The organism is Rhizorhapis sp. SPR117 (assembly GCF_021742065.1).
The window spans coordinates 1-54,790 of sequence record NZ_JAKKIE010000001.1 but is presented as its reverse complement, the minus strand read 5'-3'; the positions used below and the strand labels follow the sequence as shown (position 1 = coordinate 54,790).

Sequence of the window (54,790 nt, the reverse complement as noted above, 5' to 3'; positions counted from 1 at the left end):
TCAGTGGGGCGACAAGGTCGAGGTGCTGGAACCGGCGGGGTTGCGGGCGCTGGTCGAGGGTCATGCGCGCTCCGACTTCCCAGCCCTGCCTTGATTGATCGATTTGTGTCGCCCTCGGTGGCGGCGGGTTTCAGTTGAGTTCGGCGAGGAAGTTGGTCGAGATAGACCTGGACCGGCGGCGCATAGGCAATGCCGTCGATCCTCTTGCCCACCGCGATGTCGTGCTTGCTGGCATCTTCGATGACGCCGAGATTCCAGCCTTTCGATACGAGTCGAGCATTGGGCGCGAGAGGACCTCGCTGTGCAGCCGCCCGCCCTGCATCCGGCATTTGAGCTGCGAGATCGCGGAGAGGTACGGCGCATATGCCTGCGCTGCGGCCTCCGTCGTCACGGCATATTGCGCGCCGACACGCTCATCTCCGTCGCGCTGATGCACGGAAGCGCCCGGCAACGCTGCTACGGCGCCGCACAGCTCCTCCAGCAATTCGCGCTCCTCAAGCTCAAAGATTCGCATATCCGGCGGTATGGCAATATTCACTGTCCAGCGAATTTTGTAGAAACGGATCTTTGTTTCGGAATTGCGGGCAATCGGAGAGGCATTCAACGTCGATGGTGTTTCAGCATTTCGCTGAAACCGGCATTCCGGTAAAATGGAAGCCAGCCACCCTTGAAGGCGGCGGAGCGCTATCCGTTTGGCAGCCCCTGCCTAAGAATGTCTCGAAGAATTCGGCACGGACAAAGCCAAGCAGTCGCAACGGCACAAGCATTCCTTCTGGCCCCTGCAATCCAACTGCGTCAATTCCGGTCCCAAGCAGCTAGTGCATCTTCGGGATCGAGCAACGACAGGGCAGCCCCCTCCCTTGTCGCTGTTTCGGCCTCTGCCCCGGCATCGTGCCACTTCCACAAGACAAGGTTCGTGCCACCCTTGTTCTGGACAGACGGAACCAACGCACCCTCGGCACCCGCAAGGGTCAATTCCTCTGCGAGCTTCCAACTGGGAGGAATGCCCTTCTCCACCATGAATATCTGTCGCCATAAGCATTCGGTGATCGCCGGATCTGTCCCGCGCAGATCGGCAATGGCGTTGGCGGTAACATCATAGGCGGCCAGCGTGCCGGGGCGCACGAGCTCCTGATGCATCTCGACTATCGCAGTCACATAGTCCGCGGAGAGGTAGAGTGCGGGCATGCCCATGGGGTTCCAGCGGCCGCCAGTCCGGTGTGATCCGCTTTCGAGTGGGCGGCGCTGCCAGCGCACGCCAAGCATTCGCCAGTAGCGACCCTGCAGCGGCGCCAGCGATGTCATCAGGAATAAACGCCCTCGTCCATGCTATCGAGCGTCCACAATACCGCCTCGGCCTTGCCCTCTTCTACCAGTTCCTCGGCCGTCTTGCCAAAGCCGGGGATAGGCTGGTGGCGGAACCAGATGATCGCCCTGCCCTCATCGCCTGCAAGCTCGGCGGCGCGAGTGATGATGCGCGCAATTTCTCCCAGCTTGGCCTGCACGGCAGGACTGTCAGGATGCGCCGTCATCGTGTTGCGATTGAGGTGGGCAATCCGCGACAGGCGCGTCATCGGCAGTCGCAAGCGCTCCGCCATGCGGCGCGGTGCGATCAGGTCGCCGTCACGAATGTCATCTAGAAAAGCAGCAAGCATGAGTGCACTCCTTGCTTGATATATGCACCTATCTGCATTTCATTTCAATGATTCTGACGATCAAATGGGTATTTTCAGGCCCAATGCCGATCGAGCAGGCCTTCAAAGCCGTCTCTGCCTCCTCACGAGTGCCGCCCCACTCGGCCGGGTTTGCGAAAGTGAGGTCTGGATCTGCTGGAAGTTCCGTTGTGCCATGCCCAGGATCAGCTCAAACACGCGCCTGACCCTGCCTCCGGCGCCGCCTGGAACCTGCCCATATCAGAACAACGCGGACATGACTGGAAATTCCTTTGGCGTTGGCACCATCAGCGGAGGGGTTGGCTGCGGAATTTCATCTAGCATATCGCACATATGAGAGGTAGGATTGCAATTAGATGTTTCATACATCACGAGGACTCAATGATCACATCACAGCAAATGCGCGCGGCGCGTGCTCTTCTCGGTATCGACCAACGCCAACTGGCTGCTCTGGCCAACGTCTCGCTTCCGACGATCCAGAGAATGGAGGCGTCGGACGGGCAGGTGCGCAGCGTGGTCGATACGCTGGTGAAGGTGATCAACGCACTGGAAACCGCCGGAATCGAGATCATCGGTGAGAATGCGACCAGCAACGGCGCCGGGCGCGGGGTCCGGCTGAAGGATACCGCAGCGGGAAGTCAGCCGAAGCGCGTGCCATCGATGCTCTACGATCAGGCTGGCGAACCGCAGGCCGAAAATGAAGCCATATGATGCGCGGCTGACCGCGTTCACGCCGAAACTGGTAACGGTTCTCGGCGAGGGATATACGTTCGATCGGCTGCGGCGGGACAGCATTGCGGGGCTGACGGTCGCGATCGTCGCCCTCCCCCTCGCCATGGCTTTGGCGATCGCGAGCGGCGCGACCCCGGACAAGGGATTGATCACGGCCGTCATCGCCGGGTTCCTCATTTCGGCGCTTGGCGGTTCGCGCGTCCAGGTGGGCGGGCCGACAGGCGCGTTCGTCGTCGTCGTCTTCAACGTGATCGCCCAGCATGGCTATGACGGGCTCCTGCTGGCGACGCTGATGGCGGGCGTACTGCTCATTGTTGCGGGCTATTCCGGGCTCGGGAGCCTTGTGCGTTTCATCCCGCAGCCAGTGGTTACCGGCTTTACCGCCGGGATCGCGGTGATCATCGCTTCAAGCCAGGTGAAGGATTTCCTGGGCCTGTCAATGAAAACGGTGCCCGCGGACTTCATACCCAAGTGGTCGGCCTATTTCTCCGCGCTGGGGAGCCTGCAGCTCGCCACTCTTGCAATTGGCGCCGGCTCCCTCACGCTCATCATCGCTCTGCGAAAATGGGCCCCGCGCCTCCCCGGCTTCCTTATCGCCGTCGTGCTGGCGAGCGCCATCGTCGCCCTTCTGCATGTCCCGGTCGAGACGATCGGATCGCGCTTCCCCGAGCTTCCCACCGGCCTGCCCGCCCCTGCCCTGCCGGAGATCTCGTTTGCCCGGCTGCAAGCGGTGGCGCCGGCCGCCTTCACCATAGCGTTCCTCGCCGGGATCGAGGCGCTGCTCTCGGCCGTTGTGGCTGATGGCATGATCGGTTCCCGGCACCGCTCCAATCAGGAACTCGTCGGGCAGGGTGTCGCGAACATGGCCTCGGCCGTTTTCGGAGGGCTGCCCGCGACCGGAGCCATTGCACGGACCGCGACCAATATCCGCGCCGGCGCGGTGACGCCGATCGCCGGCATGCTGCACGCCGTCTTCCTGCTCCTGTTCATCCTGTTCGCCTCGAAGCTCATGGCCTTCGTACCGCTGGCCGCCCTGGCGGCGATCCTGTTCATGGTGGCTTGGGGGATGAGCGAACACCACCGTTTCCTTCAGCTCCTGCGCATGCCGAATGGCGACAGGAGCCTGCTGTTGCTGACTTTTGGACTCACGATTTTCATAGACCTGACGGTGGCGATCGCGGTCGGCGTGACGCTGGCATCGCTGCTGTTCATGATGCGGATGAGCCGGACCGTCGAGATCGCGAGCGATAGCGAAGGCGCCGCCTCCGATGCCGAAGAGGAAGAACTCGACCAGCGCACGGCCTTGCCGGCAGGTGTCGAGGTGTTCCGCATCGACGGTCCCATCTTTTTCGGGGTCGCCAACGACCTCATGGACACGCTGAGGCGCATCGGGTCCGCTCCCAAAATCATCATCCTGCGAATGCGCCGGGTCCCGTTGCTGGATGCAAGCGGTGTCGCGGCAATGGGCGACATTGTCGACCATGCCGAAGTGCTGGGCATCCGGGTCATCCTTTCGGGCGTGACGGCGCAGCCGATGGAGATGCTCGAAAGGGTATCGCTCGGCCCCTCGAGCAGTCGGGTTTTGCATAGTGCGAATTTCGCGGATGCCGTGCGGCTTGCTTCATCCCTCACCGTGGAGCCGGCCTCCACGGCGCCGACACTCCATTGATCACCTCTCTATTATCCGGAAGGAACCCAGGATGAGCGATGCAAACGACGAGTATGTCTATGATGACGCTTCAGGCGAATGGCTCCCCGCCGTCGAGGCTGCGGCGAAGGCCGCGGCAGCAGACTTGGTCGAGGTCCTGGATTCGGCAGGGAACATCCTCGCGGACGGGGACAGCGTCATCACGATCAAGGATTTGAAGGTCAAGGGGGCCGGGCAGACGCTGAGGAAGGGCACCGTGATCAAGGCGATCAGGCTGACCGGCGATCCGCAGGAAATCGACTGCCGCTACGAGGGTATCAAGGGCCTGGTCTTACGAGCCGAATTTGTGCGCAAACACTGAGGCAGTGAAGACGCGTTCTCACCGCCCCGACAGTCGCGCGGGATATACCGATCTTCGCAACACTCAGGGTATTTGCGGCGTCCGTTGGTAGAGGCGTTCGATGTCGTTTGGCCTGGCGAGATCATGGCCCGGGCTCATCACGGCGGCAGCGCCAGCGGCAATGCCGAAACGGAAGGCTTCGCCCATCTCCCAGCCAATCGAGATCGCAAACAGCATGGCGGACAGGAAGCTGTCACCGGCACCAACCGCGCTTTTCGCCTCGATGGGGGCAGCTGGCAGGAAAAGCGGTCCGGCGGCGCTGGCAAGGATCGCGCCTTCATGGCCCATGGTCACGGCGACATGGGCGGCTTGTCCGGATCGAACGATTTCGAGTGCCGCATGGGCGATTTCGTCGGGATCGCCGAGTTCGAGCCCGGTCAATTGCCGCAACTCGCCGATGCTGGGCTTCACGAGAAAGACGCCGCCTTCATCGAGGCCGCCCTTAAGTCCCGGTCCTGAACTGTCGAGGATGACGGGAATATTGCGCCGGCGCATCAGCGCTACGACCTGACCGTAGAAATCGGCGGGCATGCCGGGCGGCAGCGACCCGCTCAACACCATGAAATTGCACTGCGCGGTTTCAAGCTGGTCAAGGCAGGCCTGCCACTCGGCGGGCTGGATGGTCGGCCCCGGTGGAACGAAACGATATTCCTTGCCGCTTTCGAGCTCGAGCACGGCGGATGCGACGCGGGTATGGCCCGCAATATAGATGCGATTGTGGACGAGCTGATGGAGGTCGAGCAGGCCGTCGAGAGCATCGCCTGTGGCACCGCCCGCCATATAATAGCTTCGGGCATTGCCGCCGAGGCGAACAAAGACTCGAGCGACGTTGATACCGCCGCCGCCTGGGCTGTAGAATTCGGATTTGGTCCGCATCTTGCGCGTGTGGAACATGCGATCGACTTCATAGGCGACGTCGATCGTCGGGTTCAGCGTCAGCGTGGCAATGTTCGTCATCCCGCCATTTGAGCGGGCTGGATGTATTCCAGTCTATCCGCAATATCCCCAATTCGTTCCGCCGGTGCGGCATGCCAAGGTAGCCCTGTCGGGCGTCGCAATCCCGCTGATGCCTGGCGTCGTTCAGGCCCTCCTCTCAAGGCGCAAAATGCGTTCGTCCGTTCCGCCATCATCACACTGGTCTCGCTATCCGTGATTGCTTGCGTTCTGGAACTGTCCGGGCTTCTCGATCGCGCTATTGCAGCAGACGCGAGGCCCCGCGAACGAGGCGATGCGAGGGGGATCTGGCTGCTACCCTCTAATACCACGGTAGAAGTGCTGATGTTTTTCCGTTTTGATGAACGATCCAGCAGGTGCATGTCGGTGTTCGCTAAGGAAAATCTCTCATAGCGGGAGCATTGCGCGTCACTAAGGTGTCACGGATCAGGACCCCGCCAATTTGGAGCATGTGCAGTGACGAATAACGAGCCCAGGATCACCTTCCACGGCGCCGCGGGGACAGTCACAGGCTCGTGCATGGAGCTTGAACATGACGGCCGCGCGATCCTGATCGATTGCGGCCTGTTCCAGGGACCGCGGACGCTCGAAACGCTCAATCGCGAGCCGTTCTCGTTCGATGCACGCAAGATCGCCGCGGTCGTCCTCACGCACGCACACATCGACCATAGCGGTCTATTGCCAAAGCTTGTCGCCGAGGGCTTCAGGGGGCCGGTCTATGCGACGCCGCAAACGCGTGATCTTCTCTACCACATGCTGCCTGACGCCGGGCGCATCCAGGAAAGCGAAGCGGAGCGGCGTAACCGCCGCAAGGATCGAAAGGACGAGGAGCCGATCGAGCCGATCTATACCGAGGCCGATTCCAAGGCGGCCTATGATCAGATCGAGACGGTCGCGCTGAACAAGTGGTTCCAGCCCGCGCGGGGCTTCACGGCCCGGTTGTGGAATGCCGGCCACATTCTCGGATCGACTTCCGTCGAGATGCAGGTTGGCGAAACGCGCCTGCTCTTTTCCGGCGACCTTGGCCCGGATCACAAGGCCTTTCACGCCGATCCCGAAGGACCGGCGGGGCTTGACCATGTGATCTGCGAAAGCACTTATGGCGACCGGGCCCGCGAGGATCTGACGATCGAGCAGCGGCGTACGCTCCTGGAAGCCGAAATCAAGGCTGCGTTGACGCGTGGCGGCAATCTCGTCATCCCGGTATTCGCGCTTGAGCGGACGCAGGAGTTGCTCCTCGACATTGCCATGCTCATCAACACCGGCCGTCTGGCGCATCCGCGGGTATTCATCGACTCTCCCCTGGCGACGCGGGCGACCGAGGTGTTTGCAAAGCATGCCGGCGAGCTCGAGGACATGGGTTCGGGCGAGATCTTTCATCATCCGTCCTTCCACTATGTCCTGAACGCTACGGAATCGATGCGGCTCAACAGCCTGTCCGGCGCAATCATCATGGCGGCTTCGGGGATGTGCGAGGCCGGGCGCATTCGCCATCATCTGCGGCATAATCTGGGGCGGCGGGAGTCGACGATATTGTTCGTCGGCTTCCAGGCGGCGGGGTCGCTGGGACGCACGATCCTCGATGGCGCGAACCGGGTGCGGATCTGGGGGCAGGACGTCGCCGTCCGTGCCCAGATCCGCAGGATCGACACCTATTCGGCGCATGCCGACCAGCAGGATCTTCAGCGATGGATCAAGGCGCGGCAGCCGATCGATGGCAGTCTTTTCCTGAGCCACGGCGAGTCCGGGTCGATCGAGACGTTCCGCCGACTGCTGCAGGCGGATGAGGCGGCGACATCGATCATCGCCCCACAACTGGGCGAGACCTATGCGTTGCCTGCGCGCGCGTCGGCGCGGCGCCTCAAGACAGGCGACCCCGAACTGCAAGGCGCGGTCGGGCGCGACTGGCAGAATGACTACGCCGATTTCTCGATCCGCCTCAAAAAGGAGCTCCAGGGTATCGAGAGCGCCTCGGCGCGGCGCGAAGCCCTCGCGCGGATGTCGGAGGTCCTTCGCTCGTACCAGGACCATCGCGACAAGCGGAAAGCGAAGAACGGCTAGATTTTCCTAGCGGCGCGGCGACGGGGATAATCGGATCAGGCCTGGAACGGATTAGGGAACCTACTTATGGGCGCGCCTTGGCGTGTCTTCTATTACGTTCGCGTGGAAACCAACGGAGTAAGACATGTCGAATACACCGCATACCTTGGGCGAAGAGTTCCCGGACCAGATGGACAAGATCCACGCGCTGAAAGTTTCGGACCCGATCTTTGCGCAGCTGCTCGCCGCCTATGATGAAGTGAACGACGAGATTCATGTGGTCGAAACGAACGTTCAGCCGACGTCGCAGGATCGTGAAACCGAGCTCCGCAAGCGCCGTCTGGCGATCAAGGACCAGATCGCCGAAGCGCTTTCACAGCCAGCCTGATCGGTCGAGAGGAGCCGGTCGCGCTGCGTCCGGCCTTCTTCCACATGCGCCTTGTGAAGAGGCGAACGAGGGGAGCGGGAGACCGAACCCCACCCGCGCCTTGGTTGAAGAGCGGCAGGATCGGGATTTTTCAAGGTTCTTGTCTTTCTGGGTAGATTCAGCATGTGGAAGGAAGCCATTGCAATCAGCCTGTTGCTGACGGGGGCCGCCACCTTTGCGGCTGCCGGGAGCGCGGGAGAGGTGTCTCGAGGTCACGACCTGGCGGAGCGGCGATGCGCGAGTTGTCATTCCATCGGCGAAACCAATGCGAGCCCCAACCGGCTCGCACCGCCGTTGCGAAATCTCTACAGGCAATATCCGGTCGATGCTTTGCAACCGGCGTTCCTGAATGGTCTTGAGGTCGGTCACCGTGATATGCCGCGTTTTATCCTGACGCCGCAGGAGGTGACGGACATCATCGCGTTCCTTCATGACCTCAACCCATGCCGCAAGCCTTCGTCGGATGACGCGGCCATGGCGCAGTGTTTCGCGCCCATGGAATGATGAGATATGCAGCGCCAGCACAGGGAAGCTGGATAATCCGGAATTTGGAGGGAGCCAGCGCATCACCGCCGCCCCCTCCTTGGCCAGAAGGACGCTTTGCGCCGCCCGCCCTCAGCGCGACATCAGGACGGGAAGGCTGACGTCGTCGATCAGGTCGCGCGTGACGCCGCCCAGCAGGATGTCGCGCACCCGCGAATGGGCGAAGGCGCCGATGGCGAGAAGATTCGCCCCGGTATCTCTCGCGAAGTCCTGAAGAGCCACGGAGATGCGCCGGCCGGCTGAAGCGATCACATGAACGTCGACCTTGAATCCATGGCGCGCAAGGTGGCGGGCAATATCCGAGCCGGGTGCGGGTCCGTGGCCTTCCGCGGTGGGTTCCGGATCCACGCAGACGACGTCGATGACGGCGCCCGGATCCGCGACGTCAATAAGGTCCCGCGCGGCGCGACGCGCCTCGCTCGATGCATCCCAGCCCAGAACGGCGCGCCCCACGCGCTCCAGCTTTGCATGGTCGGGCAGGACCAGGACGGGTCCGCCCGATCCGGTAACGGCGGCCTGCAGGCTCCGGCGGCGCAGTTTCCGATTTTCGAAGGCGGAAGCGCCACCGATCAGCAGGAGGTCGGCATAGCGCCCTTCAACACGTGACGCTCCCCCGAGATAGGCAAGGGTGTCGGCGACCGGACGGATCTCGACCGGGATCGGCGCGCCTTCCACCGCGGCCTTCACCGATTCCGTGCGGCGCTTCGCTTCGTCATCGATGCGATCCAGGATCACCGGGTAATAGTCAAAGGGTGGCAGCACAGCGGCATTGTCGAAAATGTCCATCATCAAGGATATTGCGAGATGCGCCTCCTGTGCGGCGGCGAACGCCGTTGCGTCCTTGATGAAGCCGCGGGCCTCCTCCCCATTGTCGACGATTGCGACGAGGTCTTTCAGCATGTTTCCCTCCTTCTCGGTTGATCAAAATCTTCACTTGCTGGGTGCGGTGGATGTCATGTGCGCTGTATGATCAGGTAACTGAGATAGGCTGCGTAAGCGCTCACGAAGAGGCCGCCCTCGAACCGCGAAATCTTGCGGCTGCTGACGAAAATCGGAATGCAGAGCAGCGCTACTCCCAGCATGACCGGTATGTCGATGCGGATGAGATGGCTGCTGACATCGATACCATCGGCCGGAATGAGGCAGGTCACCCCAAGAATCACGAGGATATTGTAGACGCTACTGCCGATCAGATTGCCGATCGCGATGTCACGCTCACCCCGGATCGTCGATATGATCGTGGTCACGAGTTCGGGTGCCGAGGTACCGATGGCAACGATCGTCAGGCCGATGAAGGCGTCCGATACATTCCAGAGACGTGCGAGATCGACAGCACCTTCGACGAGCCAGTCGGCGCCGACAACGATGATGACGAGACCAATCGCGAGCATCAGCATCTCGGTCGCCGCCTGACGGTTGGCGAGGCGCCGGGGCCCGAACTCACGGGCGAACTCCAGCTTGACCTTAAGGCTCTCTCGCCGGGCCGCGCGGATGACCGCCAGCGTGAATATCACGCCCATGGTGACGAGCACGAGGCCCTCCAGCCGCGACAGCGTGCCGTCCCAAGCAAAGGCGAGCAGCGTGGCCGCGGCAATGACGATCGCGGGGAGCTCTAGACGCAGGGTCTGCATCTGGATCGCCAGCGGTTGCAGCGCAGCGCTCAGGCCAAGGATAAGGAGGATGTTGACGGTATTGGTGCCGGCGATGTTCCCGATCGCAAGTGAGCCGTTGCCCTGAATGGCGGCCTCGATGCCGACGGCCAGCTCCGGCGTGCTCGTTCCAAGCGCAACCACGGTAAGACCGATCAGCAGGGGGGAAATGCCAAGGCGCGCTGCCAGTGCCGCGCCGCCTCTTACGAGCAGTTCGGCGCCGGCGATCAACGCGGCAAGCCCGACGCTAATCCAGACGATCGCATGAGTCATCGAAGATCAGTCTGCCTTGCGCTTGGCGGGATCGGGTACGAGAAGCACGTCGCCGGGCACCGCATCGATGATCTTGCGCGCCGTGCTGCCGATCAGGGTTTCATAGACCATGCCGCCGCCATGGGTGCCCACCACAGTGAGATGGCGCCGGGAGTTCTCGGCATAGTCCCGCAACAGCGCCTCGGGCACGCCATGTTCAATCATGTGGCTGACCTTGCGGGCGGCGTCGGGCGTGAGCCCGGCTTCGGCCAGGAACTTGTCGGCCGCGTCCTTGCCATATCCTTCGAACTGCTTTTCGACCTCTGCGCGGCCAAGATAGCCGGCAAAGGGCACGTCATAAGCGTGAAAAAGCGAGAGGCCTGTATCCGGGAAAAACCGGATGGCTGTTTCGAGCGCAACGCGGGAGGATTCCGAAAAATCCGTCGCGACGAGCATGGTGTGATAAGGTTCGAAGGCGCGGTCGCGAACAATGAGGACCGGGACAGGAGACTTGCGGATCAGCTGGTCGACCGTGTCGCCAAGAAACATCCGCGCCAGCAGTTCGTCGCGGGCGACGCCGGTGACGATCAGTTCGGCATGGGATTCCCGGGCTGCCTCGAGGACGACCTCGGCCGGCGAGCCGGTTTCGACATGGACGGCGATGTCGACGTGCGGATCCTCGCGCACCAGATCCCTGTAGATGCGGTCGCGGGCCTTGCGGACCGGGTCGGGCGGCCGCCGCCAGGACGGCAGATCGCGCAGGCTCCCGAACAGGGTCATAGTCTCAGGCGGAGCGAGTGCGTGAATGACGGTGAGTTCGGCCTGCCACGCCCTGGCGACGAGCAGGGCACGGTCGAGCGCGCGGTCGCAGCGATGGCTAAGGTCGGTGGCCAAGGCCATGCGCCTGGGGAAAGTGCCCTCGGTCATATTTCATCCTCCTAGGTATTGAGTTCCTTGAACCAGCCCAGTCGCCGCATGACGTGCTTTTCGACCTCGAGCAGGAGCATGAGGGCCACGCCGGCAATCACGAGCAGCGCAAGGTCGGCGACGGTGAGCGGCCGCGAGTGGAAGATCGCATGCATGAACGGGGCGTAGGTGAAGAGCGCCTGGCCAAGAACGAGGATCGTGATCGCGATCAGTACGGCGGGGGTTCCGATGGCGCCGCGCCAGGTCAGAGACGTTGTATGCAGATAGCGGACATTGAAGAGGTAGAAGATCTCCGCGACGATGAACATGTTGACGACCATCGTGCGCGCAACTTCGAGGCCGCGCCCCTGATCGAGCGTGTAGAAGAAGATGCCGAGCGTGACCGCGGCGAACAGCACCGACACCAGCACGACGCGCCAGAGGAGGAAGGGTGAAAGGAGAGGCGCGCCCCGCTCGCGCGGGCGGCGCTGCATCGCACCTGGCTCGGTCGGCTCGAAGGCGAGCACCAGGCCAAGGGTCGCGGCGAGGATGAGATTGACCCACAGGATCTGGGTTGCCGACATCGGCAGGGCGAAGCCCAGCAGGATCGCTAGGACGACCGCCAGCGTCTCACCGCCGTTCGTGGGGATTTCCCAGGAAATGACCTTTCTGATGTTATCGTAGACGGTCCGGCCCTCGCGCACGGCGCTGACGATCGATGCGAAATTGTCGTCGAGGAGCACCATGGAGGCGGCTTCCTTCGACGCCTCGGTCCCCTTGATGCCCATGGCTACGCCGACATCGGCCTGCTTGAGCGACGGCGCATCGTTGACGCCGTCGCCGGTCATGGCGACAATCTGGCCTTGCGCCTGCAGAGCGCGAACGATGCGAAGCTTGTGCTCTGGGCTGGTCCGGGCGAAGACCGAGACGCGGTTGACGACCCCTTCGAGGTCCCCATCCGAAAGCTTCTCGACATCCAGGCCGGTCATCACCTGCGGATCGTCGGCGAGATCGAGCTGGCGCGCGATGGCGAGTGCGGTTGCGGCATGGTCGCCGGTGATCATCTTGACGTCGATCCCGGCGGAGCGGCACTCGGCGATCGCCTCCTTCGCTTCAAGGCGCGGTGGATCGATGAAGCCGACAAGTCCGAGCAGCTGGACGCCCGCCATGACGTCGTCGAACGAGATCCGCACTGTATCCGATGGCATCTCCTTCGCGCCAAATGCGAGGACGCGCTCGCCCTCGTTTCCAGCGTCAGAGATGGCATTCTCCCAATAGCCGATGTCTTCGGGCAAGGTCATTGCGAAGAGGGCTTCGGGCGCGCCCTTGACGAAGAGGATCATCGTTCCGTCAGGTCCGCGGCAGAGCGTCGCCATGAAGCGGTGCGCGGCATCGAATGGAATTTCGTCGAGCCGTTCCCATTCGGAGCGCTCCAGTTCCGGATCGACGGCCGCCTTCATGGCCAGGGCGAACAGCGCTCCCTCCATGGGATCGCCTTCGACGCGCCATTCCTCGCCGACTTTGCGCAGCGACGCATCGTTGCACAGGAGGCCGCAGCGGATCAGCGGCATGGAAGCGGCCATGGCCTCGGCCTGGTCGCCGACGCCCGCAATCTGGATATGGCCCTCCGGGACATAGCCTGAGCCGCTGGCGAGCATGGTGCATCGCGCCGTGATGATCCGGCGGGCCGTCATTTCGTTGCGCGTCAGTGTACCCGTCTTATCCGAGCAGATCACGGACGTGGCGCCGAGTGCTTCGACGGCCGGAAGCTTGCGGATGACGGCATTGCGAGCCGCCATCCGGCGCACGCCGATGGCAAGGGTGATGGTGATGACCGCGGGCAGACCTTCCGGCACGATGCCCACGGCCAGGGCGACGACGGCGATCAGGGCATCGACCCAGTCGTAGCTCCGCACGAGGACAGCGAAAGCGAACAGCGCCACCCCCCCTGCCAGCACGAACCAGGTGAAGCGGCGGGCAAACTGGTCGATCTGCGTCAGGAGGGGCGTCGCCATCACCTCGACCGACTGGATCAGCGTGCTGATCCGTCCGATCTGCGTATGCACGCCTGTCGCCACGACGATGCCGTTCGCTTGCCCGGCGGCGACCAGAGTGCCGGAGAACGCCATATTCTGCCGGTCTGCAAGAACCGTTTCCTCGGGCAGCACCGCATCATGCTTTTCGGCCGCGACCGACTCCCCGGTCAGCAGAGCCTCGTCGATCAGGAGGCGGCGGGCGTGGAGAAGCCTGAGATCGGCCGGGACACGGTCGCCCGCTTCGATGAGAACAAGGTCGCCCGGGACGATGTCGGAAACCGGGATGGTCTGCCGGACGCCTTCCCGGATGACACTCGCTTTCGGCGCGATCATCTGCTGGATCGCTTCGAGCGCCTGTTCGGCCTTCCCTTCCTGAATATAACCGATGATCGCATTCACGATGACGACGGCCACGATGACCGCGGCATCGATCATATGGTCGAGCAGCGCGGCTGCGAGCGCGCCGGCGAGCAGGACGTAGATCAGGGTATTGTTGAACTGGGCCAGAAAGCGCAGCAGCGGATTGCGCCGGGATGCCTTGGGCAGCGTATTGGGACCGAAACGGGCAGCTTGCCGGTTGACGTCCTGAGCTGAGAGGCCGGCCAGTTCCACGTCGAGGATCCTGGCGATCTCATTGCTCGGTAACGCATGCCAGCGCATTTCTTCCAAATCGACGGGCGCCGACATCAAGCTTCCTTCAGATAGGTTCAGGCTATGGGAATTGGGCACAGGGAAGCACGGTTCTGACGTCGCTTCTTTATGTTCCTGAGCTGCGCTCCGATGCCCTCCAGTTCGATCCACAATCGGGGTCACCTAGCTGGAGGGGCCGGGTGGTTCGCAATCCGGTTATATCCGTAGCGCCGTCACCGTCCTCGGCCGATAAGTAAGTTTGGATTAGACAAGTGCGTATCGTCCGCAAAGGCTATGCAACCCCTCATGAACCGCCGTCTGGCAATCCTCCGTTTGCAGGCGCATGGTGGCCGTTTGATGACGCGCCTGATCGCGAAGGCTACCGGGCTTGATGTCAAAGCAGCCCAGGAATCGGCTAGCTGCGTCGCGAACGGGCCCCACGGGATGCTTCTGGATGCGAATTGGGTCGGCATGGGATTTGCGCGGATGACGCGCGATGCCGGGCCCGCTAGGAGCGACCATAACTACGACCGCATTTCAACACAGGAAGGCCAAGTCCATGAACAACACTGATCTTGCCGAAAAGATCGCCGCCGAACAGGGGATCACCAAGGCTGACGCGCGCAAGATCGTCGATGCGGTGTTCGCAGGGATTGGCGAGGCTGCGGCCAAGGGCGAGGAGATTGCGCTCAACGGGTTCGGCAAGTTCAAGGTCAAGGACAGCCCCGCACGGGAAGGCCGGAACCCGGCCACTGGCGAGCCCATGACCATCAAGGCATCGCGGAAGCTTGGCTTTTCGGCCGCGAAGGCCCTGAAAGACAAACTCAACCCCTAAGCCGGCCCGGCCACTGCCCTGTTCAGCCGAAGGCGAGCGAGCCTTGCCGTTGCTGCGGAGGAGATGGCCGGACCTCACCTGCCCGGAGAAGTTTTCGAGCGGTCGGCGAAAGCGTGTAGACCGCTTGGCGTTGACCGCCTCGATTGTGGTGATCGACGCGGTAGCCCTGATAATGCCTGTGCAGGATTCCTGCACGCACGAGGTCGGATACCGCGCGGCTCACGTTCGTCTTGCCGGATGCGCGAACCCGCGTCCGAACTTCCGCATCGATTTCGCGTTCGGCGTCTGCGGGGTTCTGGGGTAGGGTTCCCGCCGCCTCCATCTCCTGGCGAACACGATTGGCCAGAGCCATCCTGCGCGGGTAGCTGCTGCCCATCGGGACGAGGGCGTCACACAACCACTCCCGGATGGGGATGGCGCTCCCACCGTCGATGACAAGCGGGCCGGCGCTGCCATTGGGCCCAGCGATCTTCGCAATCAGATCAAGGATCATGTAGGCGTAGCGAGGCCGCGAGGAGCTTTTCGAAAGCAGTTCGACGAGACCGGGCATATCGAGCGGCCTGGCATCACGATCAGATGTGAGGCGGGTCTGGAGCATGCGAGAATCATGCACAGGTAGAACGAAAAGTGAATCCCTCCATTGACCCCAAGTAACATTTGTCGGCTGTGACACTTTACCAGCTGGTAAAGTGTCACAGGTGCCGGTTTGCGATCAGGATTAGCATGATTCATCCCAGTGCCGCGGCCATAGCAAGGGCGCCTCCCGGAACTGCGAAAGTGGAGCGCCGCTCCTAGTGTGAAAATAGCAGGGGGAGCGGTGCGCCACCAAGCAGGTCGCGGGTGACGCCGCCAAGGATCATTTCCCGTAGACGCGAATGTCCGTAGGCGCCAAGCGCAAGCATGGCCGCGCCACCGTGGCGGGCGGCCGTCACGAGCGCGTCGCCCTCTGCCTCAAGGCCGCCGCGGACCGGCACCACTCTCGAGACAAAGCGATGCCGGGCGAGATGACGGGCGATGTCGGCGCCTGGCTCCGATCCGTGACCCTTCACCGTTGGTTTCGCGTCGAGAACGAGGATGTCGATCTTGGCCCCTGGGGAAGCAAATGCCGTCGCGTCGCGCAGGGCATGCGTCGCTTCCCGAGTGGCGTTCCAACCGATCGCGATATGTTCGATCGCTCGTGCCTTGTACTCGCCCGGAACGATCAGGACGGGGCGTCCCGATGAAAACAGGATGCTCTCGGCCGTTTCGCGACGGATCGGTGGGTGATCATAGCTGTTGGCCGGCCCGAAGAGAATAACGTCGGCATAGCGGGCATAGACCGCCGTCTTGACGAAGATCACCGAGGGTTGGTCCGAAATCGTGCGGACCTCGACATTGGTGGAACCTGCGAGCGTGGCGATGCGCTGCTGCTTGGCCTCCACCGCTTCGGTGTAGTCCTGCAGGAAGGCGTAGGGCCGCGCAATCGTCAGGGCGTAATCAGCCGATGGAAGCGCCGAGAGAATAACCACGGAAAGGCTGGCGTTGTGAAACTCGGCGAAGCCAAGAGCGTCTCGTAAGAACTGTTCGTCCCTGTCACCGGTATCCACAACCGCGAGGACATCCTTGATGGCCATATTTTCCTCCAGCTTGTAGAAACTTTCTACCCAGCGCCACCGTTCGGTTCATTTGGGTGTATTACGTAATCGCTTCGCATCGATGGTCGCGACCTGGCCTGCCAGCGCGTTACCGAGTATCGCCGCAAGCGCGATCGCATTGCTGGAATGCGGGATGCTGTCGGTCGTCACCAGGCGGCAGCCGAGATCCCGGAGCATCGCTTCGGCATCAGATGCAAAGAGGCCATGGACCGCGAGGCAGATCGGCGCGGGGAACCCCTGCTCGCGGATTTCCCGCGCGGCGTTCGCAAGGGTATGGCCCGATGAGATGACATCATCGACGAGGACCGGCGTTCGTCCCTTCCAGGCCGAGAGGTTCGCTGCCGCAATGATGACATCGCGGTCGCCCCGGCGCGTCTTCGTGAACACAACGTGCGGCGCACCGATATGCCCGGCTATGGCGCCCGCCCATTGCTCGCTCTCGCTGTCGGGGCCTATGATGAGCGGCGCCTCGACATTATCGCGGATCCATTCCGCCAGAAGCGGCGACGCGGCGAGCGCCTCGGTTTCGATCGAATAGATCTCCTGCAGATTGCCGTACCGGTGCAGATGAGGATCAACCGTGACGAGCCCGTCAAATTCGGAAGAGAGCAGCTGGGCGAACTGGCGCGAGGTTAGCGCTTCGCCGTCATGGAAACGGCGATCCTGCCGCATATAGGCAAGATAGGGCGCCACGAGTTGGACGGATCGCGCACCGCTCTCGCGCAGCAGCCGCGCTGCGAAGAGCAACTGCAGAAACTGGTCATCGGGGCGTGCGAGCGTACACACCACCGCGGCGTCGCGCCCGGCAACGGCCGAATGGAGGCGAATATAGCTCTCGCCATCCGGGAAACGGCGCAACGCAAGCTTCCCGACCGAGCATCCGACGCGCTCGGCGATGGCGTTGGTCATGCGCTCGTTCCCGGGCATCGGAAACAGCATCATTGTCATGGCACGATCACGATCATGTCCGAATTGGAAGCGGCGTAGGTCAGGGCGTAGGCCATCTCACCCCGCGACTGGGCATGAAGGGTCAGCAGAGGTTGGCCGGCGATAATATCGTCGCCGAGGCTGACATGCAGGCGCATGCCCGCTGCCGGTACGTCCGGAGCGCCGGCAAGCTTTGCCAGACGGGCAATCCGGCGATTGTCGATGTGCGTGACGCGGCCACTATGGCTTGCCACGATCGGGTGGGTCAGCCTGGCCGTGGGCGGCGTTCGCATTCCGCCCTGAGCGTCGCATATGCGCTGGAATTTCTTCCAGGCGCTGCCATCGGCCAGCGTCTGTTCGGCGAGCGCCCGTCCCGTCCCTGCCAAAGCCACCTCGCCGATTTCGAGGATGACGCCCGCAAGAATGCAGACGCGATCGCGCAGATCCATGGGCGCGTCCGGGTCTCCCGTTAGAACGGCGAGGACATCGCGCGCCTCGAGCGCGGGGCCGATAGCCCTGCCGACCGGCTGTGTTCCATCGGTCTGGACACAGCGCGTGATAAGGCCGAACCGGCCAGCGACGGTGGTCAGCGTCGCGGCAAGACGTTCGGCGGCGTCTGCGCTGCGAACCTTGGCGGTTGGTCCGACAGGGATGTCGAGCACGACATGGGTAGCTCCCGCCGCAATCTTCTTCGACAGGACCGAAGCGATCAATTGTCCTTCGGTGTCGATGTCGAGCGCGCGCTCCACGCCGATGAAGATGTCATCGGCAGGGCTCAGGCGTACCGCCCCGCCCCAGGCAAGGCATCCGCCTTCGGAGGCCACCACGCGTTGCATGGCCTCGAGGTCAAGGTCGACCCGGGTGAGCGTCTCCATGGTATCGGCGGTCCCGGCCGGGGACGTAATCGCGCGCGACGATGTCTTGGGCATGGTGAGGCCGCAAGCCGCTGCGATGGCGACAATGATCGGCGTGGTCCGGTTGCCGGGAAGACCCCCGACACTATGCTTGTCGACGACGATCTCGCTCGGCCAGCGCAAACGGTCGCCGGCGTCGACCATGGCCTTGGTGAGAGAGTAGGTCTCGTCCTCGTCAAAAGGCAGCGCTGCCGTCGCGGTAAGGAAAGCGGCAAGATGCACATCCGAATAGCGGCCGGCGACAACATCTTCAACGATGCTCCGCAGGGCGGCGGCATTCAGTCTGTGCCCATAGATACGCTGGCGGACACAGGTGATCGATTCGAGTGGTGGCGCATGGCCGACCTGGACGATGGTCCCTTCGTCGACACCAAGCGCTTGCCAGGCGGCTTCAGAGAGACCGATCTCGTCTCCCGCGAGGAACTCGCCATCGACCTGGAAGAGCGTTGCGGCGATCGGCCGGCCACTATTGCGGATATAAATCTGGGTGTGCGCAGCAAGGCCTTCAGCATGACAGACCGGGCTGTCGCTCCGCATGACGGCGACCAGCTCATGATGCGTGTGAAGGCGCAAACGGCGCGCGCGCGCGAAGGACGGCTCGACCTGGCCTGGGACATCGAGAACATGTTGCGCCTGCAACGGAGCGGAGCCGCCGCCCGTAGAAACCTCCTTCACGTGGCGATGACCACCTTCAAGGCTTGGGAAACGGCCGCGTTCGAGAAAGTCTCATAGGCGCCCAGGATATCATCGAGCGCAAAACGGTGGGTAACGAGTTGCTCCGGCTGCAACCGCTTTGCTTCAACCGTCTTGAGAAGCATCGGCGTGCTGACCGTATCGACAAGACGCGTCGTGATCGTGACGTTGCGCGACCAGAGCTGTTCCAGATGGAGGTCGACTTTCGTGCCGTGCACGCCGACATTGGCAATCACCCCGCCCGGCGCAACGAGTTCCTCGCACAGACCGAAGGTCGCAGGCACCCCAACCGCCTCGATCGCGGCATCGACTCCCTTGCCTTCCGTCAGGTCGCGAACCAGGTTCACGACATCTTCTCGCGAGCTGTTGAACGTATGCGTGGCGCCGAACCGGCGCGCGACAGCAAGACGGTTGTCGTCGAGATCGATCATGATGATGCGGGCCGGCGCGTAGAACTGCGCGGTGAGCAGGGTCGCAAGCCCGATCGGACCAGCACCTACGATCGCCACGCTGCTTCCCGGCGCGACCTTCCCGTTGAGAACCCCGCATTCATAGCCGGTGGGCAGGATGTCGCTGAGCATGACGAGCGCTTCCTCGTCCGCTCCGGCGGGTATCGGATGGAGGCTGTTGTCGGCATGAGGAATGCGGACGAATTCCGCCTGCGTCCCGTCGATGGTATTGCCCAGGATCCACCCGCCGTCGGCACAGTGCGAATACATCCCGCGACGGCAATATTCGCAGCGCGCGCAGGAGGTGATGCAGGAGATCAGGACATGATCACCAGCCTTGAAGCTGCCCACCGCAGTGCCCACCTTTTCGACGATCCCGACACCTTCATGGCCGAGAATCCGGCCCGGCTCGCAAGTGGTGACATCGCCCTTGAGAATGTGCAGGTCAGTGCCGCAAATCGTCGTTTTCGTGACCCGCACAATCGCGTCGGTCGGCGCCTGCAGGTCGGGCTTGGGGCGTTCGTCGAGGCTTTTCTGGCCAGGACCGTGATAAACCAGGGCTTTCATGGCATCCTCCATTCGCAATCTTTCACGATTGCCGATCGTCAGTGTACGAAGACAATCGGCAATCGCTGGCGCGCGAGGAGTTCGCGCGTCACGCCGCCCAGCACAAATTCCACGGCTCGCGAGCGCCCATAGCCCCCGATGACGAGCACGTCAGCGCGCTGCTCGAACGCGAAGTTCTGCAGAGCATCTGACGTTCCATGCTCCGCTGAAGCAATGGCGTGCACGGCAGCATTGTGGCCATGGCGGGTGAGATGGCGGGCGATCTGAACTCCCGGCACGGGCTGGTCGGATTTATAGCCGTCAAGTGCATCTACGATGACGACATCGACCGCCGCGCCAGGTTCGGCCAGATCGAGGATCGCCCGTGCAGCCCGAAAAGCTTCAAGCGACGCGTTCCATCCAAGCGCGGCATGGGTGATGGGCGCCGGCTTCCAGGTCCCCGGCATCACCATTGTCGGCACGCCCGCGAACATGAGCGCCTCGGTGATGTGGCGGCGCAGACCATCGCTCTGCCAGCCACCAAGTCCGGGGATGAGGGCGATATCGGCATGCTGCCCTTCCTCCTTGGCAAGGCCGGGGAGAAGGCCGGGTGCTTCGAACAGCGCGTGAACCTCGACGTGAACCGGCGCGCCTTCCGCACGCTTGCGAACCGCCGCGACATGCTCTTTGCGTTGGGCGTCCGACACCTCCATGGCTGTGGCATAGGCCATCGGATCGACTGCTGCCGCCCAGGCGAGGTTTTCGGTCACGACGACGATCGTCAGCGCCGCGTCATAGAGACCCGCATAAGCGACCGCCTGATCGACCCCTGTCAGCGAGGAAGCTGTGCCGTCGACAACGGCGAGCACGTCCCTGATCGATGTGTTCTTGCTCATGGTCGCATCATCGTTCCGAACGATCGGCGTCGCACTCCGTAACATTACCAAGGGCCGCCCAGACGCCGGCCAGACCGCGAACTGTGCTAGAATCGTTCCTGGCGTTGATAATCTCCCGGTTCTCCGGGGAGGAGAACGGCCGCGCCGACCAACGCCCCTGCGCGAAGGCGCTCAAGGGCAATGTTGGCGTCGACGAGGGGGAAAGCGGTCGTGACCGACTTAACCCGAGCCTTTTGTACAACCTTGAAAAAACTCGTCCCGTCGTCGCGGGTGAGATTTGCAACCGAGGCGATCGTACGTTCGCCCCAGAGATCGGCGTAGGGGAACGCAGGAATGTCGCTCATGTGGATGCCGGCGCAGATGACCCGCCCGCCCTTGCGGGTAGCGCGGAGCGCCGCAGGGACCAGCGCGCCGACCGGCGCGAAGATGATCGCGGCATCGAGCTCCGCAGGGGCCGGTTCGTCCGATGATCCAGCCCACATGCAGCCAAGCGACCGCGCAAAGTCCTGGCCTTCGCTATCGCCCGCTTTGGTGAAGGCGTAGACCTGCCTGCCCTGCCAGATGGCGATCTGCGCGATGATATGCGCCGCGGCACCAAAACCATAAAGCCCGAGACATCGCCCATCGCCGGCGGCACGCAGCGAACGCCAGCCGATCAGGCCCGCGCAAAGCAATGGTGCCGCCTCTTCATCCGAATAGATGTCGGGGATATGAAAGCAGAAATGAGCGTCGGCAACGGCATGGGTCGCATAGCCTCCGTCTCGCGTACATCCGGTAAAGCCGGGCGTGTCGCACAGATTCTCACGCCCGGAGCGGCAATAGTCACAGCGCCCGCAGCTATGCCCCAGCCACGGAACGCCCACCCGGTCACCCGGCAGGAAGCCGGCCACCCCTTCTCCCAACGCGGCGACGATCCCGACAATCTCATGGCCCGGGATAATCGGAAGCTCGGCGGTCACTTCACCGTCGACAATATGGAGGTCAGTCCGGCAGACACCGCAGGCGGTCACCTTGACCAGCAGTTCCCCTGGTCCCGGGTCTGGAAGCGCGCGGGCGACAAGTCGAAGCGGACCGCCCACCGCGCCGAGTTCCATCGCCCACATATCCGTCATCGTAAGGCATCCTTTCGAAGGTGCCATAATCAGTCCATCATTGAAGCTGCTTTGATACAATGACGAGGGTGGCATCATCCGGATAGGCCTTCACCGTGAAACCTGAATCCCGCTCCACTTCGATCGCCTTCTGGTTCAGCCGGCTTTCGACAGCCTCCAGCGTGCGGCAGCCCCGCGTCTTCGCATGATCCGCGGCGCGGTTGAGAAGCGTCCAGCCTACGCCTTGATGCTTGTAGTCCGCGCGAACCGCGATCGCGACTTCAGCACGCTCCCCCGCTGGTTCGATCGCGATCATGGCTGATCCAACTAGCGCCCCGTCATCGACGAAGGCCAGGAAATCCTCCGTCTGCTTGTGGTCGACATCGATCATGGAGGCGATCTGGTCGTCGGAGACCCTGAGCATTGCCGTGAGGAAACGGAAGCGCAGATCTTCGAGGGTGACCTTGTCGAAAAAATCTCTGAGCAAAGGTCCGTCGTCGCGCGTGACCGGCCGCAAGGACAGGCTCAGCCCCGATCGGGTCACCACCTCGGTGAAGGACGGGATATCGGACATACGATCACCTCATCTTCGATGTTGGTCCATGCGGAAAGGACGATACGCTTCCGGCACCATCGGGCGCGTCGTTGCGCTTACGAGCGCAATTCCGCAGCATGGTCAGCCAGGCTGACGAATCCTTTGCTGGCGACGCGATCGGGAGGATAGCCGAGCGTTGAACTCAATGGGCTTGGGAAGTTTACGTAACCGAATCCGCAGCTCGCCGCCTGCAGTGAAGTGACAACGGTGATGGCCCATCCACCGGATCCATCTTACACCATTGCTCGCTTAGGCTCATGAGGAGTACAGCTTGATCAATCCGTCATTCGTCCAGAAGGGTCCGGAGAATGTCGGCCCGGCTGATGAGTCCGACCAGCTTGCCGTTCGAAATCACCGGCAGTCGCTTGACGCCGTGCCGCTCCATCAGGCCGATCGCATCGGTGAGCGAAACATCGCCGTCGACCGTCACCAGCTCGGTCGACATGAGCTCTCCAACCCGCGTTGAATCCAGTGCATCCCTGCGGACTTCCCGCCCAGCATCGAACAACGAGTCCAGCCGAAACGAATCCGTTGCCTTCCGGAAGAAATCGCCTTCGGAAATGAGGCCATGAAGTTCGCCGTCCCGATCCACCACCGGCAACGCGCTGATGTTGTGGTTACCCATGCATCGGATTGCTTCCGCCAGGGAACTTTCTGGGGTGACGGTGGCCGCCCCGAGTGTCATGATGTCGCTCGCTTTCATGCCCTTGGTCCTTCCGCTTTCAAATCCTGATCATCACTGAAGTCCTGCAACCTGACGATCGGTCTCGTATAGGTTCCGTTGCTGGTCAGGTTCACTCCTGAGGGCGACGGTCCTTTTCATGACAAAGGTTTTCCCGCGTCCCGCGCACTCGGAAAATGACGGTTCGTGTCCCTTTCGGCTCAGGCATTGGTCTCGACATTGTTCGCAGCCGGCACAGCAGCAGCGCCGGCGGCAGTATTGGCGAAGGCCTGGAGCGGCGACAGGAAGAAGGCGCGCAGAGGCTCAAAGGCGACGGACAACTGCGCCGTCTCGCTTTCCGGCGAGAAGAGATCCCCGGCGGTCTCCTGCCATTCTTCGAACGCCGCCTTTGTGTCGGTGGCGAGAGCCAAACGGTTCTGCTCCACCTCCTGAGCAACTTCGGAAAATTTTCCCGGCTCGAAGAAGGCGCCCAGCGCATGCGCCCCGATCGCGGCCTGCCGCGCCCCGGTCGTGCGGGCGATGTCAAAGAACCTCAGCGCGAGTTGACGGTTGGCGCCGGCGATGGCCACGACCTGATCGAGTGGGAATGTCATCGTTGGATCCTTTTCATCATGATATCCGCGAGACCCGCCTGTCATCGGGCCGCAACCATCGGTTGCGATCATATGCAGGCCCTCTCCCACGGAAACGCAGTCTCTTTACCCTGATTGGTTCCATGCGAAGAATTGGGATGTATACGTATCGGTCGGCCGCTGCCGATCGGATAGGTGCACAACAGGCTAAAGCATGACCCACGCGCGGCAGGTTGATGATGAATGACATACAGCATGTTGCCGCCGACCCGCTCGACGGCATCAGCCAGACCCTCGATCGTGCGGCTGCGGTTGGCATCGCGCAGCTGACGCACGGGCTATCGCCGGTGACGATGGTCCTCGCGGCAACCGACTGGATGTTGCACCTCGCCAGCGCCCCCGGCAAGCAATTGCAACTGGGCGCCAAGGCCGCAAGAAAATGCTGGCGCTTGTCCGATTATATCGGACGAAGCCTCAGCGATCCTGCTGCCGCCCCCGCGATCGAACCTCTGCCCCAGGACCGCCGGTTCACCGATCCGGCATGGAAGGAGCCGCCCTTCAATCTGATTGTCCAGGCTTTCTTGCTGAACCAGCAGTGGTGGCACGCCGCGACCACCGGGATCGGCGGGGTGAGCAGGCACCACGAAGACATCGCCGAGTTCGCGGCCCGGCAAATCCTCGATGTCTTCGCGCCAACCAATTTCCTTGCCACCAATCCGGTCCTGCAGCGCAAGATCGTCGAAACCGGCGGGCGGTGCGTCGTCGATGGCTTCCGCAACCTCATGGAGGACATGCAGCGCCTGGCGCGCGGCGAGCCGCCCGTGGGCGCGGAGGACTTCCCGGTGGGCGAGAAAGTCGCGACCGCCAAAGGGAAAGTCGTCTATCGCAACGCGCTCATCGAACTCATCCAGTATGAGCCCACGACGGAGACAGTGCGGCCCGAACCGATCCTGGTCATCCCCGCCTGGATCATGAAATACTATATCCTCGACCTCTCGCCCGAGAATTCGCTGGTGCGCTGGCTGACAGGTCAGGGCTTCACCGTCTTCATGATCTCCTGGCGTAATCCCGGAAAACAGGATCGCGACCTCGATCTCGAAGCCTATCGCCGGCTTGGGCCGATGGCCGCGCTGGACGCGATCGACACGATCACGGGCGGTCAGAAGGTGCACGCCGCCGGCTACTGTCTTGGTGGCACGCTGCTGTCGATCGCCGCGGCAGCAATGGCACGAGACGGTGACGAGCGGCTCGCCAGCGTCACCCTGCTGGCGGCCCAGACCGAGTTCAGCGAACCGGGCGAACTCGGCCTGTTTATCGACGAAGCCCAACTCAACATACTCGACAACATGATGTGGGGCCGCGGCTATCTCGACGGCGCGCAGATGGGTGGCGCGTTTCAGATCCTGCGGTCGAACGATCTCGTCTGGTCGCGCGTGCTCGGCACTTACCTCATGGGTGAACGTGAACCGATGAGCGACCTTATGGCCTGGAACGCCGACGCAACGCGCATGCCCTATCGCATGCACAGCGAATATCTGAACCGCCTGTTCCTGAACGACGATCTGGCCGAAGGGAAATACAAGGTCGATGACCGCACGATCACGCTGTCGGCGATCGATAAACCCATGTTCGTGGTCGGCACCGAGCGCGACCACGTCGCTCCATGGCGTTCGGTTCACAAGATTCACCTGCTGACCGGCGCGGAGATTACTTTCGTGCTCACCAGCGGCGGGCATAACGCCGGGATCGTTTCCGAACCGGGTCACAAGGGCCGCTCCTATCGTGTGATGACGCGTGAGGCGTGCGGACCATCCTATGATCCCGAGGCGTGGCTGGAACGAACGGAGGACAAGACGGGGTCCTGGTGGACCGAGTGGGGCGCCTGGCTCACGGCTCGCTCGGGAACGCTGAGCGCGCCCCCGGCCATGGGCGCGCCCGACAAGGGCTTCACGCCCCTTGCCGACGCGCCCGGCCTATATGTCCTGGAGAAATAAGCGAATGACCGACGACGCGTTCATCGAGAACCGGACGTTTGAAGAGATCCGGATCGGCGACACGGCGAGCGTGTCGCGAACCTTGTCGGAGAAGGATATCCAACTGTTCGCGCTTGTCTCGGGCGACGTGAACCCGGCGCATCTCGATGCCGATTTTGCGCAGACGGATTTCTTTCAGCGGATCATCGCCCATGGCATGTGGGGCGGCGGCCTCATCTCCGCGGTGCTCGGGACCGAGTTGCCCGGGCCGGGGACGATCTATCTCGGCCAATCGCTGCGCTTCATCCGTCCGGTGGGCATCGGTGACGTGATCACCGCATCCGTCACGGTGACGGAAAAGAAGCCCGAGGGCTGCGTCCTCGTCCTCGACTGCCGCTGCGTGAACCAGAAGGGTGAGACCGTCATCACCGGGCAGGCCGAGGTCCGCGCGCCATGCGAAAAAGTGCGTCGCCCGCGCCTGGCGCTCCCCGACGTGCGGGTAGCGACACATGACGGATACCGGCGTTTGATCGAACAGACGCAGGACGGAGAGCCCATCGCCACCGCGGTCGCGCATCCGTGCAGCGCGGTGGCGATCGCGGCGGCGGTGGATGCCGCCGAAGCGCGCCTGATCGCGCCGATTCTCGTCGGCCCGGAAAAACGCATCCGCGCCGCTGCCGAGGAAGCGGGAAGAGACATTTCCGGCTTCCGCCTTGTGCCTGCCGATCACAGCCATGATGCTGCCGCGAAGGCCGTCGCACTCGTGCGGGCTGGCGATGCGAAGCTGCTGATGAAAGGCTCGCTGCATACCGACGAACTCATGGGCGCGGTTGTGTCAGCCGCAACCGGTCTCAGGACCGAGCGGCGGATCAGTCATGCCTATGTGATGGACGTGCCGGGGCATCCGACACCGCTCATCATCACCGATGCGGCCATCAACATAACGCCGACCCTGAAGGACAAAGCCGACATCATTCGCAACGCGATCGACCTCGCGCATGTCATCGGCATCGCCGCGCCCAAGGTCGCCATCCTCTCCGCGGTCGAGACGGTCAATCCCGACCTGCCCTCGACGCTCGACGCGGCCGCTCTTTGCAAGATGGCCGACCGGGGCCAGATCAGCGGCGGCATCCTCGACGGTCCCCTCGCCTTCGACAACGCGATCAGCGAGGCCGCGGCCCGGGAGAAAGGGATCGTCTCGCCGGTCGCCGGGAAGGCTGAAGTTCTGGTCGTTCCCAATCTCGAAGCCGGCAATATGCTCGCCAAGCAGCTCACCTTCCTCGGCGGCGCCGACGCCGCCGGTGTCGTTCTCGGCGCGCGGGTGCCCATCATCCTCACCAGCCGCGCGGACAGCGAACGGACGCGCCTTGCGTCCTGCGCGATTGCGGCGCTGCTCGCGCGCGCCGCCCCGAAAGCAGCGCCCGGGCTTCCACAGGCTTCCGCATGAAGGCGGTCGTCAGTCTCAATTCGGGCTCGTCGAGCATCAAGTTTGCGTTCTTCACCCTGGATGACGCGGGCCACCCGGAGCATTCGGCCGGCGGCAAGATCGAGAAGATCGGGATCGCACCGTCACTGGTCGCGCGCCGGGTCGATGGCAGTATCCTTGCCGAGCGCACATGGAAACAGGGCGCTGGCCTGACGCACGCGGAACTCCTCAAGGATCTGTTCGATTGGGCCATCGATCACCTCGAAGGCCGGGAAGTGATCGCGATCGGGCACCGCGTCGTTCATGGCGGGATGCGTTTCGCTACGCCGCGGCGCGTCGATGCGGGCCTTCTCGACGAACTCGACGCGCTTTGCCCGCTCGCACCGCTCCATCAGCCGCACAATCTGGCCGCGATCCACGCAATTGCAGTCATGGCGCCAGACCTTCCCCAGATCGCCTGTTTCGATACCGCGTTTCACCACGACAAGCCCGAGGTCGCCGCGCGGCTCGCGCTCCCCCGCACGCTGCATGAGCAGGGAATCCGCCGCTATGGATTTCATGGGCTGTCCTACGAATATATCGCCGGACAGCTGCGAACCATCGACAGAGAGCTTGCCGGCGGACGCGTGATCGCCGCGCATCTCGGCAACGGCGCGAGCCTGTGCGCGATGCGGGACGGCAAGAGCATTGACACCACCATGGGGTTCTCGACCCTCGATGGCCTGATGATGGGAACGCGCTGTGGTACGCTCGACCCGGGCGTCGTGCTTCACCTCCAGACGCAACTGGGCATGAGGCCGGATGAGATCGACGATCTGCTCTACCGGAAATCCGGTCTGCTTGGCGTTTCAGGCATATCCAGCGACATGCGTGTCCTGACGGCCGACCCGGATAGGCAGGCCCAGGAGGCTGTCGAGCTTTTCATCTGGCGCGCTGTCCGTGAGTTCGGCGCGCTCGCCGCATCGCTCGGCGGCGTTGACGGCATCGTTTTCACGGCGGGGATCGGCGAGAACCACGCGGAGATCCGCAGGCGTATTTGCGAGCGGCTCGGCTGGCTGGGGCTGTCCATCGATGATGATGCGAATGCCGCCAATGCCCTTTGCATCTCCGGCAGGGGCAGCCGCGTGAAAGTCCTTGTCATTCCGACCGACGAGGAACGGATGATTGCCGATCATACGCTGGCGGTTCTGCGGTCGGGATCGTGAGCCGGGCGTCATCGGCTGTCTGTCACCGCATCGTAACCCTCACCGCCAGTTCTTCGCGGCCAAGCCTATTGGCCCTCGTCACCGTCCTCGGACAGCCAGGCCCGCGCCGCATCCTCGCTGTCCAATGGGAAATGGCGCAACTCGATCTTGAACAGAGGATCGAAAAGTTTCACCAGAGTCGTCAACCAATCCGGTCCGCCGACGATCGCATAGCGTGACACTCGATGCAGCAGGGAGAACTTGCGTTCGACAGTTTTCGGATCGACCAGGATTGCCGGTTCGAAGCCGTCATAGCGCTTCATCCGCACCAGTATTTTCAGCGGCGAATCCGACTGGGCGACCTCGAAAAGATGGGCGTACAGGCCATCGAGCTCATCCGCCGTAATCCGGCCGTCTACCTCGAACGCCTGGATATCGTCGTCGCCAGGAATGCGGCGGACAGCCTGAGGGTGCGGCGTGTCGACCTCGCCCTTCACCCAGGCGAGCGCGCGGTCACGCTGGGCGACCGGATAGACCTCGTAAGACACGTAAGGCAGCAGCGCGCTTTCGATGCGTGACGCAATGCGGACCCAGGACTGATCCGTGACGATGGCAATCCGGCCGAACTGCTTGAGCCGCACCAGATAATGAAAGACATGGCGAAGGTCGAAAAGCAGCGCATCGGGCGCAATGGATTCGAGGCCCAGCACTTCAACGAAGATATGGACCTTGCCGTCGCGCGCGAACGCTTCGTCCAGCAGCCGGAAGGCGAGTTCCATTTCGTCCTTTTCGATCCGTCCGCCTACCGACAGGGCGATGATATCCTTCCCGTCTATCAGTTGCGTGAGCATAGCTATGTCCTTCCGTATTCAAGCCGAAGCCAAGTTGAGCGCTATGATTTGGCTACGCTGCCAATCGACGTAACCCTCTGCGGACACCGACCGATCATCTTACTGCCCGTGACAAATCCCACCGGAGATTATTGGATCGGAGGCCGGTAATCGGCATTTTTGAGAGTCAGCATGTAAGCTGCAAGCGTATCGATTTGTTCCGGCGCGATTTCGAAGTTCATGATCTCGGGAAAATTATGCGAATCCTGGAGCCACGGGTTGAGGGTTTGAGCGGTCAGTCCGGGAGTGTTGATGATCGCCTCGAACGATGGCGCCTCCGGCTTGGGCGAGATTCCGGTATCGATCGCATGACAGATCGAGCAATGCTTTTGGGCGAACGCCAGTCCCTGCCGCTGGACCGCCATTTCGGTTCGGTTGCTTTTCTTTGCAGGCCTGGCCTGTCCGGTCGCGATTGCTCCGCTGACAACCGCGACGGCAATCAGGGCAGCCGATATTCGCTTCAAGCGCATCGCAAGTTCCAGTTGCGGCTGTCATGGGCGGCGTCCGCGACCGCACGTTCATGATCGATGAAGCAGGTCACATCGCTTGTCCCGGGTTCCGAGCCATGCTTTGCGCCATGGTGCTGAGCGCTTCGGCCATCTTGCCGGCGATCACGGGCTCTACTGGCGATGCCGTGATCGCGCGGCGCATGGCATCCGCCCACTGGTCTGCCGTTTCCCGCGTGATGGGCAAACGTGCATGCGCGGACATCATGCAGACGCCCGGATGTTCGACGAACCAATCGCGCGGGCCGCCCAACCAGGCGTTGAGGAAGCCGGCAAGAGACACGCGCATGGATGCGAGGTCCTCAGCGTGAAGATCGCGCAATTGTGCGTAGGCGGGGTCAGCTTCCATCAGGTCGTAGAAGTGATCGGTAATCTGGCGAACGATCATTGCTCCACCGATAAGATCGAAAGGCGTCTGCGATTGCTCGGCTACGGTCATCTGGTCTTCCTCTGCCTGATGGGTCTATGCGGATATCAATGTATTCAGGCGTGTCACGGTTCTGACGGTGATTGTGCCTTGATTGCGTGCATGGCTGTCCAGGCACGCAGAAATGTCACAGATTCTGTCAGATCACGGAGGCCAGCGACCACGCACGCCGCAAAGCTCCTCCAGGGCTGATCGCAACCGCGCCAGCGTATAGGGCTTTTGAATCACGTCGCGGACCCCGCGCTGCATGATCTCCACCACCAGGCGGACGGGTGGTGCGGCGATCTGCAGAATGATCGGCTTTTTCCTAATAAAATCGGCATTCTGATCGAGTGTGGCGATTAATTGCGGCAATGGGAGACCATCAAGAAGAACGACGTAGGGAGAGGTAAGCGGTGGTCGGCCCAGAAATGTCTCGAAATTTTCAACACTGCCAAGCCAGGTGACCGGACCGCTCGTCAACTGCTTGGCGATGGCAAACTCCTCGTCCGGACCAATGCCTATGAGATGCGTGGGACACGCGTCAGCCACGGCGCCTTCTGCGCGGGCAAAGCCATCATTCATTGGGCGCCCTGCGACCAAGTCCGCGCGGGCTGAGGCTCAGCAAATGAGGGAAATCTCGAAGCATCAGACCATCATCTCCAGCCGTCTGTTGGCACAAAGGCAAGCGCGATCAGGAATGGGCGGTTGCCTCGCCCGCACCTGTCAATCGAGCAACGGTCGCGCCGAGCACATGTTCGCGAAAGGGCTTCTCGAGGACCTGGCTGAAACCATGCGCGAGGGCTCGCTCGGTGAGATCAGCCGATGGAAAGGCGGTGATGAGCACCGCTGGACCGGACCAACCTCTTTCCCTCAGATGGCAGAGCACCTCGATCCCATCGGTTTCCTCCAGCCTGTAGTCCGCGATAAAGCAGCAGGCGTCGCGGGCGGCCGGATCGGCAAGCAGCGCGGCCCCGGCTGCGTAGGCCCGAACATCGAAACCCCGGGCACGAAACAGAAGCTGTAACGATCGGCGAACCCCGGCATCATCCTCCACCAGGAGGAGCCGTGGACGTTCCTGCATCTGGGATGCAATTCTCTCACTTGTCATGACACACCATCAAATCCAGCGACCATGCTGATTGATTGGGAATGTCAGGAAATCGGCGACGGGTCGCTACGTAAGTGTCCGAACCCTTAGCCGGTCACGCCCGCGGAAAATGCGATGCGAAGGGCTTCCGACAGGCTGCGAACACCGAGCTTGGTCATCAAATTGGCGCGATGGACTTCTACCGTGCGCGGCGAAATGCCGAGATCAAAAGCGATGGATTTGTTCGGCAAGCCCTGGGCCAGGCCCTTGAGGACGTCCTGCTCGCGCGCAGAGAGTCCCGCGATGAGGATAGTCGCATCGGCCGCCCGGCCCGCCCTGCCTTCGGCATCGGCAAGGCGCTCAAAGGCGGTTTCGATGGCCGTGATCAGCACTGCCTTCTCGAACGGCTTTTCCAGGAAATCGACCGCCCCGGCCTTCATCGCTTGAACGGCGATCGTGACATCGCCATGACCGGTCAGAACGATGACGGGCATGGATATGCCACGCGCGTTCAATTCCTGCTGGACTTCCAGGCCATCCATCTCGGGCATGCGGACATCAAGCAGGATACAACCCTGCTCGGCTTGCTTGAGTTTCTTGAGAAATTCCACGCCGGAAACCCACGGCGTCACCGAAAAACCCGATTTCTTCAGCATGAAACCAGTCGAGCGGCGGATCGAGTCCTCGTCATCGACTATGTGAACAACACGCTTTTCATCCATCCAGCTTCTCCGCCTCCGTCCTTATCAAAGTAAAATGGAACTGTGTACCGCCCCCTTGTGCTGGCTCCATCCAAATGCGGCCGCCATTGGCCTCGACGATAGTTCGACAAATCGAAAGACCAAGCCCCATGCCTTCCGCTTTCGTGCTCACGAACGCCTTGAAGAGCTGGGCTGCGACGTCAGGCGCCACGCCAGGCCCGGTGTCAGCCACCGTCACGCGAACAAATCCCGGCTGATCGGGCGCCGTCCGGATCGTGAGAAGACGGCAGGTCGCCGTGCTCATCGCGTCCACCGCGTTACGGATGAGGTTGACCAGGACTTGCTGGATCTGGATCTTGTCGACCAGCACGCTCGCTGCGTCGTGATCAATATCGATCCGGGTTCCGATCGACTTCTCCCCGGCGCCCATCAACCCGAAAGCCGCGGACTCGTTGATCAGGTCCGGCAAGCTCTCGACAGTCTTTTCGACCTCGCCGCGAGAAACGAAATCCCGCAGGCGACGAACAATGTTGCCGGCCCGCATGGCTTCTGCGGCGGCATCCTCCAGCGCCTCGATGATTTCGGGCAGTTCGTCGGGATCCGGCTCGGCCAGCAAATCGCGCACGGCTTCAACATAGTTCGCAACCGCTGTGATCGGCTGGTTGAGTTCGTGAGCAAGGGTCGACGCCATGGTTCCCATCGCGCTGACCCGGGCGACGTGGATAAGCTCAGATTGAAGCTCCTCAAGCCGCTCCTGCGTCCGGTGACGGTCCGTCAGGTCGCGGATGAAGCCGGTGAAGACGCGTTCGCCGTCGCCGGTTGCCTCGCCCACCGACAGTTCCATCGGGAATGTGGTCCCGTCCTTGCGCATCGCGAAGATCACCCGGCCGATGCCGATGATCCGGCGTTCACCCGTCGTGAGGTAGCGCTCGAGATAGCCGTCATGGCGCTCGCGATAAGGCGAGGGCATGAGCATGCTGACATTGGCTCCCAGGACTTCGGTCTGTGTGTAACCGAAGAGACGCTCGGCCGCAGCGCTGAAGGACAACATTTTTCCCCGTTCGTCGATGACGATCATCGCATCGGGAACAGTCGACAGGATGGAGCGAAGATGCGACTCGCTGTTGCGCAGGGCGCTTTCGGCAGCGCGCTGGTCGGTAATGTCGCGGACGACGATGGCAAAGCCGCGGACCGTTCCGTCCGGGTTCTTCAACGCCGTAATCGCAATGTGAGCGAGAAATTCGCTGCCGTCCTTGCGGACGCGCCAGTCGTCCATCTCTATCTTGCCGCGCGTAACCGCCTCTGCACGGATCGCTGCCGGCTTGCCGGCGGCCACGGCGTCATCGGGATAGAAGAGGTCCGCCGGTTTGCCGATCATTTCCGCGGCGGTCCAGCCCTTCAGTCGCTGGGCACCCTCGTTCCAGATCGTAACGTTCCCGTCCGGATCGAGCATGTAGATGGCGTAGTCCTGCGCGCCGTCGATCAGGAGGTTCAGCTCTTCGGCGAGGATAACCGCGCTGTCGGCGAGTTCGCGCGTGACCGTGACGGTACGGTGGTGATTGCGCCACAGGAGGAACATCACGAAGAGAAAAATCACGACAGCCATCTGCTGGCTGGCTGTGGTGGGCCAGCCGTCGATGACGACTAGCGACGCAAGGGTTATCAGCGTGACGCTCGAGATCACGAACAGGTGAGGTCGGAGCGCCACGAGCACCATACCCGCAACGCCCAGAGTCACAAAATAGTGAACGCGCTCATCAACGTGCTCGGCGAGCTGCTCGCGGGTCACGAAAGCGATGATGACGATCGCGAGACCTGCGAGAGCCGCCGTTATGAGCTGAGTGCGGATAGGGCGGTTGGCGAGCAGCGTTGCAGCGGCCAATGCCCGCGAAAAGGCGCCCTTCCGCTCCGATGACCGGCTGATGTCCGGGATTGCTTCATCTCCTTGCCTTGGTGAAAGGAACCGCACCGCGCTGATCTCCCCCCCTTTTTTCGTCCCTTTTTCTATCAATCGAGCCCAAATTGAGCCATCGAAAGTTACGAGGCCCAGGGTCGGGGGAGTTGCGATGGGTCGTCGTCAGCTCTGCTGAGGTTCTGAATTCAGGTCCTCCACCGACAATTGGAACAAATGCGGATTCCCTTGGCCACCGCTGGTAGCTAGACCCCTTGCGTGGATCGTCGACGAATCCGAACGATCAATAGACAAGGATACCCTGTGGCGCCGCATTGGTTCATTCGGCAAGTTTGGGAAGGGTTGGATGCGGAGGCAGGCCAATCCGTGCGCCCCGCCATGCGTCATTCGGTCAACCTGTGTCTGACACGGCAAGTCTGTGAACATGCCTGACATGGAATTGCTGCGTACCCTGGCGGCTTCTCTTGCAATCGGGATCCTGATCGGCATCGAGCGGGGCTGGCGGCAGCGGGATGCGAACGACGGAAGCCGAGTGAGCGGACTCAGGACATTTGGTCTGCTTGGCCTCACTGGCGGGCTCGCCGGGCACGTCCCGGATCTTCTGGCCGCCGCCATTGCGCTCGCTGCGCTGTCGAGCCTGGTCCTCGGCTATCGCAGCGCCCTCGCACGCGAGGGGAGCCTTTCGGTGACCAATACCCTGGTCGGCATCGTCACCTTCGCGCTGGGTTACATGGCCGCCAAGGGCCAGGTCAGCGAGGCGCTGGCGGTCGCAGCCGTGACGACACTGCTTCTCACGCTGCGGGCACAGGCCCACGCCATGCTCAAAGGCATGACGGCACAGGAAGTCGATTCGATCGCGCGCTTTGCACTGGTGGCGCTTGTGATCCTGCCGTTGCTCCCGGACCGAAATCTCGGTCCCTATGATGCCTGGAACCCCCGCCAGATCTGGATGGTGGTGGTCGTGGTCCTCGGCCTCTCCTTTGCTGGTTATGTCGCGACCCGTCGGCTGGGGTCTGGAAAGGGGATCATGATAACCGCGTTGTGTGGATCTCTTGTGTCCTCAACGGCCGTGACCGTGACTTATGCACAGCGATTGCGCCAGAAGGACGGACCGGAAGCGCCACTTATAGCAGGTATCGCGCTTGCATCGCTGGTGATGTTTGTCCGTGTCCAGTTGCTGTCGATCACCCTCATCCCCTACGCAGCCCGTTCGCTGGCTCTGGCCATGGTCCCCGCGTTCATTGTCGGCGGATTGACGACATTGCTTGCGCTTCGCGCGCGCAATGCAGAGGCAAGCGCCAGCGAGGTGAAGCTCGGCAACCCGCTCGATTTTGGACCCGCGCTGCTGCTTGCGGGACTGGTGGCGGTGATGGCCATCCCAGCCCGCTGGGCGCTCGAACAGTTCGGCGACCAGGGCATCATCGTCGTGTTGGGTCTGACCGGCATGTGGGATGTCGATGCGGCAGTCCTCACCCTCGCGGGGATGCCCAAGGATATTCTCGACGGAACAACGGCAGGCCTGGTGCTGGCGGTCCCCGTACTCGCAAACACAGCATTGAAGGGCGTTCTGGCGCTCGGGATCGCCGGACCGCGCCAACAGGGCTGGAAGGCGTCCGCCCCCTTGTTCGCCTCGGTGCTCGCCTCAGGCGTCGGCATCGCGGCGCTTCTCTCGCTCAGATAGAATTAGGCGCTGGCAGGATATTCCTCCGGCCGCACACCCGGCACGAAATCAGGCTGGCTTGGGATGATTTCAGGGGCATTCGGCATGGGCGTTTCCCGAGGCTGTGGAGGCACGGGGGTCTCGGGCGGGGCCGAAGGCTCGATAATGTCGGGCTTGGGTTCACCACGTTGCGTATCCATGCGGGCGTTGCTCCTTGTTGGCTGACCACGCTGCGCATTTCCACGCCGCCCACGGCGCACATGCACCGGAACTTGCCTTCCTGCTGGCTCATCCCTTTTCCCGTGTCGGCAACGGTAACCCATAACCGGCGTCCGGCGCGCTTGGCTCGCACAATGATGCGCCCCCCGGTTGCGAGGGCGGTGCGCGCATTGGCGACAAGCTCGACAAGCGCTGCATCAAGGGCCGACGCATCAAACCTGACGAGAGGCTTCGCCGCTGAGTCCCTTATTACAACCTGCGCTCCGTCGCCGGTTTGAGCGTCGAGAAGCAATTGCAGCGCCTCCAGATGCTGGTTGAGGTCGAACGGACGAACCATCGGAATGATTTCCCTGGCAGGCAGAGCGGTCATCAAAGCACCTCTGCGGCGCGCTGTTCCCGAGGTCGTATCGAGGAGCATACGATGCTTCTCGGGAGAAGCACTGTCCTCAAGCACATGGCGTGCCGAACTGACGATTCCGAATAATCGCTGAGGTCATGGATATTCTCTCGCTCCGCGATCGCGGAGCGCGCCCCTTGAGCGTGCGCCCTTCGATCCTTGTGACTTTGTCACTGAGGGCAGGCTCGCGTGAATTGGGAAAGTTACGTAGCGGGTTGCATGAGCAAGCAGGCATGTGGCGTTACCATGCGCGGCCTCCGTAGATTTCCGAATAGAGGCGCCGTGGCCAAGGATATTATTTTCGCTACACTCGAGAGCCGGTTGATGGAGCAACGGTTCGTGTCGTTCTACGGCAAACTTGTTTCTGCCGATCGCTGGCCTTCGGGTTCCCGTTCGAAGGAGATGCGCAATGACTAATCAGGTTCCAATTTCCGGGTCAAAAGGAACTCCTGTCAGCCAGCCTCGGGACCGTCCGATGGATTGGCTACGTGGCGAGATAGACCGGCTGTTCGAGGATTTCGGCCGACCCGCATCGAGCATTTTCAGCTTCGGCAATCGATCGCCGGCAGCGCCCGTTCCAGCCGTCGAACTGGTGGATGACGACAAGGCCTATCGCTTAACCGCCGAGCTGCCTGGCCTCAGCGAGCAGGATATCGCGGTCAGCATCGCCGACGGCGTGCTCGATATCTCTGGCGAGAAGAAGGAGGAGAGCGAACGCAAGGACAAGGGTTACCTGTACAGCGAGCGCCGCTATGGTTCATTCCACCGGCAGGTCTCACTGCCGAGTGATGTCGATCAGAACGGGATCACCGCCCAGTTCAAGGATGGTATCCTGACCGTGACCCTGGCCAAGGACGAGAACGTGCCTGCACGCAGTCGCAAGATCGAGATCGGCAAGGCATAGACCGCAGATGACGGCGTCGGCAGGACCGATCGGCGAGACCGAACAGCAGGCCGATGTCGTCACCTTCCTGGAGACGCCGGGCGCCCTCGCGCCTGGCGAAACCGCGCGCCGGATCGATACACATGCGGCGCACATATTCCTGGCCGGCAATCGCGCCTGGAAGCTCAAGCGAGCCGTCCATTACGACTATCTCGACTTTTCGAGTCCGGACAAACGTCATGCCGCGCTGGACACAGAACTGACGCTCAACCGCAGGACGGCGCCATCGCTCTATCTTGCGGTTCGCCCCATTTCCCGGGATGGCACTGGCAAGCTGAACCTGAACGGGCAGGGAGACACCGTCGACTGGCTCCTCGAAATGGTACGCTTTGCTGACGGGGCCCTGCTCGAGGAAGTTGCCGCCCGCGGCGAGTTGGATGATCGGCTGGTCACAAAGCTCGCCGATCAGATCAAAGCATTTCATAACGATGCCGAGCAATACCGCGCGCAGTCAGGGCGCGATCATATCGCGGCAGTAATCTCGGGAAATCGGGCGAGCATGGCGCGCTTTGGCGAGATATTGCCGGCTGCGACCGCAAGCAGTTTGGTGGAGCGACAAAGGGAACAGGCCAAGTGCCATGCCGAACTGCTGGATGCCCGTGCCCGACAGGGACGCGTCAGGCACGCACATGGCGACCTGCATCTCGCGAACATCGCGGTGATCGACGATGAGCCCGTCTTGTTCGATTGCCTCGAGTTCGATCCGACGCTTGCGACGACCGATGTGCTGTATGACCTCGCCTTTCTCCTGATGGACCTTTGGGCGCGCGGGTTTCAAGCTCAGGCGAATCTTCTGCTGAACCGCTACCTGGACGTTTCTCCGCAAGATGAGCCGGGCATAGCGCTCATGCCCTTGTTTCTTTCCATCCGCGCGACCATCCGGGCTCATGCATTGGCAGCACAAGCCGTAGCGTCGCCGGATTTGGACCTCGCGGCCAAGGCTCTGCATTATCTCGCGCTCGCCGATGATCTGCTCGCCCCCGTGTCGCCGCGCCTCGTGGCGATCGGAGGGCTTTCCGGAACCGGAAAGTCGACCATCGCCAAGCTGGTGGCTCCTTGCCTGGGGCGGGCTCCCGGCGCCAGAATTCTAAGGTCGGACGTCTTGCGCAAGCGGTTGGCGGGCGTGCCGCCGGAAACCCCGCTTCCCAGAGCCTCATACACCTCGATAGCGAGTGCGGCAGTTTATGGTGAGTTGGAACGATTGGCCAGCCACACCCTGCAAGCGGGGCAAGCCGCGATAGCGGACGCGGTCTTTGCAAGGCCCGAGGAACGCGATGCGATCAGTCAGGTCGCACGGCGCCAGGGCGTTCCATTCGAGGGTATCTGGCTCGAGGCTTCGCCTGATCTATTGAAGCAACGGATCACAGCGCGCGCGAACGATGCCTCGGACGCCGATGCCGCCGTGGCCGAAGCGCAGGCGCACTATGACATTGGCGGCGTTGACTGGCACAAGGTGCGAGCGGACGGCGCACGCGAGGTTGTCGCTGGCAAAGTACGTACGATCCTGGTCGGAGAAGATCGTTGATCGTCTGAGTCGGGCCCAACGGGTCCGTTTATTCCGTCGTCCGGCCGTCGAAATGCTCCTGCGCTGCCTCGGCATCGGCTTTCGTGCGATGGATCGTACCGTCGATGTGCTCCGGCGGTCCATAGATGGTGTAGAGTTGCAGCAGCTTGTCGCCGGTGTTGACGATGTTGTGCTGAGCCCCAGCGGGAACGATGATGCCATCATCGCCCTTGATGGCCGTGCAGACGCCATCGATGAGAACCTCGCCGCTACCCTTCTCAACCCGAAAGAACTGGTCACGATCATCGTGTGTTTCGAGCCCGATTTCCTCGCCGGGCTTTAGCGCCATGAGCACGAGTTGCAGATTTCGGCCCGTGTAGAGAACCCGGCGAAAGTCCTCATTGTCCTCGGTCAGATTTTCGATGTCGCCGATGAATCCCTGCATTGTGATGTCCTTCCTGATCCGCCCGCCAGATTCGCCCCAGAGGGTGATCCTGCTGACGGATTATGACAAAGTGTGGTGATGCTTGCCCCGGAACGACATAACTGTCTGTTCGGGATCATACGTAGGCCACGCGCACTGCGGCCAGGAGAAGTTGGAAGATGGACGTCGCCGTTTTTAGCACCCGTAGCTATGATCGGGAGTTTCTCGATCTGGCCAACGCGGCTGCCGGAAATTCGCACACCTTGCGTTATTTCGACGCCAGCCTCTCGGAGCAGACGGTGGCGCTGACGGCGGGATCGGGTGCGATCTGCGCCTTCGTCAACGACCGACTCGATCAAAACATACTCGCCGCGCTTCACAGCCAAGGCACGAGACTGGTTGCCTTGCGATGCGCCGGTTTCAATCATGTCGATCTCGAAGCGGCTGAGGCGCTGGAGATCGCCGTCGCGCGCGTGCCGGCCTATTCCCCCGAAGCAATCGCCGAACATACCGTCGCGCTCATCCTGTCGCTCAACCGCAAGCTGCACCGGGCGTATGTCCGGGTCCGGGAGGGGAACTTCGCGTTGGATGGCCTGCTTGGGTTCAATCTCGGCAACCGAACGGTCGGGATCGTGGGAACTGGCCGCATTGGCGCGGTCGTGGCCAATATCCTTCAAGGGTTCGGATGCACGCTCTTGGCCTTCGACCCAGTCCCGGATGAGATCCTCGAGCAACGGGGCGTGACCTACGTGCCATTCCCCGAGCTGATGGAACGATCCGACATCGTAACCATCCATTGTCCGCTCACGCCGCAAACGCATCATCTGATCGATGCAAATTCGCTCAAACTGATCCGCGAGGGTGCGATGCTGATCAATACGAGCCGGGGAGCCGTCGTGGATACCCGCGCCGTCATCGCCGGACTGAAATCGGGAAGGATCGGGGCGCTGGGCCTCGATGTCTATGAAGAAGAAGGGGATCTCTTCTTCCGAGACCTGTCGGAAACCATGCTGCAGGATGATGTTTTCGCGCGCCTCCTGACATTCCCGAATGTCCTCATCACAGGCCATCAGGGCTTTTTCACGCGCGAAGCGATGACCGCCATCGCCGAGACCACAATCCACAACATTTCGAGCTTCGAAGAGACCGGCCGGGCAGCGCATCAGATCGGAACGGAACTCCTGGCCTGAGCATCGATGGGCGGAGGATACAGCGCGCCCTCCGCCCTTTCCTTCGTATTATTCCCAATAGGTCCACATCCAGCACTGGTCGAAACTGCGTCGACGAGGAAGGACGCAGTTATCATGTACATTCTCCCCGCGACTGACGCCCACAAGCACCGCCCCACGCAATCTCAGCTACGCGTCGGGATCGGGCTGGCGCTTCTGTTCGTGACGCTGGGAACGCAGCTGATCTGGGCGCTCGCCATCTACTGACCGCCATCCTGCACGGGCGTCCGCCAGCGTTTCGGCGATCGAGAGCGGAGCGGCGAATGCTAAGCTCGACTTCGTTGCCCTTGCGCGCGATGTGAACATCGCGCGGATCGATATCGTTGCGGCGGGCGTAGTCGTCGGCCGCCTTCTCACTGCCGAACCTGCCGGCATCCTCGAATTCCCATCCCATGGCACTTCTCCTTCATTGCGGCCGACACCATGCCGGCGGCTTCATGCTACAAATCGAGACCCAGGCTTCGCTCCGGAAGCGGCGGCAGCACGTCGCCGCGATCAGGCTTCACGTAAGGGGGCCGCTGCGGATCCTTCGTCGCCGGCGCCGCACCGTCCGGCAATGGCGGCAGATCGCCCGGCAGCGGCGGGAGGTCGGAGAGATCGACCCCATCGATCGGTCCCGGATCAAACTTCTCGCGTGGACCCGGCCCCTTCTTCCCATCGATGTCGAGCCGGCCGAGCGTCTCAAGCGCGGAAGTCTTGTTGCCGGGGTTCATGTCGAGCTGACGCTCGAGTTTCTCCCGGTCATCGACGACCATCGTGAGTTCGTCGCGGACGCGGGTGACACCGACATTGAAGAGGCGCTGGTTCGAGAGGTTGCGCTCGTGCGACGACATGACGGTGATCGCCTTGTCGGTGGTGATCCCCTGCGCCATGTGCATGTTGAGGCTGTAGGCGAGGTCGAGCCGAGAGAGCATCGGATCGCCCAGATCAAGCGTGAGGCGACTACGGTCGGCGGTCTCGACCGTGACGCCGGCGGCATCGATGCCGATCACGCGCGCGAGCGCCGCATTGAGCAATCCGCGCTCCTTGTCGTTGGCGGTCCAGCGGATGCGATCGCCTTCGCGCAGGTGCAGATCCTTCTTCTCGGAAAGCTGAAGCCGGTCGCGCTGCTCGGTTGGCGACAGCCTCTGCGGGTCGAAACGGATTTTGCGGCGGCCGTCCGCAAGCTCGACCTTTCCGTTCGCATGCACCTTCAGCACATCGTAGCGTCCACCTCGAATGCCGACATCCTGGGCGCCGCCCCGGCCGACGTCGAGCGTCTGGCCAACCCGATAGGTCGAGGCGTAGCGCAGCTCTTCGCGCGTCGTATTGACCCTTTCGTAGACGGTGAGCTGGATGTGCTCCCCCTTCACGCTGCCCTCAGCGACCAGCCCGTCCTGAATGCGCTGATTGATCACCGCGCGCGCGTCGCGGCCCGACGCAAAGACGGCGGTCGCGTCGCGCTCCGGTTGCGACAGCGCGAGCCACATGTCGGCTGCAGAGACGGCAGGCTCGGCACTCTCGATGACCCGGTCGCCGAGGACCTTCATGGCCGCACTCGCCTTTCCGATATTGGCGAGCGCGGCAACCGTGCGCAGCTGGTCGGTCCGTTGACGGATATTCTCGTCCATCTTCATCAGGGTGCCGCCCCCCGCCTGGATCATGGCAAAAGCCTTGCCCGCGTCGATCGAGGAGAGCTGCTGGCGGTCGCCGACCAGCACGAGCTTGTCCACGCCCAGCGCCGCGCTGATCCGGTGGAGCTTGAGCATGTCATTGCTCGAGACCATCGAGGTCTCGTCGACCACCAGCATGGTGCCGGCGAAATTATCCCGCGCCGTCTCGTACCGAGGCGTCGAGCGCTCGGCGATAAAGCGCTCATGGGCGAGCACGAAGGAGGCAATCGTCTGCGCCTTGATACCCGCTCCTTCGGCCAGATCCGCGACCATCTTGTTCTGGAAAGCGAGACCGGTGATCGTCCGGCCTTCCGCTTCCGCCACCCGCGCGACAGCCTGCAGCATGGTCGACTTACCGGCACCCGCGACGCCCTGAACAGAGACGGTGCGATCGGCTGATGACAGGATCAGCGACGCGGCTGCAAGCTGGCCCGGATTGAGGGGACGATCTGAAGCCTCCTGCAGCCGCACCGGTGCGGTGTCAGCGGCGATGATCGGATTGGCAGTGCCCTTCCCTTCCTCGACTGAAGTGAGGATCCGCTCCTCGGTTCGCAAGGCTTCCTGCGTGGTCGCCATGCGCCCGGTCCGATCCGCGGCGGTCGCGATCCCGGGAATGAGCTGGCGGTTCTGAACCAGCCGGTCGATCCGCCGCTCGATGCTTTCGACGGTAACACCCTTCAGACCAAGGTCGAGCGCGGTCTTGCCGAGCTTGTGGACAGGCCAAGCCGCCTCGCGTTCGGACAATATGCGCACCGCCGAGGCGACAGCGAGTTGCGTACGCGCTTCCGCCGGTGACTTAACCGCGCGCGCGAGCGCATTGTCGACCAGCGGATCGTGCGGACGGAGCAACGCACCCACCCGGTTACGGGCACCGTCAATAGCCTCGACGATCGCGCAATAGCCGCGTTCGAGCGCGCTGTCAGGTTGCGCGATCCCTGCGCGGGCCTCGGCCGCGGCGACCAGCCCTTTGCCGTCGAACCCGAGCGCGGCCGCGCGGTCGACCCAGCTTTGCTTCAGAGCTTCCCGATCTTCCACATCAAGCTTGGGATCACGCGACCGTTTTGTGATCTCGCGCAAGCCTTCGGGCGACTTGACGCCAAGCTGCGTGGCGCGGTCGAGGATTTCCTCGCGGCGCTGGCTGAACTCGCCGATGACCGACTTGGGCACCCCCGATATCTCGAAGGTGCCATGCTTACCCTTGAGATCAATCCCGTAACCGAGCTGCTCGAGTCCTGTACGCAGATAGGCATGATAGACAGAGCCGATGATACTGTTGTGGCTCCACAGCTTGTCCCCATGGAGCGCCTGCCATTTGCCGTCGGCCATGCGGGTCAGATTGGCAATGACGGCGTGGATATGTCCCTGCGGATCGAGGGCCCGGCTCGTGTCGTGCTGGAATAGGGCATAGACAAGGTTACCAGTCTGGACTGGCACCTTGCGTCCCTCGACATCCTTGCGCCCTTCAGCGAGGTTCTTTTCGACCCAGGCCATCGTCTTCTGGACTGCCGCCATGTTCGCACCAAGGATGCGCTTGTCGCCGGCCACATAGGCCATGACCGATGCCGATTTTGGCATCGAGAAGGTGAGGTCGAAGCCGGCGCGGCGATTTTCGACCTGAGCGACCGCTTCCCCGTCCGGCAGGATCCCGTTCAGTATGCCTTCGAAGGCATCCTTTGCCACCTCGCCAGCCAGACCAAGACTATCCGCCCCCTCCCCAGCCCACGCGCTGATCTCTGACGAACCTTCGACCGTATAATAGTCGTCCTTCGCGAAATAGTTCGCGGCGCCTGATGCGGAGCGGACGGCGGCGACCGACAGCATGGGTTAGATGCCCATATCCATGCCGTCATCGTCGCGGCCGGGATGGAAGGCCTGGCGCAATTCAACCAGTGTCTGGTCCTCAACCTGGGGTGCGCGAGCCCCCTCGCCCGGTCGCTCGTCCCGCTCCTCCCTGTCGCGGGTCACGACCGACTGCTCCTCCCCGGCACCGCGTATCGCCTGCGCTTTGTCGGCGGCATGGACTGCGGGACTCATTTGATCGCCCCGATCCTCGAGCCGCTGCGCCGCGTGCCGGGCCGCCGCGTCTTCGCTCTCCGCCTCTGCCGAGAGAATCCGGGCCGCCATGTCCTTGGCGAGATTGCCGGTCTCGGCAACCTCCTCCACTATCTGGCCAGCACCATCACGCCCGCCGGCCTCCCCTGCCCCGTCCTCCTCGAACGCCTCTTCTCCGCGCCTCGACCGGACGGGCTGAACATCGGACCTGGGCATGAAGCCCTGGGCGATCTGCGGATAGTCTTTCCATTCGAGAAGAATGCGCGCGGCGGGGAAGCCATCGGGGAACTTCGCGAACCCGTGCATCGATGGCAGATTGGTGATGTCGTCGGCAATGACGAGCGGCTCGACCTGCTTGCGCGGGGTCAAGGTCGAAGCATCGCGCGTGTTGTTATAGCCATAGCTATAAGCTTCATCCATCTGGCGGACCTCGCGATTGCCGATATAGCGCGCGCACTGCTCGGCGGTGTCCAGATCGGCTGTCGCAAGGATGAGCTTCGAGCGGGCAAGCGAGGCGAGATTGCGGGCGCCTTGCTCGCCATAGACCTCGACAAGTTTCTCGAAGCTGTGGATACCGAGGATCATCGCGCCGCCGAAGGCACGCGCGGTCTGAAGACCATTCTCGATCGCCGGCAATTTGTGGAGGGCGCCGAGCTCATCGAACATGAACCAGGTGCGCAGGGAGCGCGTACGGGGGAGCGTCATGAGGCGGTTGATGGCAAGGTCCATCCAGAGGGTCAGCAGCGCCCGGTTCATCGGCAGATCGACATAGTTCGAGGTGACGAACAGGATCGATCCAGGCTTCTTCTCGTCGGTGATCCAGTCGCGGATCGAAAAGGGTTCACCCTCGTCTGGCAGGAAGCGGAGCGCCTGTGCATTGGTGTTGAAGACGGCGCGGATGGATTCCGCCATGCGCGCGGCTTCCGGCGCGGTCAGCGGGTCCGCGATGGTGTTCGCAAGGAAGCGGTGCACACGCTTCAGGTCCGCCGTCATCAGGTTCTCGGACAGCGCGAGATTGCTGGTTTGTCCGCGTTCCTGGAGACGGATGCACATCTCGATGAAGAGGGTGCGCGCGGCGAGCGCCCAGAAGGGTTCGGAGGATCCGCCATCGGAGGGGATGAGCGCGGCCGCCGCGGCCGTGAACTCGCTATGCGTGCGGCAGTCATTGAAGATCGACCAGGCCGGGCAGCGCACGTCCATCGGGTTCAGGATCGTGTCGCGCGCCGGATCGTAGAAGGCTTCGACATAGGCGCCGGTCAGGTCGAAGATAACGGCAGTGTCCTGGCGCTTGCGCATCTGGGTCACAAGGCTGCGCAGTTCGGTCGTCTTGCCCGATCCGGTCGTGCCGATCAGCATGACATGCGACTGCTCGGTGCGGTGCGGAAAGGGGATGCCGGCGAGCGTATAGGGATGGTGGATACCGCCCTCTTTTCGCGTGCGGAAAGGAAGGCGGAGGACCTGGCCGGGCGACAGGCTGGGAAAGCTGACCTTCGCCTCCTCTTCGAACTTCTCCAGATTGTGCTGACTGATCTCGGCGTGGAGGATGTCCCGGTCGACGAGCATCGCTCCGCGCTCATGCCGTTCCTGAAGGATCGAACGCCCGCGCCGATGGGAGAGGTCCACGAACCAGATGGCCACCGGGATGGTGATGAAGACGGAGACGAGGAACGCGCCGAGCAGGCCGCGCATCGCGATCGCCCAGGCCTTGATGACCTCGGGAATATAGGGGACCGCCTGCATCACCGTTCGCATGATTTCGCCGGTCGGCAGTGTGACGTTGACGCGCTTGTTCGGATCAAGATCGATCCAGTTCCACAGGGTCGCGTAGAGCTTCATCACGACAAGCTGGAAGCCATGCTCATCGAGTTGGATCGACATGATGATGAACCAGGCGGCCGCGAAGGCGAAGAACCACAGGATGAAGGGCAGCTTCGCGCCCGAAAACCACATCATCATCTCATGTGTGATGAGCTGGCTGCCGCGGGTAAAATTGCCGGCGTTGCGCTGGACATTGCCGCGCGCGCTATGATGGGTCAGCGGGATCGCTTCGCCGCTCGTGCGGATGTCCTTACGCGCCATGATATTGCTCCAGGCGCCGGTCGGTCTCCGCGAGAATGCGGTCGCGATATTCAGGGAATTGCTCGCGGATGATGATGTCGAGCGCGAGCTGCTGGAACTCGCTGATCCGGGCGATCCGACGCTGGCTGAAGGTCAGCAGCCCGGCGGACGCCAGGAAGGCGTCCACGGCCGTGCGCAAGAGGTCGGACGGGGTGCAGCCGCGCTCGGAAGCGATCTCGACGAGGCGATCATATTTGCGCCGGTCGAGGCGGACCGTGCAGTGCTTGTTGGGGGTCGTCAAAACCAGGCCTCCTAGCAGGGAGGCTGGTGGGGTCTCAGAAACCGTTGCCGCTTATAGCCTATTCCCGCCGGGCGGGCAAGAAAGTCGGGCTGCCACCTTCGGGTGTGTTCTCCCGTAACACGCTGAAATGGCGGAAACTCACGCATCTCCCGATGCCTGATTGTCCGTCCCACAGCGGCCCACACCCTTCCTTCCGCGCAAATCCTTGAAATCGCCTAAGTTCCATGCACCTTCAGGTGCGTTCGGTGTGCACTCTGTACCAGGAACGACCCCCTACCCCGGGGCGTCTGGTGACGCGAATGATCTGGTGTGGGAAACGCCTCCGGCGGGGCGCCAGGCCGTCCTTTGGACGGACGACGCGCGCGACTTGCGAACCGCGTTTTGCGGATCGTATGGGCGGTGGTTCGATTTTCGATGCAGGGTTCCCGCAGCGTTGTTCCCGGCATATAGTCGAAGGGTTCATAGCCCGATCAGCCTGAACGAAGAGGGCCAATATGGCACGCACATTGGAGCAGGAACGGGCAGCGATCGAGACAGAGGCCCGCAAGCTGGAAGAGAGGCGCAGAAGCCTCGCTGACAGGGAGAGGGAGCAAGCAATCCAGACGATCGAAAAGGGAGGCCTGCTGAAGCTTGAGCCAGGTCAATTGGCCCGGCTGGTCGGACGTATCAAGTTCCTGGGTATAGCCGAGGTGGAAAAGCGCCTGACGGCCTAACCAGCCCCCGCCGCGACCCTTTGTCGCGGCACGGACATGGGGGGTTCGATGCCCCCCATGTCCGTATTCCCTCGCAACAAAAAAAGGGAGAGGCGACGGGCGCCCCTCCCTTTTGTCGTTTCAGAACTCGTCGGGCATCCCGCCCCGTGCCGTGTAGACGATCCGGTCGATCATCGGCTGACCCAATGCGCCATAATCCCCTTCATCTATGGCGAGGTAGCCCAGCTCATCGTCCTGGATGACATGCTGGTCGAAGTAGCTGTGAAGGGCCCGGCGCTCTGCGCACGCAACTGCGGCGAAGTAGGCGGCATTGTCGGCAGCGGCGTTCGAGATGATCTGCATGTTAGGCTCCTGTCTGTCTTGAATGACAGGATCAGGCGCGTCGGGCGGCCGAGGCCGGGTCAAGGATCGCGAAGCGACCGCGAAGCGGCGGTGGGGGTCACGATTTTCTTCGGCGGCCACCGGCATCGGCAGGGAAGCGCCAGGCTCGATCTGCCGAAGAAAATGGTGCGGCCCCGCCGTCCTTGAGGCGGTCTCGGTCGTCTGACATCATGGGAAGACTGTGAGAGATTTTTCCTCTCGTGGAGTGGTGTCCGGCAAGGCGTAGCGGCGTGCGGACCGAAGGGGCCGTGCGGCACGCGAGCGAGCCGGGATATAGAGCTGGCGGCGCAAGAAAAGGGACCGAGCGCAAAGCCCGGCCCCGGTTGCCGTCAGGGATGACGACCACAGTGGCAGCAGTCCTCCTCAATGCCGCTGAAGGAGCATAGCCCAGGTCCGGAACCCGCCCGCGCCTCGTCGGTATCTTCGATGTAGCCATGATGGTTGGCAATCGCGATGGCGTGGCGGTCAGGGACGGCCCGGCCGCCGCGGAGCGGGCAGCGGGGGAACCGATTTTGCCGTCGCGAAGCGGAGCGGAGCGGGCAAAATTGGGCGGACCGCTGATCCTTGACGGCCGATGGACACCCAGCGTCATGCTTCGGCGATGAAGCCCATCTGATGCCGAGATGTGAGAGCGCGCGGCTTTGCCCCCGAACCCCTTCAGGGCGTTCCGGGTTAACCGCAAAGCACTGTGCCGGAACGGGCACGACGGTCTTGCTGCAAGGCTATCGAAACGCGTCAGCTCAAGCCTTGGCTTGGTGCGAATGGTGGTCTGTGATAGGGGCCTGACTGCGCTGCAAAGCGGCAGCGCCGGGACTGGTAATCCCGTCGAGAACGGCAACTCGGTGTGATCTTCACGCCGGGGTGCCTGCGCATATGTCCAGGTGCCCCGGCACTAAAAGCGTAGGCGCATGTCTCGACGTGTTACCAGCCCCGGCTCCCGCGCCCAGCGCGCGGGAGTAACCGGGTGCCGCATGTCCCCCATACTACCCGCCACCGCGTCATGACATGTGCCGGAGGGGATATGATCGATCGGATCGAGGATGGGTCGAAGGCCGATCTGAGCGTGCAACGGGCTCTCGCGATCGTGCTGATGCGGGAGGTCTTGCCATTGCTCGATACGCTCGGAGAGAATGTCGCGGCAGGACATCTTCAGGTGGCGATCGACACGGTCCTGGGTGAGGCAGCGAGCTTCCCCACGGAAGGCTCCTGCTGATCCATCACGGCGTGTCAGGCCCAGGCGAGACGCGCGTCGCCAGACTCGGTCGCGCTCGCCAACAGGCGTTCAATCCGGGGAAGGTAATGGTCGACGCCGCGTTCGGCCGCGCGGGCCGGAGTGTCCGGATCGGCGAGCCGGTTCCGGACCTGTTCGAGCGGAATTTCGCCGACGCTGTCCGTGGCCATGCCGAGCGCTTCGAGTAACGCATAGGCGTTGCCATAAGCGAGATCGAGTTCCAGTCCGCAGTCAGACGTAAGGGCGACGCGCATCGTGATTTCGGCTGTGCTGGCGCAATGATGGATCGAGATGCGCCGCCCCCGGAACTGGGCTTCCTCGACGACGCTGATCACCGCCGGATCATGGTCGAAAACGCCGGTCACCGCGGCGAGCGCCAGCGGGCAGACGCGGGCCTCGAAGCTGTCGCCGATGACCTCGTCGGGTTCGATAAGCGCAAGGCCCATATGGTCGCCCTCGGCGCGCAGATAGCGGCGGAGCGCGGCAAGCTGGCGGGCGGTGATCACGGCGACGGGAGCGGGCGTATCGTCGGCGGGAAGCGCGATACGAAAGAGGATGGACATGATTTTGTCTCCTTGGAAAAATCACCTCTTTCCACCCCCTTTTCTCTGGAATTGCCGCGCGCCGCCGACGGTCGCCGGAGAGGTTATTGCCCTGCGGCGCGCGGGGGTTCGATGCCCCCGAGCGCCGCTTGTCTCGCGAAAAAAGGAAAGAGAGGCCCCGGCGGATGCCGGAGCCTCTCGAGAGTGAATTCAGGCGCTGCGCTGCTGACGCTGCGGTGCCGGACGCTGAGCTTGGCTGTCGAGCTTCACCACGTGCAGCGGGACACCCGACTGGCGGAGTTTCTGGGCGAGGTTCATCTGGATGCCTGACCCTTCGCAAATCACCGCTTCGACCGGCTTGAGGGCGAGCAGGCGATCGTTGCGGACGAACGCGGCCTTCGCTCCCAGGCGTCGGTCGAGCCGGAACAGGATGACCTTCACGCCGCGTGCTGCCGCCCAGGCCTGGGCAATGGCATCGCAGCCTTTGGTCTGGGCCGTGGTGGCGAGGATCATCTCGGGAACGCGGGCCTTGATCGAGTCGAGACCGCGCCACAGCATCTCGTGATCGTCCCAGATCTGCCCGCCCGAGAAGGCGACGACAGGCCCTTCAGGGGCGAACTGTTCACGGCGCTCGCGCGCCCGCTCGGCAAGATAGTTGCGGGCGTCGATCATCGACGCGGTGACCCCCCGCGATACCCGGCTGCCGCGCGTCGGGGAGTAGGGACGGCCGGTCTCGACGCGATAGACTTCGGCGGCATGGTCGCGCATGCATTCCATGGCGTCGCGGCATCCTTGCAGTGTCTGGCAGAGCAGCTGCGCTTCTTCGAGTTGCGAGGCGTAGATTTCGCTAGGATCGAAGGTCCGCGCGAGATCGCCAAGTTCCTTGGCTGCGTCATCTTCGCGGTCGTTGATCCGCTTGGCCACGACATGGAAGCTGTTGACGAAGCCCCAGGCGAGGTCGGACGCGAAGGCCTCGAGGCGAGTATCGCGAAACACATCGAACAGTGTCGCCATCACCATCTCGACAGCAGCGCGGGCTTGCTCCGGATCGGGCATCTCGAGCTGTTCGGTTTCATCGACGGGGGAGAGCTTGGCGCGCTCGTCATGCTCCATGAAAGCGCCCTCGTAGATCGAGCTGCGATCCTGATTTCCGGTTTCTGCGGCGATGAAGCTGGCAAGGTCTGCGAAATTTGCGAAAGACTTGTTCATGTGAGCCTCCATGGCATGTTGATGTCTCATCTCCTCGGATGAGACCTGACTCAGGGCATGCGGCGGTCAGGGAGGTCAGGGACGTTAACCGGGAAGCCGGCCGCCGGCCGGACCCGGGTTAACGCCGCGTCAGCGGGGAGTGGGGGAGCCGATTTTGTCGGTGTTGCCGGGACGCGCAGCGGAGCGGCGGCGGCGTCAAAATTGGGGGAACCGCTCATCCTGAAGGACCGCCAACCCCGCATGCCACACTAAAAGGACACAAGAGAGGAATAGGGGTGTACAAACCTCACAGTGGGGACCCGCGCCAAGCGGGATCGTGACCCGGCAGGGCGGAGACGAGGCGAACGCCTTGGCTCCGTGAGCTTTGCCGGGGGTCGCGCGCCAGCGCGAACGGCGGCTTAGCGAATAGAGCCCCGGTCCCGTCCTGAGCGCGGCGAAGGGCGGGATGCGCCACCACCCCTGCTCCTGCATAACAAGGTAAGGCGCTTGAGAAGTCTCCGAAATATGCCCTGGAACCCGCTGCCATGCACGGGGGTTCAGCTTCCTATCCTGGCGAAATAGCGACGGCGGCGCAGATCAAATTGCTCGCCGATGAATATCGCGGCGGCGCGCACGATCTCTTGAGCCGAGGCCGCAAGGGCCAGCCCTCGAGCTGGGCACCGGCCTGCATGAGCCCCATCCATGCGATCGAACTCTATCTCAATGCGCTGCTGCTCCATAAGGGCCATGCCCCCGCCGAGATCCGAGGCTATCAACATGATCTGGCCAAGCGCGCCGGACTGGCGGCGGCAAAGGCGCTTCGCTTGCGCCAGCGCACGCTTCATCATCTCGGCTCCTTGAGCGCTGGACGGGAATATCGCGCCACCCGGTGCGGGCCCGAGCTGGGCGGCAACTGGACCCAGCTCAACCGCTTGACGGCAACACTGGACGAAGTGAGCGCAAAGGTCGGCGCGGCCATCGAGCCAGCCCCGCGGGTCGCGCTTCCAGCTTCGCTATCCGTACTTTCGCAGGCATCCGGCGCGTGACGGGAGCACGGCCCGGATGTGCGGCGTTGGCACGGATCAGGTCGGCCCGATCCACTCCGTCGCCGGTCGCCACCCGATGATGTCGCCGCCGCTGTCGGCAACCGCGTCGTTCGAGATATCGCGCCATGGCGAGCGCGGCCGATAGGTCGGCATATAACGCGCGGTCAGCAGTTCGAAGGTACAGCATGTGTAGCCACTGACGCGGATGGCGAGCACCGGTTCATTCTCGGGCGGCAGGATGCCAAGGGCCGCGATGAACCCCGCGGGAACAGGGTGAAGGGTCGCATCGATCATCGTGCGCGCCAGACGGCATTCCAGTTCGCCCGCTTCGGCGCCCCAGGGATGGGCATCGATGTCGAACAGCTTTGCGTCATTATGCGCAGGGACGAGGGAGAATTCTCCGGCCCAGCAGCGGCTCTCGGGATTAAGGGCAGCGACGTCGCAGACAAGGCCGGGATCTCCGGTCTCGGCCCGAAGCCAGCCGGCGAGGGCCGGCGTGAGCCGGCCCGAGAGCTTGCGCGCGCGCAAAGGCATCGCGTCCAGTTGAGGGAAATCGACAAGCCACCAGGCGAGGCGATGATGCAGGATGACCCCATAGCTGTGTACCGCATCGCGGGCGGAGGGCATGGGCTGGTTCATGGGCGAGGTCCTTGTGACGAGAGGGCGGCGGCGGGTCAGTGGACTGACCCGTCATGTGCGAAAATGGCGTCGGGGTTGATCAGCTGGTGTTCGCTGGCAACGAGCGACCAGGCGGCGGCGAGGTCGTCATAATATTCGCAATCGACGATCGCATCGGCGCTGGCCTCGCCGAACTGGGCTTCCTCGAAGGCGCGGGTGTGCGCGGCGTCGGCAGCATCGGTGATCGCATCGGCGAGGCGCGCGGCGATCTCGTAGCGGTTGAGAGTGTCTGCGACCCGGCGGATGCGGGCGACCATGGCGGGGTTGGTGATTTCGATGCCGTGGCCGATCCCGGCGATCTCATCAAAGCTTGCGAGCGTGAACATGGACGGTCTCCATATCTGAAGGATGGAGGGCGGCCGCATGCGACCGCCCCGGGAAGGCGGTCAGAGGAATTCGATTTCCTCGGCGACGATGTCGGTGTTGTAGTAAGTGCGTCCGTCGCGCTCGTTGCGGCTGTAGCGGATCTCGCCGACGACCATCAGCTTGTCGCCCTTCTTCTTGTGGTTGGCGACCGACTTGCCGAGGCCGTTGAAGGCCTTGACGGTGTGGAACTCGTCATAGGTCTCGGTGTAGCCGTTCTCGTCCTTCTGGATCTGGCCGTCCTTGATGACCGGCTTCGATGTGACGAGGGAGAAGCTGACGCCGCCCTTGCTGTCCGTACCGAAGCGGCTGATGTCCGAGGTGATGCGTCCCGAGAGAAAAACCTTGTTCATGGCTGAGTGCCTTTCGCAATTCCGCCAGCGGGCCGATCCCGCTGGGATGGACAATCGCGAAAGCCCGGGATTGAGGGGCTGCCGCACCCGAGCGTGAGCGAGGGGGAACCTCGATTTTTCGAGTGGTGCGGGCGGAGGCCGAAGGCCGACAACACGGTCGTAAAATCGCGGGTTGCGGCAGTCCCGCACGGGCGTAGCGTTCATCCCGTCAAGCGGGTCGCCCCCTGGTGGAGTCTCGATCGGTCACGCCTGGACAAAGTGTCTGCGCGACTACGGGCCGTCACCGGGCGAATGCCGATGGTTTGCGCCAGAACGCACGGCGACACGCGGCATGCTGGCACATGGTCTGATGGTCATGGACGCTCTGGGTCGGATGCGACCTGCGGTGTCGAGACTGACGGGTTCCCTCCTCGCGCCGATGGATGGCGAAAAGGGCCAGCCACAAGAAGAAAATGCGGACGGCACAGAGGTGGAGGACCGCGGCCGTGACGGCTCGATGGATGCGATAGCGCACGCGTGTCGATTGCCGGGCGATGCGCCGATCCTGTTGCCCGAGGCCAAGACGCTCGTAGGCGCACTACCGGCGGGGCAGCCTTGGTGACGTGGCGCTGAAGAAGCGGTTGACCAGCATCCTCCACAGTCCGCGGTCGGACCGATCCGGGAGCGTCGTGCCGCGTTGAGCAATGATCCGGATTCGATCATGGATATTCTGCGGACGGGAAATCACCGAACAGACAAAGGACGAGGTCATTACCGGCCTGGGATTATTCGGCTGTGAGAGTCCGGTCAGGCGGGTCCTCACAGGTTTGCGGAACAGGAACTACGGCGCCGTCTAGCCCGAACCGGGCAAGGACTTACGGGTTGGTACAGGCGGATTGATGAAAGGCAGTCTGGCGCGAGGCCGCAACGTCATGCACAAGACATGTTCTGGCGGCATGCATAAGCGTCAGCAAAGGCAATCGCGCAAATCCCGGCAGGGAGGGAGGGCGCCAGATCATGAGTGACAAGGTGTCTGGGCGAGTGAAATGGAAAAGAATGGCGGTGCTCGCAGCCTTGGCGGCATCGTCGACGGCAGCGGCCAATACACCCGAGCGATCGTTCGGGGTCTGGTCGAACCCCAAGGGCAGCGTCCATGTGCGCGCCGAGCCTTGTGGTGACCGGATGTGCGGTATCGTGGTCTGGGCCAATGACAAGGCGAAGGCGGATGCCGCGCGTGGCGGATCGCCGCAGCTGGTCGGGGTGACCCTGTTCCGCGACTTCGAGCGCAGCCGGCCCGATGTGTGGCGGGGACGGGTGTTTGTCCCCGACATCGGGAAGACCTTCACGGGAACGATCAGCGTGATCGACGCCGCGCATCTCGAGGGCAAAGGATGCCTGCTTGGACGGATCGGATGCCGATCTCAGGTCTGGACCCGGATTGCCGATTGACGATCTATAACCCCACTGATGTAGAAGACCCGCATTCAGCTTTCTTCTGCAAGCCGCTCCTCAAGATGGTCGACAAGGAGCCAGGCATCGGCAAGGTCCAAGCTAAGCTGCTCGTCCGCCATTGACGTTTCGCGCACGAACCCGGGGTCGAAAGCCTCCCAATCAAGTGCCTCCAGAAAGGCTTCGCGCCGCTCGGAAAAGCGCACGAGGGTTGCGTGGCTGTGGCGGGCGCGGTCGAGACGAGCCGCAATCGTCAGGGGCATGAAGCATCTCCGATCAGGGTAGACAGAAAACAGGGCCCGCTTCGCCGGGGAGCGAAACGAGCCCTGTCACCCCGCGTCGGGGGCTCGGGACGCGGGATCAGGTGCGGGCGGTGCCCGTCACTCGACCGGTTCGGGAGTCCGCTGGCGGCGGCCGCCTTCCTGCGGTTCCTCGCCGAAACCATGCTCTGCCGACGACTGGCCGAGGCCGGCCTCGGCCCCTTGCGCGGGCGCGCCGGCGGTGTCGCCTTCACCGGGCAGCGGCGGCAGTGCGTCGTCGGCCTTGGGCGCCATCTCCGAGGCAAGGTCGCGCCGGCGCGTCGGTCGCGACCAGACCACATTGTAGCTGCCGTCCT

General features: G+C 62.7%; 59 protein-coding genes and 1 pseudogene (1 of these 60 cut by a window edge). 22 read left to right on the top strand and 38 right to left on the bottom strand.

Going from position 1 to position 54,790, the window contains the following annotated elements; all coding sequences use genetic code 11:
- On the top strand, positions 1-94 hold the final stretch of the coding sequence (locus L3X40_RS00295; RefSeq protein ID WP_092958548.1) for a helix-turn-helix transcriptional regulator. 890 nt of this gene lie to the left of the window's left edge; the window shows 94 of its 984 coding nt (coding positions 891-984); its start codon lies beyond the left edge, outside the window; its stop codon occupies positions 92-94.
- Positions 95-130: 36 nt separating this feature from the next.
- Here the strand turns inward: L3X40_RS00295 and L3X40_RS00290 are convergent, their stop codons facing one another.
- The 3 genes from L3X40_RS00290 to L3X40_RS00280 all read right to left on the bottom strand — a co-directional run bounded on the left by L3X40_RS00290 (position 131) and on the right by L3X40_RS00280 (position 1,655).
- Complete coding sequence (locus L3X40_RS00290; protein WP_237363759.1) at positions 131-484, bottom strand: hypothetical protein; 354 nt, start codon at positions 482-484, stop codon at positions 131-133.
- Between the two features lie 311 nt (positions 485-795).
- A complete protein-coding gene (locus L3X40_RS00285) occupies positions 796-1,305 on the bottom strand; it encodes an RES family NAD+ phosphorylase (protein ID WP_067105064.1) in 510 nt (169 codons plus the stop codon).
- On the bottom strand, positions 1,305-1,655 hold the full coding sequence (locus tag L3X40_RS00280) for an antitoxin Xre/MbcA/ParS toxin-binding domain-containing protein (RefSeq protein ID WP_065846060.1): 351 nt from the start codon (positions 1,653-1,655) through the stop codon (positions 1,305-1,307). Before L3X40_RS00280 ends, L3X40_RS00285 begins: the two co-directional genes overlap by 1 nt.
- Before the next feature lie 399 nt (positions 1,656-2,054).
- Between L3X40_RS00280 and L3X40_RS00275 the strand changes: the two genes are divergently transcribed.
- The 3 genes from L3X40_RS00275 to L3X40_RS00265 are packed head-to-tail and all read left to right on the top strand — an operon-like array spanning position 2,055 to position 4,414.
- Entirely contained in the window at positions 2,055-2,384 is a 330-nt protein-coding gene (locus L3X40_RS00275; protein WP_065846061.1) for a helix-turn-helix domain-containing protein, read from the top strand.
- A complete protein-coding gene (locus tag L3X40_RS00270; RefSeq protein ID WP_067105068.1) occupies positions 2,371-4,074 on the top strand; it encodes a SulP family inorganic anion transporter in 1,704 nt (567 codons plus the stop codon). Before L3X40_RS00275 ends, L3X40_RS00270 begins: the two co-directional genes overlap by 14 nt.
- A gap of 31 nt (positions 4,075-4,105) precedes the next feature.
- Complete coding sequence (locus tag L3X40_RS00265) at positions 4,106-4,414, top strand: alkylphosphonate utilization protein (RefSeq protein WP_065846063.1); 309 nt, start codon at positions 4,106-4,108, stop codon at positions 4,412-4,414.
- A 63-nt stretch (positions 4,415-4,477) separates the two neighbouring features.
- On the opposite strand, the gene L3X40_RS00260 is transcribed toward L3X40_RS00265, so the two are convergent.
- On the bottom strand, positions 4,478-5,410 hold the full coding sequence (locus L3X40_RS00260) for a 1-phosphofructokinase family hexose kinase (protein WP_237363758.1): 933 nt from the start codon (positions 5,408-5,410) through the stop codon (positions 4,478-4,480).
- 453 nt (positions 5,411-5,863) lie between these two features.
- On the opposite strand from L3X40_RS00260, the gene L3X40_RS00255 reads away from it, so the two are divergent.
- The 3 genes from L3X40_RS00255 to L3X40_RS00245 all read left to right on the top strand — a co-directional run bounded on the left by L3X40_RS00255 (position 5,864) and on the right by L3X40_RS00245 (position 8,378).
- Positions 5,864-7,468, top strand: a complete 1,605-nt coding sequence (locus tag L3X40_RS00255; RefSeq protein WP_272907899.1) for an MBL fold metallo-hydrolase — start codon at positions 5,864-5,866, stop codon at positions 7,466-7,468.
- A gap of 124 nt (positions 7,469-7,592) precedes the next feature.
- Positions 7,593-7,835, top strand: a complete 243-nt coding sequence (locus L3X40_RS00250) for a YdcH family protein (RefSeq protein WP_065846066.1) — start codon at positions 7,593-7,595, stop codon at positions 7,833-7,835.
- A 162-nt stretch (positions 7,836-7,997) separates the two neighbouring features.
- Positions 7,998-8,378, top strand: a complete 381-nt coding sequence (locus L3X40_RS00245) for a c-type cytochrome (protein ID WP_092958556.1) — start codon at positions 7,998-8,000, stop codon at positions 8,376-8,378.
- Between the two features lie 111 nt (positions 8,379-8,489).
- On the opposite strand, the gene L3X40_RS00240 is transcribed toward L3X40_RS00245, so the two are convergent.
- Genes L3X40_RS00240 through L3X40_RS00225 form a run of 4 tightly spaced genes read right to left on the bottom strand, consistent with a single transcriptional unit; the run spans position 8,490 to position 13,947 of the window.
- Complete coding sequence (locus L3X40_RS00240; RefSeq protein ID WP_092958558.1) at positions 8,490-9,317, bottom strand: universal stress protein; 828 nt, start codon at positions 9,315-9,317, stop codon at positions 8,490-8,492.
- A 53-nt stretch (positions 9,318-9,370) separates the two neighbouring features.
- On the bottom strand, positions 9,371-10,339 hold the full coding sequence (locus tag L3X40_RS00235) for a calcium/sodium antiporter (protein WP_092958560.1): 969 nt from the start codon (positions 10,337-10,339) through the stop codon (positions 9,371-9,373).
- Between the two features lie 6 nt (positions 10,340-10,345).
- Positions 10,346-11,245, bottom strand: a complete 900-nt coding sequence (locus L3X40_RS00230) for a universal stress protein (protein WP_237363757.1) — start codon at positions 11,243-11,245, stop codon at positions 10,346-10,348.
- An 11-nt stretch (positions 11,246-11,256) separates the two neighbouring features.
- On the bottom strand, positions 11,257-13,947 hold the full coding sequence (locus tag L3X40_RS00225; RefSeq protein ID WP_092958564.1) for an HAD-IC family P-type ATPase: 2,691 nt from the start codon (positions 13,945-13,947) through the stop codon (positions 11,257-11,259).
- Positions 13,948-14,196: 249 nt separating this feature from the next.
- On the opposite strand from L3X40_RS00225, the gene L3X40_RS00220 reads away from it, so the two are divergent.
- Together L3X40_RS00220 and L3X40_RS00215 are read left to right on the top strand one after the other, a co-directional pair.
- Positions 14,197-14,463 carry a hypothetical protein gene (locus L3X40_RS00220; protein WP_092958566.1) on the top strand — a complete coding sequence of 89 codons (267 nt, stop codon included), beginning with the start codon at positions 14,197-14,199 and terminating at the stop codon, positions 14,461-14,463.
- A complete protein-coding gene (locus tag L3X40_RS00215; RefSeq protein WP_092958568.1) occupies positions 14,450-14,725 on the top strand; it encodes an HU family DNA-binding protein in 276 nt (91 codons plus the stop codon). Before L3X40_RS00220 ends, L3X40_RS00215 begins: the two co-directional genes overlap by 14 nt.
- A 22-nt stretch (positions 14,726-14,747) precedes the next feature.
- Here the strand turns inward: L3X40_RS00215 and L3X40_RS00210 are convergent, their stop codons facing one another.
- From L3X40_RS00210 to L3X40_RS00165, 10 genes are all read right to left on the bottom strand, one after another.
- Positions 14,748-15,323, bottom strand: coding sequence for a hypothetical protein (locus tag L3X40_RS00210; RefSeq protein WP_175485343.1), 576 nt, complete (start codon positions 15,321-15,323; stop codon positions 14,748-14,750).
- A gap of 193 nt (positions 15,324-15,516) precedes the next feature.
- Entirely contained in the window at positions 15,517-16,338 is an 822-nt protein-coding gene (locus L3X40_RS00205) for a universal stress protein (protein ID WP_092958571.1), read from the bottom strand.
- 48 nt (positions 16,339-16,386) lie between these two features.
- Complete coding sequence (locus L3X40_RS00200) at positions 16,387-17,298, bottom strand: ribose-phosphate pyrophosphokinase (protein ID WP_272907902.1); 912 nt, start codon at positions 17,296-17,298, stop codon at positions 16,387-16,389.
- Positions 17,299-17,303: 5 nt separating this feature from the next.
- Entirely contained in the window at positions 17,304-18,773 is a 1,470-nt protein-coding gene (locus L3X40_RS00195) for a thymidine phosphorylase family protein (RefSeq protein ID WP_092958621.1), read from the bottom strand.
- Between the two features lie 98 nt (positions 18,774-18,871).
- On the bottom strand, positions 18,872-19,909 hold the full coding sequence (locus L3X40_RS00190; protein ID WP_092958623.1) for a zinc-dependent alcohol dehydrogenase family protein: 1,038 nt from the start codon (positions 19,907-19,909) through the stop codon (positions 18,872-18,874).
- Between the two features lie 38 nt (positions 19,910-19,947).
- A complete protein-coding gene (locus L3X40_RS00185; protein ID WP_175485344.1) occupies positions 19,948-20,784 on the bottom strand; it encodes a universal stress protein in 837 nt (278 codons plus the stop codon).
- A gap of 86 nt (positions 20,785-20,870) precedes the next feature.
- On the bottom strand, positions 20,871-21,896 hold the full coding sequence (locus L3X40_RS00180; RefSeq protein WP_092958577.1) for a zinc-dependent alcohol dehydrogenase family protein: 1,026 nt from the start codon (positions 21,894-21,896) through the stop codon (positions 20,871-20,873).
- Between the two features lie 37 nt (positions 21,897-21,933).
- Positions 21,934-22,449, bottom strand: a complete 516-nt coding sequence (locus L3X40_RS00175; protein WP_092958579.1) for a GNAT family N-acetyltransferase — start codon at positions 22,447-22,449, stop codon at positions 21,934-21,936.
- Between the two features lie 304 nt (positions 22,450-22,753).
- Positions 22,754-23,173 carry a CBS domain-containing protein gene (locus tag L3X40_RS00170; protein ID WP_067105094.1) on the bottom strand — a complete coding sequence of 140 codons (420 nt, stop codon included), beginning with the start codon at positions 23,171-23,173 and terminating at the stop codon, positions 22,754-22,756.
- Between the two features lie 179 nt (positions 23,174-23,352).
- Complete coding sequence (locus tag L3X40_RS00165; protein ID WP_139181308.1) at positions 23,353-23,745, bottom strand: hypothetical protein; 393 nt, start codon at positions 23,743-23,745, stop codon at positions 23,353-23,355.
- 215 nt (positions 23,746-23,960) lie between these two features.
- On the opposite strand from L3X40_RS00165, the gene L3X40_RS00160 reads away from it, so the two are divergent.
- The 3 genes from L3X40_RS00160 to L3X40_RS00150 are packed head-to-tail and all read left to right on the top strand — an operon-like array spanning position 23,961 to position 28,328.
- The gene (locus L3X40_RS00160; RefSeq protein WP_067105096.1) at positions 23,961-25,718 is read left to right on the top strand and encodes a PHA/PHB synthase family protein; all 1,758 of its coding nucleotides are present in this window, start codon (positions 23,961-23,963) and stop codon (positions 25,716-25,718) included.
- A gap of 4 nt (positions 25,719-25,722) precedes the next feature.
- Entirely contained in the window at positions 25,723-27,144 is a 1,422-nt protein-coding gene (locus L3X40_RS00155; protein WP_092958583.1) for a bifunctional enoyl-CoA hydratase/phosphate acetyltransferase, read from the top strand.
- Positions 27,141-28,328 (top strand): acetate/propionate family kinase, encoded by a 1,188-nt coding sequence (locus tag L3X40_RS00150; protein WP_237363755.1) that lies wholly within the window; start codon positions 27,141-27,143, stop codon positions 28,326-28,328. The genes L3X40_RS00155 and L3X40_RS00150 overlap by 4 nt, the downstream gene beginning before the upstream one ends.
- Positions 28,329-28,393: 65 nt before the next feature.
- On the opposite strand, the gene L3X40_RS00145 is transcribed toward L3X40_RS00150, so the two are convergent.
- From L3X40_RS00145 to L3X40_RS00115, 7 genes are all read right to left on the bottom strand, one after another.
- Positions 28,394-29,158, bottom strand: a complete 765-nt coding sequence (locus L3X40_RS00145) for a SpoIIAA family protein (RefSeq protein WP_237363754.1) — start codon at positions 29,156-29,158, stop codon at positions 28,394-28,396.
- Between the two features lie 128 nt (positions 29,159-29,286).
- The gene (locus L3X40_RS00140; RefSeq protein ID WP_237363752.1) at positions 29,287-29,667 is read right to left on the bottom strand and encodes a hypothetical protein; all 381 of its coding nucleotides are present in this window, start codon (positions 29,665-29,667) and stop codon (positions 29,287-29,289) included.
- 67 nt (positions 29,668-29,734) lie between these two features.
- Positions 29,735-30,142, bottom strand: a complete 408-nt coding sequence (locus L3X40_RS00135; RefSeq protein WP_237363750.1) for a group II truncated hemoglobin — start codon at positions 30,140-30,142, stop codon at positions 29,735-29,737.
- 132 nt (positions 30,143-30,274) lie between these two features.
- A complete protein-coding gene (locus tag L3X40_RS00130; RefSeq protein ID WP_065846094.1) occupies positions 30,275-30,694 on the bottom strand; it encodes a hypothetical protein in 420 nt (139 codons plus the stop codon).
- Positions 30,695-30,803: 109 nt separating this feature from the next.
- On the bottom strand, positions 30,804-31,220 hold the full coding sequence (locus L3X40_RS00125) for a response regulator (RefSeq protein ID WP_067105101.1): 417 nt from the start codon (positions 31,218-31,220) through the stop codon (positions 30,804-30,806).
- Between the two features lie 86 nt (positions 31,221-31,306).
- Positions 31,307-31,921, bottom strand: a complete 615-nt coding sequence (locus tag L3X40_RS00120) for a response regulator transcription factor (protein ID WP_065846096.1) — start codon at positions 31,919-31,921, stop codon at positions 31,307-31,309.
- Positions 31,914-33,782 carry a PAS domain-containing sensor histidine kinase gene (locus L3X40_RS00115; protein WP_092958589.1) on the bottom strand — a complete coding sequence of 623 codons (1,869 nt, stop codon included), beginning with the start codon at positions 33,780-33,782 and terminating at the stop codon, positions 31,914-31,916. The genes L3X40_RS00120 and L3X40_RS00115 overlap by 8 nt, the downstream gene beginning before the upstream one ends.
- A 454-nt stretch (positions 33,783-34,236) precedes the next feature.
- Here L3X40_RS00115 and L3X40_RS00110 point away from each other — a divergent pair, with 454 nt between their 5' ends.
- Complete coding sequence (locus tag L3X40_RS00110) at positions 34,237-35,493, top strand: MgtC/SapB family protein (protein WP_065846098.1); 1,257 nt, start codon at positions 34,237-34,239, stop codon at positions 35,491-35,493.
- Between the two features lie 2 nt (positions 35,494-35,495).
- Here L3X40_RS00110 and L3X40_RS00105 read toward each other — a convergent pair whose 3' ends face one another.
- A complete protein-coding gene (locus L3X40_RS00105; protein ID WP_237363748.1) occupies positions 35,496-35,672 on the bottom strand; it encodes a hypothetical protein in 177 nt (58 codons plus the stop codon).
- Positions 35,673-36,497: 825 nt separating this feature from the next.
- On the opposite strand from L3X40_RS00105, the gene L3X40_RS00100 reads away from it, so the two are divergent.
- Positions 36,498-36,992 carry an Hsp20/alpha crystallin family protein gene (locus tag L3X40_RS00100; protein ID WP_092958593.1) on the top strand — a complete coding sequence of 165 codons (495 nt, stop codon included), beginning with the start codon at positions 36,498-36,500 and terminating at the stop codon, positions 36,990-36,992.
- A 7-nt stretch (positions 36,993-36,999) separates the two neighbouring features.
- Positions 37,000-38,556: a bifunctional aminoglycoside phosphotransferase/ATP-binding protein gene (locus tag L3X40_RS00095; RefSeq protein WP_067105106.1), complete on the top strand. Its 1,557-nt coding sequence runs from the start codon at positions 37,000-37,002 to the stop codon at positions 38,554-38,556.
- A gap of 28 nt (positions 38,557-38,584) precedes the next feature.
- On the opposite strand, the gene L3X40_RS00090 is transcribed toward L3X40_RS00095, so the two are convergent.
- The gene (locus L3X40_RS00090; protein WP_067105107.1) at positions 38,585-38,980 is read right to left on the bottom strand and encodes a cupin domain-containing protein; all 396 of its coding nucleotides are present in this window, start codon (positions 38,978-38,980) and stop codon (positions 38,585-38,587) included.
- Between the two features lie 158 nt (positions 38,981-39,138).
- Between L3X40_RS00090 and L3X40_RS00085 the strand changes: the two genes are divergently transcribed.
- Together L3X40_RS00085 and L3X40_RS22270 are read left to right on the top strand one after the other, a co-directional pair.
- The gene (locus L3X40_RS00085; protein WP_065846102.1) at positions 39,139-40,149 is read left to right on the top strand and encodes a 2-hydroxyacid dehydrogenase; all 1,011 of its coding nucleotides are present in this window, start codon (positions 39,139-39,141) and stop codon (positions 40,147-40,149) included.
- Positions 40,150-40,263: 114 nt separating this feature from the next.
- Positions 40,264-40,395 (top strand): hypothetical protein, encoded by a 132-nt coding sequence (locus tag L3X40_RS22270; RefSeq protein ID WP_272907903.1) that lies wholly within the window; start codon positions 40,264-40,266, stop codon positions 40,393-40,395.
- A 233-nt stretch (positions 40,396-40,628) separates the two neighbouring features.
- On the opposite strand, the gene mobF is transcribed toward L3X40_RS22270, so the two are convergent.
- From mobF to L3X40_RS00070, 3 genes are read right to left on the bottom strand one after another with little or no spacing between them, the layout of a single operon-like run.
- A complete protein-coding gene (gene mobF / locus L3X40_RS00080; protein ID WP_092958597.1) occupies positions 40,629-43,661 on the bottom strand; it encodes a MobF family relaxase in 3,033 nt (1,010 codons plus the stop codon).
- A gap of 3 nt (positions 43,662-43,664) precedes the next feature.
- The gene (locus L3X40_RS00075) at positions 43,665-45,971 is read right to left on the bottom strand and encodes a type IV secretion system DNA-binding domain-containing protein (protein WP_092958599.1); all 2,307 of its coding nucleotides are present in this window, start codon (positions 45,969-45,971) and stop codon (positions 43,665-43,667) included.
- Positions 45,961-46,251, bottom strand: coding sequence for a hypothetical protein (locus tag L3X40_RS00070; RefSeq protein ID WP_067105111.1), 291 nt, complete (start codon positions 46,249-46,251; stop codon positions 45,961-45,963). The genes L3X40_RS00075 and L3X40_RS00070 overlap by 11 nt, the downstream gene beginning before the upstream one ends.
- 494 nt (positions 46,252-46,745) lie before the next feature.
- Here L3X40_RS00070 and L3X40_RS00065 point away from each other — a divergent pair, with 494 nt between their 5' ends.
- The gene (locus L3X40_RS00065) at positions 46,746-46,964 is read left to right on the top strand and encodes a hypothetical protein (protein WP_092958601.1); all 219 of its coding nucleotides are present in this window, start codon (positions 46,746-46,748) and stop codon (positions 46,962-46,964) included.
- A 120-nt stretch (positions 46,965-47,084) separates the two neighbouring features.
- Here L3X40_RS00065 and L3X40_RS00060 read toward each other — a convergent pair whose 3' ends face one another.
- The gene (locus L3X40_RS00060; protein ID WP_067105113.1) at positions 47,085-47,306 is read right to left on the bottom strand and encodes a hypothetical protein; all 222 of its coding nucleotides are present in this window, start codon (positions 47,304-47,306) and stop codon (positions 47,085-47,087) included.
- Positions 47,307-48,366: 1,060 nt separating this feature from the next.
- Here L3X40_RS00060 and L3X40_RS00055 point away from each other — a divergent pair.
- A complete protein-coding gene (locus tag L3X40_RS00055) occupies positions 48,367-48,558 on the top strand; it encodes a hypothetical protein (protein WP_067105115.1) in 192 nt (63 codons plus the stop codon).
- A 14-nt stretch (positions 48,559-48,572) separates the two neighbouring features.
- Here the strand turns inward: L3X40_RS00055 and L3X40_RS00050 are convergent, their stop codons facing one another.
- Both L3X40_RS00050 and L3X40_RS00045 read right to left on the bottom strand, forming a co-directional pair.
- Positions 48,573-49,139 carry a hypothetical protein gene (locus L3X40_RS00050; protein WP_067105116.1) on the bottom strand — a complete coding sequence of 189 codons (567 nt, stop codon included), beginning with the start codon at positions 49,137-49,139 and terminating at the stop codon, positions 48,573-48,575.
- Between the two features lie 189 nt (positions 49,140-49,328).
- Positions 49,329-50,327: a DUF2493 domain-containing protein gene (locus L3X40_RS00045; RefSeq protein WP_067105117.1), complete on the bottom strand. Its 999-nt coding sequence runs from the start codon at positions 50,325-50,327 to the stop codon at positions 49,329-49,331.
- Between the two features lie 524 nt (positions 50,328-50,851).
- On the opposite strand from L3X40_RS00045, the gene L3X40_RS00040 reads away from it, so the two are divergent.
- Positions 50,852-51,352 carry a hypothetical protein gene (locus L3X40_RS00040; protein ID WP_067105118.1) on the top strand — a complete coding sequence of 167 codons (501 nt, stop codon included), beginning with the start codon at positions 50,852-50,854 and terminating at the stop codon, positions 51,350-51,352.
- A 36-nt stretch (positions 51,353-51,388) separates the two neighbouring features.
- Here the strand turns inward: L3X40_RS00040 and L3X40_RS00035 are convergent, their stop codons facing one another.
- The 3 genes from L3X40_RS00035 to L3X40_RS00025 are packed head-to-tail and all read right to left on the bottom strand — an operon-like array spanning position 51,389 to position 52,746.
- Complete coding sequence (locus L3X40_RS00035) at positions 51,389-51,991, bottom strand: hypothetical protein (RefSeq protein ID WP_067105119.1); 603 nt, start codon at positions 51,989-51,991, stop codon at positions 51,389-51,391.
- 35 nt (positions 51,992-52,026) lie between these two features.
- Positions 52,027-52,356 carry a hypothetical protein gene (locus L3X40_RS00030; protein ID WP_092958605.1) on the bottom strand — a complete coding sequence of 110 codons (330 nt, stop codon included), beginning with the start codon at positions 52,354-52,356 and terminating at the stop codon, positions 52,027-52,029.
- Between the two features lie 60 nt (positions 52,357-52,416).
- Positions 52,417-52,746 (bottom strand): single-stranded DNA-binding protein, encoded by a 330-nt coding sequence (locus L3X40_RS00025; protein WP_067105121.1) that lies wholly within the window; start codon positions 52,744-52,746, stop codon positions 52,417-52,419.
- A 331-nt stretch (positions 52,747-53,077) separates the two neighbouring features.
- On the opposite strand from L3X40_RS00025, the gene L3X40_RS00020 reads away from it, so the two are divergent.
- Both L3X40_RS00020 and L3X40_RS00015 read left to right on the top strand, forming a co-directional pair.
- Positions 53,078-53,347, top strand: a complete 270-nt coding sequence (locus L3X40_RS00020) for a hypothetical protein (RefSeq protein ID WP_092958607.1) — start codon at positions 53,078-53,080, stop codon at positions 53,345-53,347.
- Positions 53,348-53,781: 434 nt separating this feature from the next.
- Positions 53,782-54,174 (top strand): DUF2147 domain-containing protein, encoded by a 393-nt coding sequence (locus L3X40_RS00015; RefSeq protein ID WP_082796853.1) that lies wholly within the window; start codon positions 53,782-53,784, stop codon positions 54,172-54,174.
- A gap of 35 nt (positions 54,175-54,209) precedes the next feature.
- On the opposite strand, the gene L3X40_RS00010 is transcribed toward L3X40_RS00015, so the two are convergent.
- Positions 54,210-54,437 (bottom strand): hypothetical protein, encoded by a 228-nt coding sequence (locus L3X40_RS00010; protein ID WP_067105124.1) that lies wholly within the window; start codon positions 54,435-54,437, stop codon positions 54,210-54,212.
- Between the two features lie 117 nt (positions 54,438-54,554).
- Positions 54,555-54,790 (bottom strand): annotated as a pseudogene (locus tag L3X40_RS00005) (DUF736 domain-containing protein); the annotation flags it as partial.

Coding starts and splice junctions, on each gene's coding strand:
- L3X40_RS00285 (WP_067105064.1), bottom strand. CDS start 1,305: ATGACATCGCTGGCGCCGCTGCAGGGTCGCTACTGGCGAATGCTTGGC.
- L3X40_RS00280 (WP_065846060.1), bottom strand. CDS start 1,655: ATGCTTGCTGCTTTTCTAGATGACATTCGTGACGGCGACCTGATCGCA.
- L3X40_RS00275 (WP_065846061.1), top strand. CDS start 2,055: ATGATCACATCACAGCAAATGCGCGCGGCGCGTGCTCTTCTCGGTATC.
- L3X40_RS00270 (WP_067105068.1), top strand. CDS start 2,371: ATGAAGCCATATGATGCGCGGCTGACCGCGTTCACGCCGAAACTGGTA.
- L3X40_RS00265 (WP_065846063.1), top strand. CDS start 4,106: ATGAGCGATGCAAACGACGAGTATGTCTATGATGACGCTTCAGGCGAA.
- L3X40_RS00260 (WP_237363758.1), bottom strand. CDS start 5,410: ATGACGAACATTGCCACGCTGACGCTGAACCCGACGATCGACGTCGCC.
- L3X40_RS00250 (WP_065846066.1), top strand. CDS start 7,593: ATGTCGAATACACCGCATACCTTGGGCGAAGAGTTCCCGGACCAGATG.
- L3X40_RS00245 (WP_092958556.1), top strand. CDS start 7,998: ATGTGGAAGGAAGCCATTGCAATCAGCCTGTTGCTGACGGGGGCCGCC.
- L3X40_RS00240 (WP_092958558.1), bottom strand. CDS start 9,317: ATGCTGAAAGACCTCGTCGCAATCGTCGACAATGGGGAGGAGGCCCGC.
- L3X40_RS00235 (WP_092958560.1), bottom strand. CDS start 10,339: ATGACTCATGCGATCGTCTGGATTAGCGTCGGGCTTGCCGCGTTGATC.
- L3X40_RS00230 (WP_237363757.1), bottom strand. CDS start 11,245: ATGACCGAGGGCACTTTCCCCAGGCGCATGGCCTTGGCCACCGACCTT.
- L3X40_RS00225 (WP_092958564.1), bottom strand. CDS start 13,947: ATGTCGGCGCCCGTCGATTTGGAAGAAATGCGCTGGCATGCGTTACCG.
- L3X40_RS00220 (WP_092958566.1), top strand. CDS start 14,197: ATGAACCGCCGTCTGGCAATCCTCCGTTTGCAGGCGCATGGTGGCCGT.
- L3X40_RS00215 (WP_092958568.1), top strand. CDS start 14,450: ATGAACAACACTGATCTTGCCGAAAAGATCGCCGCCGAACAGGGGATC.
- L3X40_RS00210 (WP_175485343.1), bottom strand. CDS start 15,323: ATGCTCCAGACCCGCCTCACATCTGATCGTGATGCCAGGCCGCTCGAT.
- L3X40_RS00205 (WP_092958571.1), bottom strand. CDS start 16,338: ATGGCCATCAAGGATGTCCTCGCGGTTGTGGATACCGGTGACAGGGAC.
- L3X40_RS00200 (WP_272907902.1), bottom strand. CDS start 17,298: ATGCTGTTTCCGATGCCCGGGAACGAGCGCATGACCAACGCCATCGCC.
- L3X40_RS00190 (WP_092958623.1), bottom strand. CDS start 19,909: ATGAAAGCCCTGGTTTATCACGGTCCTGGCCAGAAAAGCCTCGACGAA.
- L3X40_RS00185 (WP_175485344.1), bottom strand. CDS start 20,784: ATGAGCAAGAACACATCGATCAGGGACGTGCTCGCCGTTGTCGACGGC.
- L3X40_RS00180 (WP_092958577.1), bottom strand. CDS start 21,896: ATGACGGATATGTGGGCGATGGAACTCGGCGCGGTGGGCGGTCCGCTT.
- L3X40_RS00175 (WP_092958579.1), bottom strand. CDS start 22,449: ATGTCCGATATCCCGTCCTTCACCGAGGTGGTGACCCGATCGGGGCTG.
- L3X40_RS00170 (WP_067105094.1), bottom strand. CDS start 23,173: ATGAAAGCGAGCGACATCATGACACTCGGGGCGGCCACCGTCACCCCA.
- L3X40_RS00165 (WP_139181308.1), bottom strand. CDS start 23,745: ATGACATTCCCACTCGATCAGGTCGTGGCCATCGCCGGCGCCAACCGT.
- L3X40_RS00160 (WP_067105096.1), top strand. CDS start 23,961: ATGATGAATGACATACAGCATGTTGCCGCCGACCCGCTCGACGGCATC.
- L3X40_RS00155 (WP_092958583.1), top strand. CDS start 25,723: ATGACCGACGACGCGTTCATCGAGAACCGGACGTTTGAAGAGATCCGG.
- L3X40_RS00150 (WP_237363755.1), top strand. CDS start 27,141: ATGAAGGCGGTCGTCAGTCTCAATTCGGGCTCGTCGAGCATCAAGTTT.
- L3X40_RS00145 (WP_237363754.1), bottom strand. CDS start 29,158: ATGCTCACGCAACTGATAGACGGGAAGGATATCATCGCCCTGTCGGTA.
- L3X40_RS00140 (WP_237363752.1), bottom strand. CDS start 29,667: ATGCGCTTGAAGCGAATATCGGCTGCCCTGATTGCCGTCGCGGTTGTC.
- L3X40_RS00135 (WP_237363750.1), bottom strand. CDS start 30,142: ATGACCGTAGCCGAGCAATCGCAGACGCCTTTCGATCTTATCGGTGGA.
- L3X40_RS00130 (WP_065846094.1), bottom strand. CDS start 30,694: ATGAATGATGGCTTTGCCCGCGCAGAAGGCGCCGTGGCTGACGCGTGT.
- L3X40_RS00125 (WP_067105101.1), bottom strand. CDS start 31,220: ATGACAAGTGAGAGAATTGCATCCCAGATGCAGGAACGTCCACGGCTC.
- L3X40_RS00120 (WP_065846096.1), bottom strand. CDS start 31,921: ATGGATGAAAAGCGTGTTGTTCACATAGTCGATGACGAGGACTCGATC.
- L3X40_RS00110 (WP_065846098.1), top strand. CDS start 34,237: ATGCCTGACATGGAATTGCTGCGTACCCTGGCGGCTTCTCTTGCAATC.
- L3X40_RS00105 (WP_237363748.1), bottom strand. CDS start 35,672: ATGGATACGCAACGTGGTGAACCCAAGCCCGACATTATCGAGCCTTCG.
- L3X40_RS00100 (WP_092958593.1), top strand. CDS start 36,498: ATGACTAATCAGGTTCCAATTTCCGGGTCAAAAGGAACTCCTGTCAGC.
- L3X40_RS00095 (WP_067105106.1), top strand. CDS start 37,000: ATGACGGCGTCGGCAGGACCGATCGGCGAGACCGAACAGCAGGCCGAT.
- L3X40_RS00090 (WP_067105107.1), bottom strand. CDS start 38,980: ATGCAGGGATTCATCGGCGACATCGAAAATCTGACCGAGGACAATGAG.
- L3X40_RS00085 (WP_065846102.1), top strand. CDS start 39,139: ATGGACGTCGCCGTTTTTAGCACCCGTAGCTATGATCGGGAGTTTCTC.
- L3X40_RS22270 (WP_272907903.1), top strand. CDS start 40,264: ATGTACATTCTCCCCGCGACTGACGCCCACAAGCACCGCCCCACGCAA.
- mobF (WP_092958597.1), bottom strand. CDS start 43,661: ATGCTGTCGGTCGCCGCCGTCCGCTCCGCATCAGGCGCCGCGAACTAT.
- L3X40_RS00075 (WP_092958599.1), bottom strand. CDS start 45,971: ATGGCGCGTAAGGACATCCGCACGAGCGGCGAAGCGATCCCGCTGACC.
- L3X40_RS00065 (WP_092958601.1), top strand. CDS start 46,746: ATGGCACGCACATTGGAGCAGGAACGGGCAGCGATCGAGACAGAGGCC.
- L3X40_RS00060 (WP_067105113.1), bottom strand. CDS start 47,306: ATGCAGATCATCTCGAACGCCGCTGCCGACAATGCCGCCTACTTCGCC.
- L3X40_RS00055 (WP_067105115.1), top strand. CDS start 48,367: ATGATCGATCGGATCGAGGATGGGTCGAAGGCCGATCTGAGCGTGCAA.
- L3X40_RS00050 (WP_067105116.1), bottom strand. CDS start 49,139: ATGTCCATCCTCTTTCGTATCGCGCTTCCCGCCGACGATACGCCCGCT.
- L3X40_RS00045 (WP_067105117.1), bottom strand. CDS start 50,327: ATGAACAAGTCTTTCGCAAATTTCGCAGACCTTGCCAGCTTCATCGCC.
- L3X40_RS00040 (WP_067105118.1), top strand. CDS start 50,852: ATGCACGGGGGTTCAGCTTCCTATCCTGGCGAAATAGCGACGGCGGCG.
- L3X40_RS00035 (WP_067105119.1), bottom strand. CDS start 51,991: ATGAACCAGCCCATGCCCTCCGCCCGCGATGCGGTACACAGCTATGGG.
- L3X40_RS00030 (WP_092958605.1), bottom strand. CDS start 52,356: ATGTTCACGCTCGCAAGCTTTGATGAGATCGCCGGGATCGGCCACGGC.
- L3X40_RS00025 (WP_067105121.1), bottom strand. CDS start 52,746: ATGAACAAGGTTTTTCTCTCGGGACGCATCACCTCGGACATCAGCCGC.
- L3X40_RS00020 (WP_092958607.1), top strand. CDS start 53,078: ATGCTGGCACATGGTCTGATGGTCATGGACGCTCTGGGTCGGATGCGA.
- L3X40_RS00015 (WP_082796853.1), top strand. CDS start 53,782: ATGGCGGTGCTCGCAGCCTTGGCGGCATCGTCGACGGCAGCGGCCAAT.
- L3X40_RS00010 (WP_067105124.1), bottom strand. CDS start 54,437: ATGCCCCTGACGATTGCGGCTCGTCTCGACCGCGCCCGCCACAGCCAC.